The 57,671-nt window shown below is 67.2% G+C and carries 49 protein-coding genes, 1 tRNA gene, 1 other RNA gene and 1 pseudogene (2 of these 52 only partly in view); 19 read left to right on the forward strand and 33 right to left on the reverse strand.

The genetic code is table 11. From position 1 onward, the window contains the following. The 3 genes and pseudogenes from GR168_RS02005 to GR168_RS02015 all read left to right on the forward strand — a co-directional run. A protein-coding gene (locus tag GR168_RS02005) for an NUDIX hydrolase (RefSeq protein ID WP_065631181.1) crosses the window boundary here: on the forward strand, positions 1–708 show its 3' portion. The gene continues 12 nt to the left of window position 1, outside the view; the window shows 708 of its 720 coding nt (coding positions 13–720); the start codon falls outside the window, past its left edge; its stop codon occupies positions 706–708. Between the two features lie 125 nt (positions 709–833). Next, complete coding sequence (locus tag GR168_RS02010) at positions 834–2,513, forward strand: nuclease-related domain-containing DEAD/DEAH box helicase (protein WP_159369885.1); 1,680 nt, start codon at positions 834–836, stop codon at positions 2,511–2,513. Positions 2,514–2,599: 86 nt separating this feature from the next. Beyond that, a pseudogene (locus GR168_RS02015) lies at positions 2,600–4,202 on the forward strand (alkaline phosphatase D family protein). 67 nt (positions 4,203–4,269) lie between these two features. On the opposite strand, the gene GR168_RS02020 reads toward GR168_RS02015, so the two are convergent. From GR168_RS02020 to GR168_RS02120, 20 genes are all read right to left on the reverse strand, one after another. Further along, entirely contained in the window at positions 4,270–6,042 is a 1,773-nt protein-coding gene (locus GR168_RS02020) for a penicillin-binding transpeptidase domain-containing protein (protein WP_065631179.1), read from the reverse strand. Positions 6,043–6,141: 99 nt separating this feature from the next. Then, positions 6,142–7,068 carry a serine hydrolase gene (locus GR168_RS02025; RefSeq protein WP_065631178.1) on the reverse strand — a complete coding sequence of 309 codons (927 nt, stop codon included), beginning with the start codon at positions 7,066–7,068 and terminating at the stop codon, positions 6,142–6,144. Further along, complete coding sequence (locus GR168_RS02030) at positions 7,065–7,943, reverse strand: LysR family transcriptional regulator (RefSeq protein WP_159369886.1); 879 nt, start codon at positions 7,941–7,943, stop codon at positions 7,065–7,067. The genes GR168_RS02025 and GR168_RS02030 overlap by 4 nt, the downstream gene beginning before the upstream one ends. 58 nt (positions 7,944–8,001) lie before the next feature. Continuing rightward, entirely contained in the window at positions 8,002–8,247 is a 246-nt protein-coding gene (locus GR168_RS02035) for a hypothetical protein (RefSeq protein ID WP_223259070.1), read from the reverse strand. Positions 8,248–8,296: 49 nt separating this feature from the next. After that, entirely contained in the window at positions 8,297–8,740 is a 444-nt protein-coding gene (locus GR168_RS02040) for an LpqN/LpqT family lipoprotein (RefSeq protein ID WP_159369887.1), read from the reverse strand. Positions 8,741–9,107: 367 nt separating this feature from the next. Continuing rightward, entirely contained in the window at positions 9,108–10,880 is a 1,773-nt protein-coding gene (gene nuoN, locus GR168_RS02045; RefSeq protein ID WP_159369888.1) for an NADH-quinone oxidoreductase subunit NuoN, read from the reverse strand. Beyond that, positions 10,880–12,484 (reverse strand): NADH-quinone oxidoreductase subunit M, encoded by a 1,605-nt coding sequence (locus GR168_RS02050; RefSeq protein WP_159369889.1) that lies wholly within the window; start codon positions 12,482–12,484, stop codon positions 10,880–10,882. The genes nuoN and GR168_RS02050 overlap by 1 nt, the downstream gene beginning before the upstream one ends. After that, positions 12,481–14,394 (reverse strand): NADH-quinone oxidoreductase subunit L, encoded by a 1,914-nt coding sequence (gene nuoL, locus GR168_RS02055; RefSeq protein ID WP_159369890.1) that lies wholly within the window; start codon positions 14,392–14,394, stop codon positions 12,481–12,483. Before nuoL ends, GR168_RS02050 begins: the two co-directional genes overlap by 4 nt. Before the next feature lie 10 nt (positions 14,395–14,404). Next, on the reverse strand, positions 14,405–14,704 hold the full coding sequence (nuoK, locus tag GR168_RS02060; RefSeq protein WP_058251017.1) for an NADH-quinone oxidoreductase subunit NuoK: 300 nt from the start codon (positions 14,702–14,704) through the stop codon (positions 14,405–14,407). After that, a complete protein-coding gene (locus GR168_RS02065; RefSeq protein ID WP_137810097.1) occupies positions 14,701–15,489 on the reverse strand; it encodes an NADH-quinone oxidoreductase subunit J in 789 nt (262 codons plus the stop codon). Before GR168_RS02065 ends, nuoK begins: the two co-directional genes overlap by 4 nt. After that, complete coding sequence (nuoI, locus tag GR168_RS02070) at positions 15,486–16,049, reverse strand: NADH-quinone oxidoreductase subunit NuoI (RefSeq protein WP_137810096.1); 564 nt, start codon at positions 16,047–16,049, stop codon at positions 15,486–15,488. Before nuoI ends, GR168_RS02065 begins: the two co-directional genes overlap by 4 nt. After that, on the reverse strand, positions 16,042–17,322 hold the full coding sequence (gene nuoH, locus GR168_RS02075) for an NADH-quinone oxidoreductase subunit NuoH (RefSeq protein WP_068972607.1): 1,281 nt from the start codon (positions 17,320–17,322) through the stop codon (positions 16,042–16,044). Before nuoH ends, nuoI begins: the two co-directional genes overlap by 8 nt. Then, positions 17,319–19,736: an NADH-quinone oxidoreductase subunit G gene (locus GR168_RS02080; protein ID WP_065631170.1), complete on the reverse strand. Its 2,418-nt coding sequence runs from the start codon at positions 19,734–19,736 to the stop codon at positions 17,319–17,321. Before GR168_RS02080 ends, nuoH begins: the two co-directional genes overlap by 4 nt. Next, positions 19,733–22,138, reverse strand: a complete 2,406-nt coding sequence (gene nuoF, locus GR168_RS23825) for an NADH-quinone oxidoreductase subunit NuoF (RefSeq protein ID WP_238994999.1) — start codon at positions 22,136–22,138, stop codon at positions 19,733–19,735. The genes GR168_RS02080 and nuoF overlap by 4 nt, the downstream gene beginning before the upstream one ends. Further along, entirely contained in the window at positions 22,135–23,448 is a 1,314-nt protein-coding gene (gene nuoD, locus GR168_RS02095) for an NADH dehydrogenase (quinone) subunit D (protein WP_065631169.1), read from the reverse strand. Before nuoD ends, nuoF begins: the two co-directional genes overlap by 4 nt. Beyond that, positions 23,448–24,155 (reverse strand): NADH-quinone oxidoreductase subunit C, encoded by a 708-nt coding sequence (locus GR168_RS02100; RefSeq protein WP_065631168.1) that lies wholly within the window; start codon positions 24,153–24,155, stop codon positions 23,448–23,450. The genes nuoD and GR168_RS02100 overlap by 1 nt, the downstream gene beginning before the upstream one ends. After that, complete coding sequence (locus GR168_RS02105) at positions 24,152–24,706, reverse strand: NADH-quinone oxidoreductase subunit B (protein ID WP_004021558.1); 555 nt, start codon at positions 24,704–24,706, stop codon at positions 24,152–24,154. Before GR168_RS02105 ends, GR168_RS02100 begins: the two co-directional genes overlap by 4 nt. A gap of 38 nt (positions 24,707–24,744) precedes the next feature. After that, positions 24,745–25,149 carry an NADH-quinone oxidoreductase subunit A gene (locus tag GR168_RS02110; protein ID WP_004021559.1) on the reverse strand — a complete coding sequence of 135 codons (405 nt, stop codon included), beginning with the start codon at positions 25,147–25,149 and terminating at the stop codon, positions 24,745–24,747. A gap of 162 nt (positions 25,150–25,311) precedes the next feature. Beyond that, positions 25,312–25,719 (reverse strand): hypothetical protein, encoded by a 408-nt coding sequence (locus GR168_RS02115; protein ID WP_065631167.1) that lies wholly within the window; start codon positions 25,717–25,719, stop codon positions 25,312–25,314. Between the two features lie 85 nt (positions 25,720–25,804). Further along, on the reverse strand, positions 25,805–26,881 hold the full coding sequence (locus tag GR168_RS02120; protein ID WP_065631166.1) for a D-alanine--D-alanine ligase family protein: 1,077 nt from the start codon (positions 26,879–26,881) through the stop codon (positions 25,805–25,807). A gap of 69 nt (positions 26,882–26,950) precedes the next feature. Here GR168_RS02120 and murF point away from each other — a divergent pair, with 69 nt between their 5' ends. Next, complete coding sequence (gene murF, locus GR168_RS02125) at positions 26,951–28,264, forward strand: UDP-N-acetylmuramoyl-tripeptide--D-alanyl-D-alanine ligase (RefSeq protein ID WP_065631165.1); 1,314 nt, start codon at positions 26,951–26,953, stop codon at positions 28,262–28,264. Between the two features lie 50 nt (positions 28,265–28,314). Here the strand turns inward: murF and GR168_RS02130 are convergent, their stop codons facing one another. Continuing rightward, positions 28,315–29,739 (reverse strand): glutamate decarboxylase, encoded by a 1,425-nt coding sequence (locus GR168_RS02130; protein ID WP_159369891.1) that lies wholly within the window; start codon positions 29,737–29,739, stop codon positions 28,315–28,317. Positions 29,740–29,785: 46 nt separating this feature from the next. Further along, positions 29,786–30,550, reverse strand: coding sequence for a MerR family transcriptional regulator (locus tag GR168_RS02135; RefSeq protein ID WP_159369892.1), 765 nt, complete (start codon positions 30,548–30,550; stop codon positions 29,786–29,788). A gap of 224 nt (positions 30,551–30,774) precedes the next feature. Here GR168_RS02135 and GR168_RS02140 point away from each other — a divergent pair, with 224 nt between their 5' ends. Beyond that, a complete protein-coding gene (locus tag GR168_RS02140) occupies positions 30,775–31,668 on the forward strand; it encodes an SGNH/GDSL hydrolase family protein (RefSeq protein ID WP_065631162.1) in 894 nt (297 codons plus the stop codon). A gap of 194 nt (positions 31,669–31,862) precedes the next feature. Here GR168_RS02140 and GR168_RS02145 read toward each other — a convergent pair whose 3' ends face one another. Both GR168_RS02145 and GR168_RS02155 read right to left on the reverse strand, forming a co-directional pair. Further along, positions 31,863–32,780, reverse strand: a complete 918-nt coding sequence (locus tag GR168_RS02145; protein ID WP_137810090.1) for a hypothetical protein — start codon at positions 32,778–32,780, stop codon at positions 31,863–31,865. A gap of 847 nt (positions 32,781–33,627) precedes the next feature. After that, entirely contained in the window at positions 33,628–34,131 is a 504-nt protein-coding gene (locus GR168_RS02155) for a hypothetical protein (protein WP_171011718.1), read from the reverse strand. Between the two features lie 91 nt (positions 34,132–34,222). Between GR168_RS02155 and tgt the strand changes: the two genes are divergently transcribed. Beyond that, a complete protein-coding gene (tgt, locus tag GR168_RS02160) occupies positions 34,223–35,491 on the forward strand; it encodes a tRNA guanosine(34) transglycosylase Tgt (protein ID WP_159369894.1) in 1,269 nt (422 codons plus the stop codon). A gap of 13 nt (positions 35,492–35,504) precedes the next feature. Here tgt and GR168_RS02165 read toward each other — a convergent pair whose 3' ends face one another. The 5 genes from GR168_RS02165 to GR168_RS02180 all read right to left on the reverse strand — a co-directional run bounded on the left by GR168_RS02165 (position 35,505) and on the right by GR168_RS02180 (position 40,041). Continuing rightward, complete coding sequence (locus GR168_RS02165) at positions 35,505–37,046, reverse strand: HNH endonuclease signature motif containing protein (RefSeq protein ID WP_238995114.1); 1,542 nt, start codon at positions 37,044–37,046, stop codon at positions 35,505–35,507. A 418-nt stretch (positions 37,047–37,464) separates the two neighbouring features. Further along, the gene (locus GR168_RS23830; RefSeq protein ID WP_238995000.1) at positions 37,465–37,749 is read right to left on the reverse strand and encodes a hypothetical protein; all 285 of its coding nucleotides are present in this window, start codon (positions 37,747–37,749) and stop codon (positions 37,465–37,467) included. Positions 37,750–37,767: 18 nt separating this feature from the next. Next, positions 37,768–38,382: an SDR family NAD(P)-dependent oxidoreductase gene (locus tag GR168_RS02170; protein WP_238995001.1), complete on the reverse strand. Its 615-nt coding sequence runs from the start codon at positions 38,380–38,382 to the stop codon at positions 37,768–37,770. Between the two features lie 49 nt (positions 38,383–38,431). Beyond that, on the reverse strand, positions 38,432–39,385 hold the full coding sequence (locus GR168_RS02175; protein WP_159369895.1) for a carbohydrate kinase family protein: 954 nt from the start codon (positions 39,383–39,385) through the stop codon (positions 38,432–38,434). After that, positions 39,382–40,041 carry a class II aldolase/adducin family protein gene (locus GR168_RS02180; protein ID WP_078111809.1) on the reverse strand — a complete coding sequence of 220 codons (660 nt, stop codon included), beginning with the start codon at positions 40,039–40,041 and terminating at the stop codon, positions 39,382–39,384. Before GR168_RS02180 ends, GR168_RS02175 begins: the two co-directional genes overlap by 4 nt. Before the next feature lie 265 nt (positions 40,042–40,306). Here GR168_RS02180 and GR168_RS02185 point away from each other — a divergent pair, with 265 nt between their 5' ends. Further along, positions 40,307–41,773 (forward strand): hemolysin family protein, encoded by a 1,467-nt coding sequence (locus tag GR168_RS02185; RefSeq protein ID WP_137808681.1) that lies wholly within the window; start codon positions 40,307–40,309, stop codon positions 41,771–41,773. After that, positions 41,766–42,779, forward strand: a complete 1,014-nt coding sequence (locus GR168_RS02190; protein WP_137808680.1) for a hemolysin family protein — start codon at positions 41,766–41,768, stop codon at positions 42,777–42,779. The genes GR168_RS02185 and GR168_RS02190 overlap by 8 nt, the downstream gene beginning before the upstream one ends. 99 nt (positions 42,780–42,878) lie before the next feature. On the opposite strand, the gene gluQRS is transcribed toward GR168_RS02190, so the two are convergent. After that, positions 42,879–43,787, reverse strand: a complete 909-nt coding sequence (gluQRS, locus tag GR168_RS02195; protein WP_137808679.1) for a tRNA glutamyl-Q(34) synthetase GluQRS — start codon at positions 43,785–43,787, stop codon at positions 42,879–42,881. Between the two features lie 138 nt (positions 43,788–43,925). On the opposite strand from gluQRS, the gene GR168_RS02200 reads away from it, so the two are divergent. Then, on the forward strand, positions 43,926–44,978 hold the full coding sequence (locus GR168_RS02200) for an ATP-dependent DNA ligase (RefSeq protein WP_159371792.1): 1,053 nt from the start codon (positions 43,926–43,928) through the stop codon (positions 44,976–44,978). A gap of 2 nt (positions 44,979–44,980) precedes the next feature. Further along, a complete protein-coding gene (locus GR168_RS02205) occupies positions 44,981–46,081 on the forward strand; it encodes a DNA primase small subunit domain-containing protein (RefSeq protein WP_159369896.1) in 1,101 nt (366 codons plus the stop codon). Between the two features lie 19 nt (positions 46,082–46,100). Here the strand turns inward: GR168_RS02205 and GR168_RS02210 are convergent, their stop codons facing one another. After that, complete coding sequence (locus tag GR168_RS02210; RefSeq protein ID WP_078111806.1) at positions 46,101–46,949, reverse strand: NmrA/HSCARG family protein; 849 nt, start codon at positions 46,947–46,949, stop codon at positions 46,101–46,103. A 78-nt stretch (positions 46,950–47,027) separates the two neighbouring features. Here GR168_RS02210 and GR168_RS02215 point away from each other — a divergent pair. The 5 genes from GR168_RS02215 (at position 47,028) to GR168_RS02235 (ending at position 52,822) form a co-directional block, all read left to right on the forward strand. Then, a tRNA-Ser gene (locus GR168_RS02215) sits at positions 47,028–47,116 on the forward strand. 147 nt (positions 47,117–47,263) lie between these two features. Next, positions 47,264–47,358: signal recognition particle sRNA small type (ffs, locus tag GR168_RS02220), an RNA gene on the forward strand. 71 nt (positions 47,359–47,429) lie between these two features. Next, positions 47,430–48,704: an aminotransferase class I/II-fold pyridoxal phosphate-dependent enzyme gene (locus GR168_RS02225; RefSeq protein WP_159369897.1), complete on the forward strand. Its 1,275-nt coding sequence runs from the start codon at positions 47,430–47,432 to the stop codon at positions 48,702–48,704. An 88-nt stretch (positions 48,705–48,792) separates the two neighbouring features. Beyond that, entirely contained in the window at positions 48,793–50,301 is a 1,509-nt protein-coding gene (locus GR168_RS02230) for a glycosyltransferase 87 family protein (protein ID WP_159369898.1), read from the forward strand. A gap of 43 nt (positions 50,302–50,344) precedes the next feature. Then, a complete protein-coding gene (locus GR168_RS02235) occupies positions 50,345–52,822 on the forward strand; it encodes a DNA polymerase III subunit gamma and tau (protein ID WP_068972272.1) in 2,478 nt (825 codons plus the stop codon). 107 nt (positions 52,823–52,929) lie between these two features. Here GR168_RS02235 and GR168_RS02240 read toward each other — a convergent pair whose 3' ends face one another. Both GR168_RS02240 and GR168_RS02245 read right to left on the reverse strand, forming a co-directional pair. Continuing rightward, the gene (locus GR168_RS02240) at positions 52,930–54,252 is read right to left on the reverse strand and encodes a class I SAM-dependent methyltransferase (RefSeq protein WP_159369899.1); all 1,323 of its coding nucleotides are present in this window, start codon (positions 54,250–54,252) and stop codon (positions 52,930–52,932) included. Beyond that, positions 54,249–55,631, reverse strand: coding sequence for an FAD-binding oxidoreductase (locus tag GR168_RS02245; RefSeq protein WP_159371793.1), 1,383 nt, complete (start codon positions 55,629–55,631; stop codon positions 54,249–54,251). Before GR168_RS02245 ends, GR168_RS02240 begins: the two co-directional genes overlap by 4 nt. A gap of 82 nt (positions 55,632–55,713) precedes the next feature. Here GR168_RS02245 and GR168_RS02250 point away from each other — a divergent pair, with 82 nt between their 5' ends. From GR168_RS02250 to GR168_RS02265, 4 genes are all read left to right on the forward strand, one after another. Next, entirely contained in the window at positions 55,714–56,151 is a 438-nt protein-coding gene (locus tag GR168_RS02250) for an SRPBCC family protein (protein ID WP_058251042.1), read from the forward strand. Between the two features lie 124 nt (positions 56,152–56,275). After that, positions 56,276–57,169: a pseudouridine synthase gene (locus tag GR168_RS02255; RefSeq protein ID WP_203235920.1), complete on the forward strand. Its 894-nt coding sequence runs from the start codon at positions 56,276–56,278 to the stop codon at positions 57,167–57,169. 24 nt (positions 57,170–57,193) lie between these two features. Next, positions 57,194–57,523 carry a hypothetical protein gene (locus tag GR168_RS02260; RefSeq protein WP_058251043.1) on the forward strand — a complete coding sequence of 110 codons (330 nt, stop codon included), beginning with the start codon at positions 57,194–57,196 and terminating at the stop codon, positions 57,521–57,523. 22 nt (positions 57,524–57,545) lie between these two features. Continuing rightward, positions 57,546–57,671 carry the beginning of a YbaB/EbfC family nucleoid-associated protein gene (locus GR168_RS02265; RefSeq protein ID WP_033204544.1) on the forward strand. It continues 246 nt past the right edge of the window, so the window shows 126 of its 372 coding nt (coding positions 1–126); it begins with the start codon at positions 57,546–57,548; its stop codon lies beyond the right edge, outside the window.

Raw genomic sequence — 57,671 nt, forward strand, 5'->3', positions numbered from 1 at the left:
TCGTCCGAACAGTTGTCTGACTATCCGCGCCCCAACGTCGCCGTCGACATCGCCGTGCTGACCGTCGCTGCAGGTGCTGTGCACGTTGTCGTACAGCGGCATCCCGACTCGGGGCGCGTGGCTTTGCCAGGTCGGTTCGTGAGGGAGCGACGTTCGGTCACTGACACCGTGCGTGAGGTACTCGAGCTGAAGCTGGGGCTCTCGCCCGATCACGTTCATCCGCATCTTCTGGCGGTGTTCAGTGATCCTGATCGAGATCCACGGGGCTGGACGATCTCGATCGCGCATGTGGTCGCGTTGCGAGCCGACGACCTGGGTGGGGTGACCGGAGAACTCGTCGAGGTGACGCCGGACGGGGCTCTGGCTTCAGGGGAGCGGCTGCTGTACGACCACGACGCCATACTGGCAGCAGCCACCGACAATCTGCGCGAGCGCTACGAGGACAAGCCCGACCCGGACAATCTGCTGCGGGAGCCGTACACCCTGTCAGAACTGCGAGAGCTTCACGAGGCGATCCTGGGGCGACGCTTGATGCGGGATTCGTTCAACCGGCGGGTCCAGCCTCTGCTGGCGCCGCAGACCGACGGCGACGGAAACCCGGTCACACGTGTCGCCGGCGGCCGTCCGGCGCGGCTGTTCGCGAAGGAGGCGCCGCCGACGGCAACCTTCGGATGGCGGTTGCCGAGTGCGGATCCGCCGGCTTTCTGATGCGAAAGAGTCTTCAAATCGCTGGTCCCTACCTGCGAGTCCTGCGCCCTGGTCCTCAGTGGGGGCAGGATGAGTAACAGTCGAGGTGTCGACGTAGATGAACCGCCTGGTGGAAGGGGAACGCGGTGGTGACAGTACTTCCTGCGACTCCGCGATTCGCGGCGTCGAGTGAAGAGACTGTGTTCAAGGCGATCGTCGGACAGTTGCTTGAGGACGACCTGCTGATCGTCGGACAGCGCGTCACCGACCACGCGAAGGATCACGAGATCGATTTCCTCGTTGCCATCGCCGGCGCCGGAATCGTCTGCGTCGAAGTGAAAGGCGGTGAAGTGTGGCACGACGGAACATCGTGGTGGCAGGAGCGGGCAGGGCAGTCTGCCAAACGTATCGACCCCGTCGGGCAGGCCCGCGGCGGCTGCTACGCACTGCGAGAGTTCGTCGAATCGGATCCGAGATGGACTCAGGGGCGGGTGAGATGGGATCACATGGTCGTGTTCCCGCACTCGGAAGTCGGGCCCGCGTTCGCGCTGGCGGACTGTCCGCGGTGGAAGATCGTCGACCGCAATCAGATTGAGCAGATATCGCCGCTGATTCGAGAGGTTCTGCTGCAGAAAGTCGGGAGCCTTCCGGTCCTCGACGGTCCCGGGATCGAGCAGCTCGCCACGGTGCTGAGCGGGCGTGGCCTGCCGCAGCGCGACGTTGTGGCCCGCGCGCTGGAGAACGAAGAGGTGGCCGACGCTCTGACCTCTCAGCAGGCTGTCATCCTACGGGCCGCCCATCAACTCCGTCGCGTCGAGATCCGGGGTGGCGCCGGAAGCGGCAAGACGTTCCTCGCCATCGAACAAGCTCGGCGTCTGGCGCGTGACGGACAACGTGTTGCGCTGGTTTGCTATTCACACGGACTCGCTTCGTATCTCGAGCGGCTCACCGCAACCTGGAGTCGCAAGGAACGACCCGCCTATGTGGGCGAGTTCCATGAACTGGGAATCACGTGGGGAGCCGCAAGCGGACCCGACGAGCAGGAGCGCACCAAGGCCGCGTCGGACTTCTGGGAGTACACGCTGCCGCAGCAGATGTACGAACTGGCCCAGGCGCTTTCGCCGGGCAGGCGATTCGACGCGATCGTGGTCGACGAAGCGCAGGACTTCGCCGACGAATGGTGGAAGCCGATGCTCGCCTGCCTGCGTGACGAGGACACCAGCGGGATCTTCGTGTTCAGCGACGAGGCCCAGCGTGTGTTCGCTCGGCAGGGGTCGCCGCCCGTCGACCTGGTGCCACTCGTCCTCGACCACAATCTGCGCAACACCAAACAGATCGCAGAGGCGTTCAAACCGCTCGTCGGACAACGGATGAGGCTCAACGGTGGCGACGGGCCGTCGGTCCGGTTCATCGCCTGCACGGCTGAGGAAGCACTCGGTGTGGCCGACGATCAGATCGACCCGCTGCTCGAGGACGGATGGCGCCCGGAAGACATCGCGCTGCTGACGACCGGCAGCCGACACGAGGAACAGAAGGCGCGCCAGTCGCAGGGAAACCGGGAGTACTGGTCGTCGTTCTGGGATGCCGAACAGGTCTTCTACGGTCACGTGCTGGGTTTCAAAGGTCTGGAACGGCGCGTCATCGTGCTTGCGCTCAACGAGGAGAAGTCGTGGGAGCGGTCACGCGAGCGGCTCTACGTCGGGCTGTCTCGGGCGCGTGATCAGTTGATCGTTTGCGGAGACCCGCAATTCGTTTTGGAGGTCGGCGGTCCCGAGGTGGCCCGGCGTCTCGTTCCATCAGGGGACGGAACGCGTAGATCTCGCTGATGTGTTGCCGCGCGCGAGCCGGACGGACGCCGAGACTTCACCTGCGCTTCACCAGCCATTGGAAGTGCTACGCCACGCTGGCGCCCATGGCCCGACCTCATCGAGCAGACCGTCCCACGTCCAGGCGCACGATTCTGCGGACTGCCGCTACGGGGGCGCTCCTCGTCCCGGTCGGGTCCGCGCTGGCAGCCTGCGGGTCGTCGAATCCTGGTTCGGCGACGCCCGAGTCTGGTCAGAAACCGGCCGGTCCTCACCCACGGGGTGGCCACCGGCGAGGTGACCAGCGGAGGGGCGCTGGTGTGGGCGCGGTCGGACCGGCCGGCGACCATGATCGTCGAGACCGCATCGAGCGAGTCCTTCGGCGCTGCACGGAAATTCCGCGGACCGCAGGTGACGCCCGCCGGCGACGGGACCGGCCGACTGCGGGTGGCCGGCCTGGAGCCCGGCCAGACCGTGCACTATCGCGTCACCTTCGAAGGTGAGGACGGCGCGCTCTCCGAACCGGCGACCGGAATCTTCACGACAGCTCCGGTACGAGACGGCGACATCAGGTTCCAGTGGTCCGGCGACGTGGTCGGGCAGGGGTGGGGCATCAACCCCGATATGGGCGGGATGACCATCTTCGCCACCATGGCCGACCGTGATCCGCAGTTCTTCATCCACTCCGGTGACGCCATCTACGCCGACAACCCGGTCGAGGCGACTCAGGAACAGAACGACGGCAAGACCTATCGGAACATCACCAGTCCGGCGAAGGCGCAGGTGGCGCAGACCGTCGATCAGTTTCGTGGAAACTACGCGTACAACCTGACCGACGACCACTTCCGACGCTTCGTCGGATCAGTCCCGCAACTGGTGCAGTGGGACGACCACGAGGTCGTCAACAACTGGTTCCCCGGGGAGAGTCTCGAGGGGCAGGGCCGCGAGGGATACACCGAGATGAGCGTCGACGTGTTGGCGCGCAACGGACGTCAGGCCTGGCAGGAATGGCAACCCGTCGAGATCGGTGCCTCGGATCGTCTGTACCGCAGGGTGTCATACGGTCCACTGCTCGACGTCTTCATCCTCGACATGCGCAGCCACAAGGACCCGAACCCCGATGCGTGGTCGGGGGACAACGTCGACGGCTTGCTCGGTCCGGAACAGACCCAGTGGCTCATCGACGGACTGCGGGGTTCGACGGCGACCTGGAAGATCGTCGCCAATGACCTGCCGCTGAGCATCGTCGTGGCGGACAAGAACACGACACCGCCGGACGGTCCGAAGGCAATGGAAGCGGTGGCCCAGGGTGATGCCGGCGATCCGCTTGGTCGTGAGATCGCGTTCTCCCGCATCCTGTCTCAGACGAAGAACGTCCGGAACGTGGTGTTCCTGACCGCCGATGTCCACTACACCGCCGCGATCTCCTACGAGCCTGACCGCGCCGGCTTCAAGGATTTTGCGCCGTTCTGGGAGTTCGTCGCCGGACCGTTGCACGCCGGTGCGTTCCCGGAGAGCCCGTTGGACAGCACATTCGGTGCCGAGTACCAATTCGTCCATGCACCTACCGGGTCGAATGTGTCACCGGCGGAGGGGTTTCAACACTTCGGCGAGGTGACGATCGACGGCAGGACCAAAGTGTTGAGCGTGGATCTGGTCGACGCGTCGGGCAAGACCCTGTACCGAAAGGACCTCGAGCCGGCGTCGTGACGACCCGTTGACAGAGTGCGGGATTCGTCCCGGAATCCGGTACCTTTCCCGCACTTTGCGGAAGCGCTCACTCGCTCAGCGGCCGCAGGAACTCTCCGGTCACCTCGACAGCGGGTGCGGACGACCCGCCTCCGACGACGAGCGTCGCGAACGCGAGGTCCCCGACGATGCCGGCGAACCAGCCGTGCGGGTTCTTGTTGTCGCCGTACTCCGCCGTGCCGGTCTTTCCGCCGAGACCGGGGATGTCGCGGAGTGCGGTGGCCGTGCCGCGAGTGACCGTGTCGCGCATCATGCTTCGGAGTGCACGAGTGACGTCGCCCGGGATCTGTTGCGGTTCCACGTCTCCCGTCGTGTCCCTTCCGCGAACCAGGCCGGGGGTCACGGTCTCACCGCGCGCGAGGCTCGCCTCGGCCAGGGCGAGACCGAAGGGGCTGACGGTCACCGTACCCTGACCGATGCCGTTCTCGACCCGCAACGCTGGTGAATCGGCGCGGGGCACCGACCCGGTGACGGTCGTCAGGCCCGGAACGGTGTAGTCCGCGCCGATGCCGAACCGTCGTGCCATGGCGGTGAGCGCGTCGTCGGGCAGCCTGTTCGCGAGGGCGCCCATCGTCGTGTTGCACGAGCGCGCGAAAGCTGTTGAAAGTGCCACGGTCCCGAGGTCGAAGTCGTCCTCGTTCGGGATCGTCCGACCTTCGATCGTGGTGCGGCCAGGACAGCGGACCTGTGACGTCGGTTGCACGGCTCCGGCGTCCAGTGCGGCTGCGGTCGTGATGGTCTTGAACGTCGAACCCGGAGGGTAGAGCCCGGACAGCGAGACCGATCCCGACCTGTCGGCGGCATCGTTCTGCGCGACGGCGACGATGCCTCCGGTCGACGGTTCGATGGCCACGACCATGGCAGGGCGTCGTTCGCCGTCGACGGCGAGTTGTGCTCGGGTCTGGACATCGCGATCGAGGGTCGTGTGTACCGGTGGCGTGACACCGGGTTGCGCTGAGTCGACGAGATGAGTGGGTGTGCCGTCGGCGCCGACGATCTGGACGGACCACCCCGCCGTGGCGTCGATGTGCTCGCGCCAGATCTCCTCGAGTCCCGACATCGCCGGCGAATGCAGTGCTCTGGTGGCGCTGAGCAGCGCGCCTTGCTCGCTGAGCGCGACACCCGGAATCGACTCCACCGAGCGCCGGACGCGCCGGAGATCGGACTCGCGGAGCCGGATCACCGTGTGCTGCGGCGCATTGTTGCCTGCGAAGGCCGCGCGGATACCGGCGGCGGTCATACCGGGTTCGACGGGTCGGAGGGCGCGGGCGAGCATCTCCGCCGAATCGAGTTGCGTGCGTTGCAACGCGACCAGGGTGACGGCCTGCCAGGTCATGAGCGGCCGATCGTTGGTGTCGAGGACCGGCGTCCGGTAGGCGCGATCGTCGCTGTACGAGAACGATTCCCCGGCACGGAGTTGCCGGTGCAGGACGGAGGGCTGCCACCTTATCTTCCAGTGGGAATCCGACTCGGCGAGAACGACAGAGGTCTGATACTCGACGCTCCGATCGCGGATCTGCCAGCGATGGTCGAGTGTGCCGCTGACCTCCTTGTCGTCGACCAGGTCGGCCGCGACCGAGAGCTTGGGCGTGCGGCCCATGCCATCGAACATGGCGGTGATCGCCGCGCCTGCCGCGGTCGGATCGTCGGTGAGCGCCGCGGCTCTGGTGGCATCGCCCTCCTGCAGCGCGGCCGCGAACGACCGTAGCGCGTCCTCAGGTGATTCTGAGGACAGGAAGCAACCCGACATCGTGCCCACGATCGCCATACATGCACTCACCAGTGCCCACCATCGACGCATGACCCGAGCCAACCCATCGGGACGCCGTGATGCCAAGTTTCGGCACGCGATCGGCCGATAGCGGTTCGCTATCGTCGCTGTTCCTGGTCCGGTTTCCGGTCAGTCGTCCGGTCTTCGGAGTTCGGTGACGATCACGCGGGCCACCTCTCCGATGGCGCGGTCGACCTCGGGTAGTGCCATCTCAGATCTCGCGCTCATCGTGAACACCGCGACCGCGATCGGCACTTCGCCGGGGAACTCGATGACGCCGATCTCGTTGCGAACGGCGACGAGCGTGCCCGTCTTACCCGCGACGCTCACCCGGCGGAACGGAAAGCCCGAAGCGAGGCGCGAGGTGAAGACCTGTTTCCTCATCGTCTGGCGAATGAACTCGCACGACGTCGCGGACGCTGCGCGATCGGTCCATATCGCGTCCAGCAGCGTCGTGCAGTCGCGCGGTGTCGCGGCACTGGAGTAGGCGGCGTCGTAGGCGCTGACCGAGGCGTCGAAGTCGGGATCGGCCAGGGCGGCGAACGCTTCGGCGACGGTGCTCGTGCCGGTCTCCCGCTGCAGACGTGCGTGCGATTCGGCGACACCACCGACGATGCGGGTGTGCGTGAGGCCGAGGTCGACCAGGTCGTCGTGGATCTGCGGCAGTCCGATGTGGGCGAGTATGACGTCGGCGGCGACGTTGTCCGAGACGGTCATCATCGAGGTGGCGAGGTCGCGCCAGGAAATGGTGACCGGGTCCGAGAACAGTGCGAGCCCGGTCGGGCCCTGAGCCCACCGAGTGGGATCGACCGAGATCGACGCCGTGAGATCGATGTCGCCGCGATCTGCCATGCGGCACAGGGAGACCAACACCGCGAGTTTGTAGACCGACGCGAGGACGACCGGGGTGTCGGCGTCGTGGCAGTACTCGACCGGCGTCGGCCCGATCGTCCGTACATGCACGCATCCCGAACAGCCGGCGTCGGCGAAGGTCTCGTGGACAGCGCGGTCGAGCTCGGTGCGGACCGACTCGGGCAGGGGCGCCGACGAGCTCACGTCGCCTTGCCGATCCGGTAGAGGGCGGCGGTGACGACCTCCGCCACCTCGCTGAGGCCGGGTTCGCGGTAGACGACGCGAAGGCGCAGCGCGGTGGCGTCCGGTCCGACGGTGAGACAGCGGACGGCATCGACCGCGGCGAGGACACCGCGATCGACGGTCAGCGCGAAGGCGTGCCCGGCAGCTACTGCGGCCAGTACCTGGTCGGCGGACGTCACCGGATTCAGCTGGGGGTCGAGGCCGGACTCTCGGAGCCGGTCGATCAGCTGGTCGTGCGCAGGCGGGTTGAACGACCGTGGTGTGTGGCAGAAGTGCAACCCCGCGAGTTGACGCAGGCGCGGCCGGTCGGCATCTGCTGTCGGATGCGAAGCGGGCACCACGATCGAACGCTTGAGGACGACGACCGGTCCGGTGGCCAACGACCCGGTGACGCAGGGCGCTTCGACGACCGCAAGGTCGAGTGACCCGGCCGACACCTGTTCGACAAGATTCACCGTCGAGGAGCTGACCGTGTCCTGTCCGGACGCGACCCCAGCGATGCGGCGTGCCAGCGTGGCCGTGATCGTCGGGCCGACCAGTGATGGGGTACCCCAACGCAATACCTCGGTACGCTCGTGGAGCCGACGGGCCTCGCCGACGAATCTCGAGGCGTCGTCGACGAGTAGACGTGCGCGCGGAAGCAGTTCGCTTCCGGCATCGGTGAGTTCGGCGCCGCGAGTGGTGCGTCGGATGAGCTGGAGTCCCAGCTGCTTCTCCAGGCGACGCAGACCCTGCGACACCGGCGGTTGTGTCATCTCCAAGCGCGCAGCGGCCTCGCCGAAGTGGCCCTCCTCGGCCACGGCGACGAAGAACCGTAGGTGCCTGATCAGATCCACGGGTTCCAGGATGGCATGGTCGACCCCGGGAACGGTTCAGCTGAGAAGTGGGCGAGTGTCACTCGTGGAACTCGCCTTTGGGTAACCGAGGGCGCGCAGTTGGCGGCCATTGTGTCGTAGTCGCGATTGTCCAAGTGGCCGGAGGAGTTGAGAAGTCCATCCATCTGCCGTGACCGAGGTACAGCGAGAACGCCTCTTCATCGGGAAAGTTGCCCATACGCAGGTAGAGCGTATGTCGCTCGGCGTCACCCCTGTACCAGCTGGCATCATTCGGATCGGCGACGAAGTGGATGACGGTGTTCATGGCCGACTCCAGGTTGGACACAACGGAGTGCCGGGTCACCATGTCGCTCTCAATCCTCGAGGTGGGCTGACACCACGATGTCCTGCACATGCGCCTGCACCGTCGGGTTGGCGGACGCGGTGGTGGCAGAACTCTGCAGCAGATACACCACGTTCGCTCGTTGATACAGGACGTTCTTGTTCACCAGATACCGCGACCGTCCCTCCGGGCCGACCCAGTGCCCGGCATGGATGGTTCCGCCTTCGGTGCGATCGCTGATCGGGTATCGGTCCGCCCGTTCCTCGATCCACCCGGGGAGGCTACGAGACTCCACGAAGGCGTGATCGAGCAGGTCATTCACGTCGACCGAAGAATCGACGATGAATCTCGTCAGGGCGATGGAGATCGTGTCACGACCGTCACGGTCCGCGTGAGCGGTGGCGACGTAGCGGTCGAGGAGGCCGCACCGTGCCGCTGCTGGGTCGCGTTGATACGCCGCGTGATCAACGTCCACCCGAACGATTCCGGCAACCGATCGGTGATCGGTCACTTTTGCCTGAGACACCGCCATTAGGCGTAGACGCTCACCGAGGGGGTCGAGATCAGACATTGGCGGCGCTCCTATTTTGATGGATCGCTCACAATATCCGTTGCCGCTCGGTCTTTTGCTGAGCGTTGACGGAGACGGGACATCGGCTAGAGAAGACCCGCAGGTCGGACGATGCGTTTGGACGACGTAGCGCGACCATAGTGCCTGACGCGGGGGCAGTATGCGTCGCATACCGGACCCAAATGCCCCAACTCGATATGTGACCGTGCACGATCCTGCACAACTCCGCAGTGGTCGACGTTGCGTTGACGGATCCGTTCCTGATCATCTGTCAGCGCAAGAACACCGCCGCCGAGTCGGCGAGGTCGAGCAGCGGTTGCGGAAAGATGCCGAGGGCCACGGTCGCGAGGGTGCACAGGGCGATACCGGTCGTCGTCAGCACACTGGGTTTGACCACGTGCGGGGCGCCGGAGGCGGGGACGTCGTCGAAGAACATGGCGACGATGATGCGGACGTAGACATAGGCGGCGATGGCGCTGCTGATGACGCCGATGACCACGAGGACGCCGCCGCCGGAACCGGCCGCGGCGGCGAAGACGTCGAATTTGGCGATGAAGCCACTGGTCAGCGGAATGCCCGCGAAGGAGAGCAGGTACACCGAGAACATGGCGCCCACCAGCGGGTAACGGCGCCCCAACCCCGACCACTGGGTGAGGTCGGTGGCCTCGCGGCCGGACAGGTGTGGGTTTCGCGGCAGCGGTGCCGTGCCGTGGATGGCGACTGCGCGGGCAGAGGGACCGGCGTCGGTGTCGGGCTCACGGATGACGGCGACGGTGGCGAAGGCGCCGAGAGTGGTGAACGCGTAGGCGGCGAGGTAGAACAGCGTGGCGCCGAGTCCGGCTTCGTCGAAGGCGATCAGGCCGAGCAGGATGAACCCGGCGTGCGCGATGGACGAGTACGCGAGCATCCGCTTGACGTCGTTCTGGGTCACCGCCATGACCGAGGCGATGACCATCGACGCGATGGCCACCGCCCACAACGCGGGTTCCCACTGCTCCCTCAGGCCCGGGAAGCCGACGTAGAAGACCCGGAGCAGCGCGCCGAAAGCGGCGACCTTGGTGGCGGCGGCCATGAATGCGGTGACCGGCGTCGGAGCGCCCTGATAGACATCCGGAATCCACGAATGGAACGGCACCGCACCCACTTTGAACAGCAGGCCGACGGCGAGCAGCGCCAGCCCGATGAGTGCCAGTGTCGTGTCACCGCCGCTGTCGGCGGTCGCCGAGATCGACGCACCGATCGTCGAGAGGTTCAGCGAACCCGTGGCGCCGTAGACGAAGGCCGCTCCGAACAGGAAGAACGCGGACGAGAACGCGCCCAGCAGAAAGTACTTCAGGGAGGCTTCCTGCGAGATGAGGCGCCGACGCCGGGCCAGTCCGCACAGCAGATACAGCGGGAGCGAGAACACCTCCAGCGCGATGAACATCGTGAGCAGGTCCCCACACGCCGGGAACAGCATCATCCCGCCCACCGCGAGCAGGGCCAGGGGAAAGACCTCGGTCGTCACCGCTCCGGCGCGGGTGGCCTCGAACTCGGCATCGGTGTTGGGTACCGAGGCGCCCGAGGGGGTGAACATGTCGGCGTCCACACCGCCCCCGGCCGGGCCGCCACGCGTGATCGCGTCGTCCCCGCCGCCGACCCCGGCGAGCCTTCGCATCGTCACCGGTGCGACCACTCGCTCGAGTCGGCGCTCGGCCATGAACCCGACGGCGATGACGGCGATGATCAGCAGCAGCCCTTGTAGATACAGTGCCGGTCGGTCGATCACGACCGCACCCGACATCGCGAACTCGCCGTTCGCGCCATCGTGTGTCTGCGCGACCGCCACCGCGATCAGGGCACCCAATCCGACGACCAACCCGCCGAGTGCGAGCGAGAGTTGCAGGGCATACCGCAGTCTGCGCGGCGCGAAGGCCTCGACCAGGACCCCGACGACCCCCACGCCGAAGACGATGAGCATCGGTGCGAGAGATGCGTATTCGACGCTGGGGGTGTCGATGGCGGCCAGCGTCATCGGACCGTCGACGAGGGTGGTCGATGTCATCAGTTGCCCTCCGGATCAGACTCGGCGACGGCTGGTTCGGGCGCCTCGACGCCGACAGTGGTGAGCGTTGCCTGGACCGCCGGATCGATCAGGTCGATCATCGGCTTCGGATACACCCCCAGCGCGATGAGCAGGGCGAGCAGCGGAGCGACGACCACGAGTTCGCGACCCGCCAGGTCCCGCATCGACGACAAGCGGTCGCCGGCCGGTTTCGTCGGTCCGCCCATCATCCGCTGATAAGTCCACAGGATGTAGATCGCCGACAGGACGAGCGCCGAGCAGGCGATCACCGCCGCCACCGGGTAGCGGGTGAAGGTGCCGATGAGAACCAGGAACTCGCTGATGAACGGGGCCAGCCCCGGGAGCGAGAGGGTGGCGAGCCCGGCGACGAGAAAGGTGCCGGCGAGGACGGGCGCGACCTTCTGCACGCCGCCGTAGTCGGCGATCAGGGTGCTCCCACGACGTGATACGAGGAAGCCGGCGATGAGGAACAGTGCGGCGGTGGAGATCCCGTGGTTGACCATGTAGAGCGTCGACCCGGTCTGGCCCTGGTCGGTCATCGCGAAGATGCCGAGGATGATGAAGCCGAAGTGCGAGATGGAGGTGTAGGCGATGAGCCGCATCACGTCGGTCTGGCCGATTGCCAGGACCGCGCCGTAGACGATGCTGACGACCGCGAGTCCGCAGACGAGCGGCGCGAAGTACTGGGATGCGTCCGGGAACAGCTGCATGCAGAATCGCAGCATCGCGAAGGTCCCGACCTTGTCGATCACGGCCATCATCAGCACCGCCGAGGCGGGCGTGGCGGCGACGGCGGCGTCGGGCAACCACGAATGCAACGGCCACAGCGGTGCTTTCACCGCGAAGGCGAACAGGAAGCCGAGGAACAGGAGTTTGGCCAACCCGGTCGAGTCGTCGATCTGTCCGCTCGCGACAGCTGCGGCGATGTCCGGCAGCGCGAACGTCCCGCCACCGTCTGGGCCCACCCCGTCCTGGGCGGTCACCACGTACAGTCCGATGACCGCGGCCAACAGAAGGAGTCCGCCGAAGAGGTTGTACAACAGGAACTTCACCGCGGCTGCCGATCGGTTGGGTCCGGTGCCGAACCCGCCGATCAGGAAGTACATCGGGATGAGCATCGCCTCGAAGAAGATGTAGAACAGCAGCACGTCGAGCGCGACGAAGCTCATCAGCACCATCGCCTCGGTGGCGAGGAACAGCGCCAGGTAGATGTGCGGGCCCTTCTGCGCGCGGCCACCCGAATTGTCCAGCGAGCCCGCCGACTCGGCATCGCGCCAGCCGGCCACGAGCAGCAGGGGCAGGAGCGCCGCGGTCAGCAGCACCAGGACGAGTCCGATGCCGTCGAGCCCCAGCGCATACCGCGTACCCAGCGCCGGTATCCAGCTGACGTCTTCGACGAACTGGTAGCGCTCCCCACCGGGATCGAAACCGGCCGCGAGACCGACCGAGAGGACGAGGACAGCCACGGACACCACGAGCGCGAACCATCTCGCCGCGGTCGCCCGGTGCGCCGGGACCGCGAGGACAAGGGCCGCGCCGCCGGCGGGCGCAACCCAGAGGATGGTCAACCAGGGGATGCTCACAGGACGTTCACCGCCATCACCAGGGCCACGATCACGGTGGTACCCGCGAACATCGACAAGGCATACGACCGGACATAACCGTTCTGCCACCCGCGTATTCGACGCGACGCGCCGGTCACCGCATCACCGACACCACTGGTGAGCGCGTCGACGCCGTCGGACTCGACCGCGACGAGGCCGGCGGTGACCCGCTGACCCGGCCGCATCAGCAGCTCCTCGTTGACGGCGTCGCCGTACAGATCGCGGCGAGCGGCGACGGTGAGCACCGATACGTCCTCGGGCGCGGTCACCGGCACCGGTCGAGTCGCGTACTGACGGTAGGCGACAGCCACGCCGACGGCGACCACGAGCAGGATGATCGCCGTCATGGCCCACACCGGGAGGAGATGGTGCTCGGTGTGTCCTCCGACAACGGGTTCGAGCCACGTCTCCAGCGACCCGCCGATGGCCAGCAGGCCGCCCGATGCAACGGAGCCGAGCGCGATCAGGATCATCGGGCCGGTCATGACACGCGGCGACTCGTGCGGGTGAGGTGCCGGCGCGTGCGTGCCGTCGTGCCAACGCTTCTCGCCGAAGAAGGTGAGCAACATGACCCGGGTCATGTAGAACGCGGTGATCCCAGCGCCGAGAAGTGCTGCGCCACCGAGGATCAGACCTTTCGCTCCACCGGCGCCGAACGCGGCCTCGATGATGTGGTCCTTCGAGTAGAAGCCCGCGAACGGCGGCACACCGATGATCGCGAGATACCCGACACCGAAGGTGACGAACGTGATCGGCATGAGGGTGCGCAATCCGCCGTAGCGGCGCATGTCGGTCTCGTCGTTCATCCCGTGCATCACCGATCCCGCACCGAGGAACAGCCCCGCCTTGAAGAAGCCGTGGGTGAGCAGGTGCATGATGGCGAACGCGTAACCCGCCGGACCGAGCCCGGCGGCCAGGACCATGTACCCGATCTGGCTCATCGTCGACGCGGCGAGCGCCTTCTTGATGTCGTCCTTCGCGCAACCGATGACGGCGCCGAACAGCAGGGTGACCGCGCCGACGACCACGACCCCGACCTGGGCGGCGGGGGCGAGGTCGAAGATCGGGCCCGAGCGCACGATGAGGTAGACGCCTGCGGTCACCATGGTCGCGGCGTGGATCAGCGCCGACACCGGCGTCGGGCCCTCCATCGCGTCGCCCAGCCACGACTGCAGCGGCACCTGCGCCGACTTGCCGCATGAGGCGAGAAGAAGCACGAAACCCAGTGCGGTGAGTGTCGTCTCGCCCGCCTGGGAGGCACCGTCGAACACCGCGGTGAAGGCCACTGAGCCAAAGGTGGCGAACATGATCATCAGGGCGACAGCGAGTCCGATGTCGCCGACCCGGTTGACGACGAATGCCTTCTTGGCCGCGGTGGCCGCCGACGGCTTGTGCTGCCAGAAACCGATCAGCAGGTACGACGCGAGTCCGACGCCTTCCCAGCCGAGGTAGAGACCCAGGTAGTTGTCGGCCAGGACCAGGACGAGCATGGCCGCGAGAAACAGGTTGAGGTAGGCGAAGAATCGGCGACGATCCGGATCGTGCTGCATGTAGCCGATCGAATAGACGTGGATGAGCGAGCCGACGCCGGTGATCAGCAGGACGAAGCACATCGACAGCTGGTCGAGGAGAAACCCGAAGTCGACCTGGAGCTCGCCCACCGGTACCCAACTGAACAGGACGTCCGACACGACGCGGTCGTCGGCAGATCGGGACACCATGCCGATGAACATGATCAGCGCCACCGCGAACGACGCGATCGCGAGGCCCGTCCCGAGCAAATGCCCCCACCGGTCCGTGGCGCGACCACCGAGAAGGAGGATCGCCGCACCCAGAAGCGGCAGAGCCGGTATCAGCCAGAGCAATGACGCAGTGAGTTCGGCGTTCACCAATCCTCCTCTACCTCTTCAGCAGATCCGCGTCGTCGACCGACGCCGAGCGGCGTGATCGGAAGATGGTCATGATGATCGCCAGCCCGACCACCACTTCCGCCGCGGCGACGACCATGGTGAAGAACGCGATGACCTGGCCGTCGAACGACTGGTTCATCCGGGCGAAGGTGACGAAGGCGAGGTTGGCCGCATTGAGCATGAGCTCGACGCACATGAACACGACGATCGCGTTGCGTCGCAGCAGTACTCCGGCCGCGCCGATGGTGAACAGCAGCGCTGCGAGGTAGAGGTAGTTCTCCGGGTTCACCGGTCGGTCCCCGGGTCGTCGGCCGGGCGGGTGCGGAGTGTCCGCGCGGCCAGGATGGCGTTGACCGACAGGTCCGACGGCGACCCGTCGGGCAGACGGGCCGGCACGTCGACCGCGTTGTGTCGCGCGTAGACCCCGGGTGTCGGCAGCGGGGTCAGGTTGACCCCACTGCGGAACCGCGCCTGCGACAGTTCTTTCTGGGTGAGTCGTGGGCCGAAACGCTCCCGGTGCGCGAGCACCATGGCGCCGAGCGTGGCGGCGATGAGGAGGGCTCCGGTGAGCTCGAACGCCCACAGGTAGCGGACGAAGATCAGCTCGGCGATGGCCTCCACACCGGCGTCGCTCTGCGCGGCCACCACGTCGGGGTTGGTGGCACCGGTGACGACACCGACGGTGGCGCTGCCGATCCCGGCGATCAACAGGATCCCGAAGCCGACACCGAGCAACACCGCGGACAGTCGCTGGCCGCGCAGGGTCTCCCGCAGTGAGTCCGACGAGTCGACGCCGATCAGCATGATGACGAACAGGAACAGCATCATCACCGCACCGGTGTACACGACCACCTGCACCACGCCCAGGAACAGCGCCCCCTGCGCGACGTAGAAGACGGCCAGCACGATCATCGTGGTGGCCAGGAAGATCGCCGAGTAGACGGCCTTGGTGGCGAAGACGACACCCAGCGCACCGGCAACCGCGACGGCCCCGAGAACCCAGAACTGGATCGCCTCACCGGTGGAGGTTCGCACCACCTCGTCGGCGAGCCACAGGGTGCCACCGGAAGTCATGACCGCGGCTCGCGTCTGGTCGGGACAGTCGGATCGGGCAGGGCGACCCGCCCGTCGGACGTCACCTCGCCCCGGTAGTAGTTCTCCTCGGTGGAGCCCGGCGCCATCGCGTGCGGCGGCGCGTCGACGCCGGGCTGCAGCGGGGCCAGCAGACGGTCCTTCTCGTAGATGAGGTCGGCGCGATTGTCATCGGCGAGTTCGTAGTCGTTGGTCATCGTGAGCGCGCGCGTGGGGCACGCCTCGATGCAGAGCCCGCAACCGATGCACCGCAGATAGTTGATCTGGTAGACGCGCCCGTACCGTTCGCCGGGCGAGTAGCGCTCGTCGGGTGTGTTGTCGGCGCCCTCCACATAGATGGCGTCAGCCGGGCACGCCCACGCGCACAGCTCGCACCCGATGCACTTCTCGAGACCGTCGGGGTGCCGATTCAGTTGATGGCGACCGTGATAGCGCGCTGCGGTCGGCCGTTTCTGCTCGGGGTACTGCTCCGTGATTGTGGGTTGGAACATGCCGCCGAAGGTGACGCGCAATCCGCTCACCGGTTTCAGGAAGTCAGGCATCGGTGGTCTCCCTCACGGTGCTGGGCATCGGCGGCACGGGGAATCCGCCGGCCATCGGGTCGAACTCGTCGGGTGCGGCGGACGGGTCTGCGGAGTCCTGCGTCGGGTCCGGGATGTCGGGGACCCGCATCAACCGCCACACCGCGTAGGCGATGAGCCCGGTGACGACGAGTCCGGCGCCGGCGGAGACCAGCGCGCGGGTGAGGTCGGCGTCCTCGCCGGCGAAGGCGGCGCGGATGATCGCGACGACCATCACCCAGGTGAGAGAGATGGGGATCAGGACCTTCCAACCCAGATTCATGAACTGGTCGTACCGCAAGCGCGGCAGACTGGTTCGCAGCCAGATGAACACGAACAGGAACGCCCACACCTTGAGCGTGAACCAGAGAACGGGCCACCAACCGGAATTCGCCCAGTCGAACGTGCTCAGCGGCCACGGCGCCTGCCAACCGCCGAGGAACAGAGTGGTGGCGAGCGCGGAGACGGTGACCATGTTGATGTACTCGGCGAGCATGAACATGGCGAACTTCAACGACGAGTACTCGGTGTGAAACCCGCCGACCAGCTCACCCTCGGCCTCGGGCAGATCGAAAGGCGCCCGGTTGGTCTCGCCGACCATCGAGATGGCGTAGATGACGAACGAGGGCAACAGCAGCAACACGTACCAGTGGTGTTCCTGGGCGGCAACGATTCCCGACGTCGACATGGTCGCGGCGTCGAGGAACACCGCGGCGAAGGTGAGTCCCATCGCAATCTCGTACGAGATGACCTGTGCCGTCGAGCGGAGTCCGCCGAGCAGCGGATAGGTCGAGCCCGACGACCAGCCGGCCAGCACGATCCCGTAGACACCCACCGACGTGACCGCCAGGACATACAGCACCCCGACGGGGAGATCGGTGAGCTGCAACGGAGTCTGGTGACCGAAGACCGACACCATCGGCCCGAACGGGATGACCGCGAAGGCCATCACCGCCGGGACGACCGCGATGATCGGTGCCAGCAGATAGATCACCTTGTCGACGCCGGTGGGGATGATCCCCTCCTTGAGTGCGAGTTTCACGCCGTCGGCAAGGCTCTGCAAGATTCCCTTGGGGCCGACCCGATTCGGCCCGAGGCGGGTCTGCATGCGTGCCATGATCTTTCGCTCGAGCAGGATGGCGATGAGCGGATTGAGCACAAGGAACACGAACACGGCCAGCGCCTTGGCGACGACGAGCCAGATCGGGTCCTGGCCGAAGTCGTCGAGGGTCGGGAAGTCGGTGGCGAGGTTCACGCGGCACCCCCTGCGGCGTCGGTGGCGTCGACCGGGGCCGGCGCGAGGGCCACGAGGTCACCCTCCTGCGCGCGAAGCGTGGCGTGGACGTGCGAGCCGGGAGAGAACAGCGGGAGCCAGACGACCCGATCCGGCATGTCGGTGATCTCCACCGGCAGAACGATGGCGCCGTCGGCGGTGCTGACGCGCAGGAGGTCGCCCGACCCGACACCGGCTTCGGCGGCGGTCGACGGCGCGAGCCGGGCCACCGGCGGGCGGGCGGTGCCGGCGAGGTGCGGTTCCCCGTCTTGCATCCGGCCGTCGTCGAGCAGCGTGTGCCACCCCGCCAGCACCGCCTGGCCGGCAGCCGGGTCGGGCTGGGGCCTGTCAGCGGCGTCGATGGGGGCCCGCCGGCCGGACCATGCGCCGATGCGTCGCAGGTCGATGTGGATGGTCGGGACGTCGGCGCACCGCAGGTCGACACCCATCTGCCGGGCGATCGCGTCAAGGATGCGGTGGTCGGACAGGTGGCCCGAGTCCGTCAGGGCGGTGGTGAAGCTCCGCGGGCGGCCCTCCCAGTCGACGAACGTGCCCTCCTTCTCCGCGACGGCAGCCACCGGGAAGACCACGTTCGCGCAGCGTGTGGCGGCGCTGCGGCGTTGCTCGAGGCTGACGACGAACGGTGCGGCGGTCAGCGCCTCGGTCGCCGCGACGGGGTCGGGGAGGTCGTCGACGTCGACGCCGCCGATCACCAGCGAGAGCCCGTGATAGCGCGCGGCGTCGATGATCCCGGCGGTGTCGCGTCCGGGCCGCGGGGCGAGATCGGTGCCCCAGATCTCCGACACCGCCGTACGGGCGTCCTCGTCGTCGAGTGGCCGGCCGCCGGGTAGCAGGCCCGGCAAGGCGCCCGCTTCGAGCGCGCCTCGTTCGCCGGCGCGGCGCGGAATCCAGGCCAGCCGGGCGCCGGTGCGGTCGGCCAGTGCCGCGACTGCGGCCAACGCGCCGGGCCGGGTGGCCAGCCGTTCACCGACGAGGATGACCGAGCCGGCGGGCCGCAGGTGCGCGGTCACCTCCTCCGATTGCAGCACCTGTGCCTCGCTGCCGGGAACGGACCGGAAGACCGCGGCGTCGAGTTTGGTGGCGCCGCGGCTCGCGAACGGGGCGACCGTCGCGACGCGCTGCCCGGCGGTGCGTACTGCCCGCCGGAGACGGAGGAAGACGATCGGGGACTCTTCCTCGGGTTCGAAACCGGCGAGCAGCACCGCGGGTGCGGCGGACAGGTCGTCGTAGGTGGTCGCGAGTCCGTGACCGGCGATGCGCGCGGCGAGGAAGGCGGCCTCCTCGGTGCTGTGGCTTCGGGCGCGGAAGTCGATGTCGTTGGTGTGCAACACGGTTCGCGCGAAGCGGGAGTACGCGTAGGCGTCCTCCACGGTCAACCGGCCACCCGTGAGTACACCGACGTTGCCCGGTGAACGGGTCAATCCCTCGGCCGCCGCGCGCACGGCGTCGGCCCACGACACCTCACGGAGATCGCCGTGCCGGTCCCGGACGAGCGGGGCGGTGATCCGGTCGGGCGACGACGTGTAGGCGAACGCCCATCGCCCCTTGTCGCAGTTCCACTCCGAGTTGACCTCGGGATCGTCACCGGCCAGCCGGCGCAGCACCTTTCCACGGCGGTGATCGGTGCGCTGGGCGCATCCACTCGCACAGTGTTCGCACACGCTCGGCGTCGACACCAGGTCGAACGGCCGGGCGCGGAACCGGTACTGCGCCCCCGTCAGCGCACCGACGGGGCAGATCTGCACGGTGTTGCCGGAGAAGTAGGAGTCGAACGGTTCGTCGGCGTAGATGCTGACCTGTTGTAGCGCACCGCGATCCGCGAGCTCGATGAGCGGATCACCCGCGACCTGTGTGGAGAACCGGGTGCAGCGGGCACACAACACACATCGCTCCCGGTCGAGCAGGACCTCCGACGACAACGGGACCGGCTTGGTGAAGGTCCGCTTGACGCCGTCGAACCGCGACTCGGAACGGCCGGCCGACATCGCCTGGTTCTGCAGCGGGCACTCACCGCCCTTGTCGCATACCGGGCAGTCCAGCGGGTGGTTGATCAGGAGGAGTTCCATCACCCCGCGTTGCGCTCCCGCCGCGATCTCCGAGCTGAGCTGCGTCCGCACCACCATCCCCTCGGTGGCCACCGTCGTGCATGATGCGAGCGGTTTGCGCTGCCCCTCGACCTCGACGAGACACTGCCGGCAGGCACCGACCGGTTCGAGGAGCGGATGGTCGCAGAAGCGCGGGATCATGATGCCGATCTGTTCGGCCGCGCGGATCACCAACGTGCCCTTGGGTACCCGGACGGCGCGACCGTCGATGGTGATGCCGACCAGGTTGTCGGTCGCGGCCGCCGGGTCGCTCCCGTGGGTGAGTGTCATCGGACGCCTCCTGCCCAGACGGTCGAGCGTGAATGGTCGAACGGGCACCCGTGGTCGAGGTGGGCGAGGTACTCGTCGCGGAAGTACTTCAGCGACGACACGATCGGGCTGCCCGCTCCGTCCCCGAGCGCGCAGAACGACTTCCCGACGATGCTGTTGGTGACATCGGCGAGGGTGTCGAGGTCCGCGGCGGTTCCGCCCTCGTGCTCCAGCCGGTGCAGCAGTTGCACCAGCCAGTACGTGCCCTCGCGGCACGGGGTGCATTTGCCGCAGGACTCGTGTTCGTAGAACTCCGTCCACCGCAGGACCGCGCCGACGACACAGGTCGTCTCGTCGAAGATCTGCAGGGCCTTGGTGCCCAGCATCGAACCGGCCGCGCCGACGCCCTCGTAGTCGAGCGGGACGTCGAGGTGCTCCGGCGTCAGGAGTGGTGTCGACGACCCGCCCGGTGTCCAGAACTTCAGCTCGTGCCCGGCGCGCACCCCGCCCGCCCGGTCGAGTAGTTGCCGTAACGAAACCCCAAGTGGCGCTTCGTATTGTCCGGGACGCGTCACATGACCCGACAGCGAGTAGAGGGTGAACCCGGGTGACTTCTCGGTGCCCATGGACCGGAACCAGTCGACGCCGTTGCGGATGATCGCCGGGACGCTCGCGATCGACTCCACGTTGTTCACGACCGTCGGACTCGCGTACAGTCCGGCAACCGCCGGGAAGGGCGGGCGCAGACGCGGTTGTCCCCGCCGGCCCTCGAGCGAATCGAGCAGGGCGGTTTCCTCGCCGCAGATGTAGGCGCCCGCGCCGGCGTGGACGACCAGTTCGAGATCGAAGCCGGATCCCAGGATGTCCGTGCCGAGGTAGCCTGCGGCGTAGGCCTCGTCGACGGCGGTGCGCAGTCGACGGAGAACCGAGGCGACTTCGCCGCGCACGTAGATGAACGCGTGGTGCGCGCGGATGGCATACGCCGCGATGATCACGCCTTCGACGAGCGTGTGGGGCGACGCGAGCATCAGCGGCATGTCCTTGCACGTGCCCGGCTCGGATTCGTCGGCGTTGACCACGAGATAGTGCGGGACCGACGGGTCGGTCTGCGTGGAATCCTGCTGGGGAATGAACGACCACTTCATCCCGACCGGGAAGCCCGCGCCGCCTCGGCCACGGAGACCGGAGGCCTTGACCGTCTCGATGATGTCGTCGGGGGGAGTGGTCAGTGCGGTCGACAACGCTCGATAACCGTTGTGGCGCAGATAGTTGTCCAGGGTCCAGGATTGCGGTTCGTCCCAGTGGCGGGACAGGATCGGGGTCTCGGGGGGTTCGGGTTCGGGGTCGGGTTGTGGTGGTTGCGAGGTGGCTTCGACTCGGCTCCTCGCTGCGCTCGGTGCCGGCTCAACCAGCGGAGAAGGTGCCGGCTCAACCAGCGGAGAGGGTGGTTGCGAGGTGGCTTCGACTCGGCGCCTCGCTTCGCTCGGTGCCGGCTCAACCAGCGGAGAAGGGGGCGGCTCAACCAGCGGAGAGGGTGGTTGCGAGGTGGCTTCGACTCGGCTCCTCGCTGCGCTCGGTGCCGGCTCAACCAGTGGAGAAGGTGCCGGCTCAACCAGCGGAGGGGGTGGTTGCGAGGTGGCTTCGACTCGGCTCCTCGCTTCGCTCGGTGCCGGCTCAACCAGCGGAGGGGAGGGCTCAGCCAGCGGCGGGGTGGGCTGAACCAGCGGAGGGGCGCTCGGTGCCGGCTCAACCAGCGGAGGACGGGCCCCGGCGAGGTCGCGTTCGGTCTCGCGGAACGATCGCACGGGGCCGGTACCGCGAGCCGGGGTGACCTCGACACCGGCGCGAAGGTCCTCGATGAGCTCGATGGTCGACTCCGGGGTCTGGTCGTCGAAGAACTCCCAGTTGACCATCACCACCGGCGCGAAGTCGCAGGCCGCATTGCATTCGACGTGTTCGACGGTGATGCGGTGGTCGGCCGTCGTGTCCCCGGGTTCCACGCCCAGGTGCTCGCAGACCGAACGGAGGATCTCGTCGCCACCCAGGGTCGCGCACAGAGTGTTCGTGCAGACCCCGACGAGGTACTCGCCGGTGGGTGTGCGCCGGTACATGGAGTAGAAGGTGGCGACCGAGGCCACCTGTGCGGGGGTCAGATCCAGCTGTGCGGCACAGAATTCGATGCCGGCACGTGTGAGTCGGCCGTCGTGGGACTGCACCAGGTGCAGCAGCGGCAGCAGCGCCGACCGCGCCTGCGGATAGCGCGCGATGATCGGAAGCGCTTCTGCGGTCAGCTGTTCGATGACCTCGTCGGGGTAACCGGCCGGGCCGTCGAAGGTGATCGGTGGGACGGGTGCTCCGTGCGCCGGCGCCGACCCCTCCGGCGGGGGTGCGGTGCTCAGGTCCACGAACACGGGATCGGTCATCGGTCCACGCCTCCCATCACGGGGTCGATGCTGGCCACCGCCGTGATGACGTCGGCCACCATCCCCCCTTCGCACATCGCCGCGACGGCCTGCAGATTCGTGAACGACGGGTCGCGGAAGTGGACGCGGTACGGCCGAGTGCCGCCGTCGCTGACCATGTGCACGCCGAGCTCGCCCCGCGGTGATTCGACGGCGACGTAGCACTGGCCGGCCGGGACGCGCATCCCCTCGGTGACGAGTTTGAAGTGGTGGATGAGGGCTTCCATGGAGGTGCCCATGATCCGGGCGATGTGCTCGGGCGAGTTGCCCAGTCCGTCCGGTCCGAGCGCGAGGTCGGCCGGCCAGGCGAGCTTGCGGTCGGCGACCATCACCGGCCCCGGCCGGAGCCGTTCCAGGCACTGCTCCACGATGCGGATCGACTCGCGCATCTCGCGCACGCGGATCAGGTAGCGGCCGTAGGAGTCGCAGGTGTCCTCGGTGATGACGTCGAACTCGTAGTTCTCGTAGCCGCAGTACGGCTCGGCGCGGCGCAGGTCGTGGGGGTAGCCGGTGGACCGCAGCACCGGACCGGTGATCCCGAGTGCCATGCAACCGGTGAGGTCGAGATAACCGACGCCCTGGGTCCGCGCCTTCCAGATGTAGTTGTCGTTCAGCAGGTCTCCGAGTTCGTCCAGGCGGCCGGGGAGCTGTCGGATGACCTCGGCGACCCGGTCGATGCCATCCTCCGGCAGGTCCTGTGCGACACCTCCGGGGCGGATGTAGGCGTGGTTCATCCGCAGGCCGGTGATGAGTTCGAAGAGGTCGAGAATCATCTCCCGCTCGCGGAAACCGAGGAACATCGCCGTCACGGCACCGAGTTCCATTCCGCCGGTGGCCAGCGCGACGAGATGGCTGGAGATGCGGTTGAGCTCCATCAGCATCACCCGGATGACGGTGGCGCGTTCCGGGATGTCGTCGGTGATACCGAGGAGCTTCTCCACGCCGAGACAGTAGGCGGTCTCGTTGAAGAACGGTGACAAGTAGTCCATCCGGGTGACGAACGTGACGCCCTGCGTCCAGTTGCGGTACTCGAGGTTTTTCTCGATCCCGGTGTGCAGGTAGCCGATTCCGCAGCGGGCCTCGGTGACGGTCTCGCCTTCGATCTCGAGGATCAGGCGCAGGACGCCGTGCGTCGACGGGTGTTGCGGACCCATGTTGACGACGATGCGTTCGTCTCCCGGTTGCTGCTCGGCGCGGGTACGGACGTCGGACACGATCGAGTCCCAGTCCTGTCCCGACACGGTGTAGGTGTGCGTATGGGTGTCGGTCATCAGTTGTACGACCTCCTCCGGTCCGGCGGGTCGACGCGGGTTCCCTTGTATTCCACCGGGACTCCGCCGAGCGGGTAGTCCTTGCGCTGGGGGTGGCCCTCCCAGTCGTCGGGCATCTCGATCCGGGTCAGTGAGCGATGGCCGTCGAAGACGATGCCGAAGAAGTCGTAGGTCTCGCGTTCGTGCCAGTCATTGGTGGGGTAGATGTCGCAGATGCTCGGGATGTGCGGGTCGGCATCGGGCGCCGCGACCTCGAGACGGACGCGACGCCCGTGGGTCAGGGAGGCCAGCGGATAGATGGCATGGAGTTCGCGGCCCGGGTCGCCGGGATAGTGGACCCCGCTCACGCCGAGGCAGAGTTCGAATCGCAACGCGGGCGCGTTGCGCAGAGTCAGTGCGACGGCGGGAAGGTGCTGTCGTACAACGTGGATGGTCATCTCGCCCCGGAAGACCACGACCTTCTCGATCGCGTCGTCGTAGCCGTCGCCCATCTCGTGGAGCAGACAGTCGGCGATTTCGTCGAAATACCCGCCGTAGGGTCGGGACGTACTGGGCGGCAGCGTGACCGGCCGGACCAGGCCGCCGTACCCCGACGTGTCGCCGGTTCCGGGCGGACCGAACAACCCGTGTCGGACGCCGATCTGCTCCGCGTCGTGCGGTGGGGGTGCCGGGTTCTCGGGGTCCTGATGGCCTGCGGGCGTGGTCATCGGAGCAACCCCTTCAGCTCGATCGTCGGGGTGGCCTGGAGGGCGGCACGTTCGGCCGCCCAGATGGCCTCCTCGCGATTGACACCGAGCGGCATCTCCTGGATCTTCTCGTGCAGCTTCAGGATGGCGTGCAGCAACATCTCCGGGCGTGGCGGGCAGCCCGGCAGGTAGATGTCGACAGGGACCACGTGATCGACGCCCTGGACGATCGCGTAGTTGTTGAACATCCCGCCCGACGACGCGCAGACCCCCATGGCGAGAACCCATTTGGGTTCCGGCATCTGGTCGTAGATCTGACGGAGGACGGGGGCCATCTTCTGGCTGACGCGGCCGGCGACGATCATGAGATCGGCCTGTCGCGGCGACGCCCGGAACGCCTCCATGCCGAACCGGGCGAGGTCGTACCGTCCCGAGGTGGTGGCCATCATCTCGATGGCGCAGCAGGCCAGCCCGAAAGTCGCCGGCCAGAGCGAGCCCTTGCGCATGAACCCGGCCAGATCCTCGACGGTACTCAGCAGGAATCCGCTGGGGAGTCGTTCCTCGAGTCCCATGGGTGACCTCCTTGCCGTATCGGATCGGTGAAAAGTGCTCAGTCCCAACTCAGTCCGCCACGGCGCCACTCGTAGGCGTACGCGACGGAGACGTTGACGATGAAAAGGAGCATGGCCATGAGGCCGAACCACCCGAGTGAGTCGAAGGCGACCGCCCACGGGTAGAGGAACACGATCTCGATGTCGAAGATGATGAAGAGCATCGCGGTGAGGTAGTACTTGACCGGTACGCGCTGGATCGAGCCGGTGGCCACCGTGCCGCCGGCGGTGCGTCGCGTCGGGTAGAGCAGACTCTGTTCGACCGGCTCGATGCCGCACTCGTAGGGCTCGAGTTTGGCGCGGTTGTACCGTTTCGGACCGATCGCGATGCCGATGAAGACGCTGAAAACGGCAAACGCCACGCCGATTGCCCCGAGGACCATGATCGGGACGTAGGCGTTCAAAGCGCGGACCCCTCCTCGCTTGTGGCGACCGGAAGGCATCTGTTCGGTGCGGGCCGGCCCGGGTGTTCGTCCTATCCGTGCCGTCGGCCGATCTGGTCCGGCAGTACGAATGTGAGCTGCAACACAAGCCTAGTGTGAGTGTGTGGCGCGAGTCACTGTTTTCTAGAGTTCGGCGTTTCCGATCATGCCGACGAACGCACGCGGAAGAGTGATCGGATCGACGGGCAGGACGGCCACGGCGTCCGCGCGGGACCAGTCCGCGAGCCACCGGTCGTCGGCACGCCCGAGCAGGACGAGCACGGGTGGACAGGGATCGAGTTCGTCTTTCATCTGCTTGGCCAGGCCCATGCCACCGGCCGGGGTGGCTTCCCCGTCGGCGATCACGGCGTCGACGACACCGGCGTCGAGCTGCGCGAACACCATTGGGGCGGTGGCGACCTCGATGTAGCTGACCGGTGGGATGTCCGGGTCGGGCCGGGTTCCGATCGCGCCGATGACCTGCGCGCGGGTCTGCGCGTCGTCGGAATAGACCAGCACCCGCAGGGCCCGCGCAGACTGGGAGTCGGTCACGGTTGGCATGCTACAACCCGGCACCCTCGCCGAGCCCTGGAACATGCGCGCGTCTGCACATCGGCGTCACGAGCGTGCGCCGCGCTCAGTGCTCGGTGGAGAACCCCGTGCGACGCCGGTGCACCTCGAGCGCGAACGTGACGAGCTGATCGATCAGGTCCGGGTAGGGCACGCCGGTCGCCTCCCACAGCTTGGGGTACATCGATCCCGGGGTGAACCCCGGGATGGTGTTGACCTCGTTGAGCAGCCAGCCACGGCCGGACTCCTCGTAGAAGAAGTCGACGCGGGCCATGCCGGTGCAGCGCATCGCGGTGAACGTCCTCGCCGCGAGCTCGCGGACCTCGGCGGCCGCCGCGTCGGACACCGCAGCGGGGATGACCAGCTGGGCGGCGCCGGTGACGTACTTGTCCTCGTAGTCGTAGAACTCGCTCCCGGGTTTGATCTCGCCCGGCACCGAGGTCTCGGGCGCCGTGTCACCGAGAACGGCGACCTCGATCTCGCGCCCGGTGACGGCCTCCTCGATGATGACCACGTTGTCGTATCGGAGCGCGAGATTCACCGCCGCGTCGAGTTCGGCCTCGTCGTGCGCCTTGGTGATGCCCACCGACGAGCCGAGGTTCGCCGGCTTGACGAACACCGGGAGCCCCAGCGCGTCGATCGCGCGGGCGGTGATCGTCTCCGGGTCGTCGACACCGTCGCGGAACTCGACCCAGCGGCACTGCGGGATGCCTGCCTGCTCGGCGACGATCTTGGCCATCGCCTTGTCCATGCATACCGCGGACGACAACACACCCGCGCCCACATACGGCAGCTTGAACAGCTCGAGCATCCCCTGGATGGTGCCGTCCTCACCGTGCGGTCCATGGAGAAGGGGAAGGACGACCGTGATGGCCTCGTCCGCGTGACCACGCAGTTCGGTCAGCGGGTCGACGGCGGTTCCGGCGACCTCGAGGGTGTCGGGGAGTGGCGTGCCGTCGGCGATGGCGGCGATCGCCTTGTCGTTGCGCAACCACGTGCCGTCCTTGGCGATGCCGATGGGGACCAGGTCGTATTTGGCCCGGTCGGCCGCGGCCAGGACATGAGCCGCTGTGACCCGCGACACATCGTGCTCGGCGGAGACGCCACCGTAGAGAACCACCAGACGCAACAGCCGAGAAGACATGCCTGTCACGATACGGCCCCGTGCAATCGGGTTCTCGGCGTGTGCTGGGGACTCGGCTAGCGTGAGACCGTGCATTTCAGAGCAAGCGAGGTCGCGGAGGCCGTGGGCGGGGAGCTGCTGGGCCCCGACGTGCAGATCGACGGGGCGAGCATCGACTCGCGGAGTGTTCGGCCGGGCCAGCTGTTCGTGCCGATCGTCGCCGAGCGCGACGGCCACGATTTCATCAAGTCCGCACTCGACGGCGGGGCCACCGCCTACCTCTCCTCGAGGGTCGACCCGGTCGGCGGGACCGCCATCCGCGTCGCCGACACCGCGCTCGCCCTCGCCGACCTCGGTCGAGCGGTCCGCGCCCGGGTCCCCGATCGCGTGGTGGGCATCACCGGCTCGGTAGGCAAGACCTCGACCAAGGATCTGCTCGCGGGTGTGCTGCGCACCACCTACCGCACCGCGGCGAGCGAGAAGTCGTTCAACAACGAGCTCGGGCTGCCGATCACCCTCGCCGCGGCCGCCGACGACGTGGAGGCGGTGGTCCTCGAGATGGGCGCCCGCGGCGTCGGGCACATCGACCTGCTGTGTTCCATCGCGAAACCGACGGTCGGCGTGATCACCCGCGTCGAGGGCGTGCACCTGGAGCTGTTCGGTGACATCGAGTCCGTCGCGCGCGCGAAGGGTGAACTGGTGGAATCGCTCCCGGCCGACGGGATCGCGGTGCTCAATGCCGACCATCGGTACGTCGCGGCGATGGCGGATCGCACCTCGGCGCGTGTCCTGCGCTACGGGCTGTCGCCGGACGCCGATGTGTACGCGTCCGACATCGTCCTGGACGACGAGTTGCGCGCGACGTTCCGGCTGCACACACCGTGGGGTTCGACGGAGGTCCGACTGGGCGCCCGCGGCGAGCACCAGGTCCCCAACGCGCTGGCGGCGGCGGCTGCCGCCGGCGGGCTAGGGGTGCCGGTCGAGTCGATGGCGGACGGGTTCCTCGCCGCCGAATTGTCCGGTCTACGAATGGAACTCGCCACCTCGTCGCGAGGCGTCACGGTCCTCAACGATGCCTACAACGCCAACCCGACGTCGATGTCGGCTGCGCTGCGGTCGCTGGCGACACTCCCCGCGTCGCGTCGGGTGGCGGTTCTCGGCACCATGGCCGAACTCGGCGCCGACTCGCCAGACCAGCACCGTGCGATCGCACTGGAGGCCAGGGATCTGGGCATCGAGGTCATCGCGGTCGCCGAGGCCGACTACGGTGACACCGCTCGGCACGTTTCCGACGTCGACGGCGTGTCGGCCGAACTCGGCGACCTCGACGACGGGACCGCAGTGCTGGTCAAGGGGAGTCGGGTCGCGGCGCTCGAGCGCGTGGCGGAGGCGCTGCTGGACTGAGGGGGGTTTCGACAAGCTCAACCGGCGGGGGAGAGCTCAACCGGCGGGCATCAGTGGTGGAAGTGTGACCCGTCGCCCTCGCGTGGCATCGGGCTCTCCAGGCGGTTGAGGAAGTCGACCTCGGTCCGGATGTCGGCGATGAGTGCACGGGCGAGGTCGTGACTCAGCCCGGCGCGCACGACGATTCGCTGCACGGTCAGGTCGGCGAGGTCGTCGGCCATCGGGTATGCGGGAACGAGCCAGCCCTTCATGCGCAGGCGGTCGGACAGGTCGTAGAGGTTCCAGTTCTCGCTGTGCCCGGCCTTCAGTTTCCAGGCGAAGACCGGGATCGTGTCGCCCTTGCTGACCAATTCGAGGCCGTCGATCTGGGCGATCTGTCCGGAAAGCCATTGCGCCACATCGAGAGAACCCTGCTGGACCTGGGTGAAGCCGTCGCGGCCGAGCCGCAGGAACACGTAGTACTGCAGCAGGACCTGTGCGCCGGGGCGGGAGAAGTTGAGTGCCAGGGTCGGCATGTCGCCGCCGAGGTAGGAGCAGTGGAACACCATGCTCTCGGGCAGTGCGTCGGTGTCGCGCCACACGATCCAGCCGACACCTGGATAGACCAGTCCGTACTTGTGGCCCGAGGTGTTGATCGAGACGACACGGTCGACACGGAAGTCCCATTCGAGGTCCGGCTGACAGAAGGGGGCGATCATCGCACCCGACGCGCCGTCGATGTGGATCTTGACGTCGAGCCCGGTGTCGGCCTGGATCTCGTCGAGCTTGGCCGCGATCGCGGTCACCGGCTCGTACATCCCGGTGTAGGTCTGTCCCATGATGGCGACGACCCCGATCGTGTTCTCGTCCACGTACTTCTCGAGCTCGTGACCGTCGAGGACGAGGTGGTCGGGGCTGATCGGTACCCATTTGGGCTCGACCTCGAAGTAGTTGCAGAACTTCTCCCAGCACACCTGGACCGCCGTCGACAGCACGATGTTGGGATTCTCGGTCGACTTGCCCTCGGCGCGGCGCCGGGTCTGCCAGTGCCGTTTGAGCGCGAGCCCACCGAGCATGCAGGCCTCCGACGAGCCGATCGTCGAGGTACCGATCGCGTTGTCGACGTCCGGGTTGTGCCACAGGTCGGCGAGGATGCGCCAGCACCGGTCCTCGATCGCGGCCGTCTGCGGGTACTCGTCCTTGTCGATCATGTTCTTGTCGAACGTCTCCGAGTACAACTTCTTCGCCTCGTCGTCCATCCACGTCGACACAAAGGTCGCGAGGTTGAGGCGGGCGTTCCCGTCGAGCATCGCCTCGTCATGCACGATCTGATATGCCGTGTCGGACAACAACATCGAGTCACCCAGTGCGAACTTGGGGAGGTCGGTCGCCTCGCCGTCGCGGTTGAAGACGGTGCGCAGGGTCATCGCATCGCCGATGTTGGTGGTGGCGCGGGCGCCACCGCTCTTGTTGTGGACGCCCGGGTCGGTGGTCATGGACACCGAACCTATCCGACCCGGACGACCGGCGGGTGGCGATCTTTCACCCTCGTCCCGCGTTTGCGTGGATCACCTCCCGCAGGTAGACGGCCAGGCCGGGGGCCTGCGCGTCGTAGTGCTCGGTGAACCGCGGGTCGGCGACGTACATGTCGGCAAGGCACACCTGCATGGCGTGATCACAGTCGTAGAAGCGCCCGATCTGTGCGCGGTGCTCTTCGGCGAGCGAGTTCGCCTCGGCGGTGCCAGGAGTCACCCCGCGACGCATCGCGTCCGCGAGCCGCCGTTCCAGGTCGTCGGTCTCGTCCTTGATGCGCTGCCAGTCCTCCTTGGAGAACTGTTCGGTCCGCTTCTGGCTCTGCTTCCAGGCGTCGGTGTTCCCCCAGCGTTCCTCGGCCTCGGCGGCGTACTCCTCGCCTGGCCATTGGTCGCCGAAGATCTCGGCCTGCTCGGCCGCCGACAGGGCGATGCCTTCCTTTTTTGCGTTCATCATCTCCTCCAGTGAGGCGACCATCCGGAGCAGGCGATCGATCCGTTCGGTCAGCAACTCGCGCTGCGTCTCGAGGTGACCCATGGGGTCCACGTCCGGATCGTCGAGCAGGGTCGCAATCTGCTCGAGGGAAAAGCCGAGCTCACGGTAGGTGAGTACCTGGTGGAGACGTTCGACGTCGGTGTCGTCGTAGACGCGATACCCGGCTGGTGTCCGACCGGACGGCACCACCAGGCCGATCTGGTCGTAGTGATGCAGCGTGCGGATGCTGACGCCGACCATGCCGGCGACGACACCGACGGTCAGCTCCCGGGTGTCCACCTTGGAAGTGTGCTTTTCCTCGCTCACATCGACAACCCTGCTGCCTGACGTCGCGTGAGGGTCAAGTGTGCGGAGCGACCGGTGCCGTCGGCGTCACAGAAACTTGACATGTGTATCAGATTGGAAACTGGGGTACGTGTGCACCGATCTCGGGCCGTCGGCCCGGTACTGTTGGTATCACCTGCAACACCAGTAACACGCGTACCACGATCTGGAGTCACCGCATGTCCGTGCCGTATGGCCGCAGCCCCCGCCGAGGCCTCGGCATCCGAACCCTGCTGACGGCGGCGGCCACCATCCTCGCTCTCCTCGCCGGACTCGTCACGGCCGGCGGGGCCCAGGCAGCGGACGGATACGCATACGTGAATCTCGGTGACAGCTACAGCGCAGGCGCATCGGTGTTCCCCCAGGCGACGAGCGCGGCGACCTTCTGCTCGAACTCGGCGATCAACTACTCCAGCCTCGTTGCCAAACGACGCGGGACCGAGGTCGTCGATGTCAGTTGCGCGGGCGCGACGACCGAAGACCTCACCAAGTCGCAGTATCGGTGGCAGGGACCGCAGATCAGCGCGATCGGACCGGCCACCCGCTTGATCACCCTCACGATCGGCGCGAACAACAACGGACTGTTCAGCAATTCGACCTCGGCCTGCCAGCGGGCGTGGATGGCCGCGCCGTTGTCAGCGACCCCATGTCGCGACGAGTTCGGTACCTCGTTGGTCGACGAGATCAAATCCTCGACCTACCCCGACCTCGTGAACGCCCTGCGCCTCGTCGGCCGCGAAGCGCCGCGCGCACGCGTCGTCCTCGTCGGATATCCGCAGATCTTCCCGGCCACGGGTTCGGCGCTCTGCTCGGCGTCGTTGCTCACCACGCCCGGGGACACCGCGTACCTGCATCGTGTCTTCAAAGCCCTCAACGCCGCCATGCGCCGCGCCGCCGCAGCCACCCGCGTGACCTTCGTCGACATGACCAAGGTCTCCGCGGGCCACGACGCCTGCGCGGGCGAACGGCGATGGGTCGAGCCGACGCTGGGTGCGGTCAGCTTCCCCGCGATGCACGCCAACGCGCGCGGTCAAAAGGCGATGGCCGAGCAGGTCGAAGCCGCGCTGCGCTGAGGGACCGTTGTGTTGGCTGCTCGCTGCCTGGAAACACCTTCGCACTCGGAGGCAGGGATGGAAGTGGCGCGTGGTCGGAAGTTCTGATCGATTTACCGGGCGGAAGCGGACGACGGCTCGCCTCGATCCGACAACCTGAAGTCAAACGCACACCATTCCAATACCCGGAAAGCGGCGGTTATGTCCGACCAAATTCACTCGTCCATATATTCCGGACCGTCGTAATCGGGTTCGACCTGGTATCGCTCATCTAATGACTCGTGCTCTTGCTCGGTCACCTGCTGGGGCACCTGTGCTGCAACAAGTTCAGGGGCGGTCAGGAGCTCAAGTCCGCAAATATGGCATTTAAGTTCGTCGATGAGGTAAATTTCGTCGCGAATTACCGTATCGCCGTCCAAGTGCTCACGGGCGCTGCGGACATAAGTCTTCGGGGCGTAAACTTCGTGCTCACAGGCGGGGCACTTCACGGTTGCAGTCGTACGCTGCCGCGTAAACCACTCCAGACCAGTTGGCTTAGCCGCCGCGACGCGTGCATCGATTTCGTCCTGTCTCAGTTTGTGCAGGAAGCCTTGCGCCGCCTTAATCTTCAAATTGACTTCGTGAGCAACTTTCTTGTCGGCCTCGTCAAGGAGTCGCTCTCCAAGCTTCACGACGTCGTCGTCAAGGATATCTTGGGGATCAATCGTCAACTGTCGGCAAATGATCTTGACGACCCGTACCAGTTTAGGTAGCCAGACGTCATTCGATACTTCACTCACAGCGGCGTTGGACGCATGCAGCTCCGCGTTTCTCAGATTCATGAGAAACAAAGAGTCGGCAACTGCGCCGCCGGCAAACTCTGGCACAATCCGCGCCAAGCGGTCGATCACCACACCGCTCGTTACGCTCTTCGGGTCCTTGGGGGTCGTGACGCCGTTAGCGGCGAGCAAACTGTCATTATCGTTTGTCGCGGCAAGGAGGCTTGGATGTAGTTTCGCTAAGGGCGCCCGTAACAGGAACTCGAACCCTAGAAGGTGCCAGATCGTGAATTCGTCGTCATCGGAGTGCTCGTGCTCCGCACCACGTGTGAAGTAGAGCTTGGCCTTACCGATAAACCCGTCGTAGTCCCACACCTGAAGTGCCTCACTTAATTATGAACGTTCGAACCAGAGCACGCCCAGTGGCGGCGGATACCGATGGCCGCCGGTGCATGACTCGATGATTATCCAGTATGAGAATCCGGCCCGGTTGCCAGGCGACCTCACCGGTCGGATGGGCGCCCTCCACGGCTGCGCGCGCTGAGTCGGGGCCGACGGGTGTTGCTCGCGGGTCCCAACGCAGCTTCCAGGTGTTCGGACCAGAGCTGACGAAGGCTGGTAGATAAGCGTTCCGACCAGACTCTTGGCGGATAAGCAGGGTCAGACGGCGAAGCGCTTGCTTTAAATCATCGGATGGCGAACAGATCTGAGTTGACGTCGGACGTGTGGCCTCAATGCACCTTAGAACCATCCACTGAGGTGGGTTCAGCGCGATCGCCCCATCAGTGTGCCAGGGAAACGTGCCCAGTCCGACACTGGCAGAGTGGGTGCCTTTACGGGCATCAACGGCAACCGTTGGACGAAGCACTTGGCGACGCACCTCGGCACTTCCGAGCCTAGCTGCCAACGTACTGAAGATTCGTTCCTCATCGGTCCACGTCCAGCCTCTTGAGCTTAGGAGCGCCAGGTGCCTAGCTTCTTGCACAGCTCCAAGGCTCGCACAGGCTAGCGGTCAGGTCGAAGCGGGAGCGGACTAACTGCGTCCCCGCCTGCGGGACAGTCATAAGGCCTTTGTCGGCTTATGCGACGGGCAACCGGGTTTGGGCCGAAGTGGACCGCACAATTCTGGAATGCGCGGCCACACAAGCACGTCGTTCTGCGCCGGGCCCAGTTGCAGAACACCAGCAAGCCCGGAAGGGGTGCCTCGATCAGGGCACTCACCTCACGGCGCGAAACCGATGACCGCGGTGCCCTTCTGGCAGGCCGCGAGGACGCCTTCGAGCTGAGACGGCGCGCAGGTCCAGCCGGCCACCGACTGCTGCTGACCGGTGGTGATCTTCGGTCCGTACTGGGTGGCGATGGTCCGTGCCGAATCGCAGGACACGTCACCGGCGAGGATCATGACTCGCAACGCGCCGTCGGGGCCCGGGATGGTGCCGCAACTGGTGTCGGAATCGTCGGACGCGGTCGCACTCGACGCCGTGGTCGACACCGGCTTGCGACCGGGGACCACCGGCGGCGAGGTGGCGGGCTGTTCGGCGGACTGTGATCCCGACTCCGCGGCGCCGGCCTGAGAGGTCGACGAAGCGGTGGTCACGTCCTGTTCCGCGCCGCAGGCCACGAGCGTCGATATCGCCGCCGCGAGTCCGAGAGTCGCCGCCGCGACCCTGATCGGTCGGCGAGTGCGGCTCGTGGTGGGACCGGTGGGACGAGTTCTGCGCGACATGGTTCACCACGGTAGCGAATGCGGTGTCGTCGACCGCACAGGTAGCCGGCGCCGGCCGTCGGTTTGGGGTGGGCGCGCCCGACCTGCGAAGATGCTGGACGTGAGCAGTACCGGAACCGAAGTCGCCGACCCCACCTACGCCGTCGGCACCACCCTCGCCGGCACCCGTGGGCGCACGGGGACGATCACCACACCGCATGGTCCGATCCACACCCCCGCGTTCATCCCCGTCGGTACCAAGGCCACCGTGAAGACGGTCCTCCCGGAATCGGTCTCTGCCCTCGGCGCCCAGGCCGTGCTCGCCAACGCCTACCACCTGTATCTGCAGCCGGGGCCGGAGATCATCGACGCGGCCGGCGGGCTCGGCGCGTTCATGAACTGGCGGGGGCCCACGTACACCGACAGCGGCGGCTTCCAGGTGATGTCGCTGGGTGCGGGGTTCAAGAAGGTCATCTCGATGGAGGCCACCGGCACCCCCGACGACGACCTCACCGCCAACGGCAAAGAACGGCTCTCGCGGGTCGACGACGACGGGGTGACCTTCAAGTCGCACCTCGACGGTTCGGCGCATCGTTTCACGCCGGAGGTGTCGATGCAGATCCAACACCAGCTGGGGGCCGACATCATCTTCGCCTTCGACGAGCTGACCACCCTGATGAACACTCGCGAGTACCAGGTGAATTCGCTCGAGCGCACCCGGTTGTGGGCGATTCGCTGTCTCGCCGAACACAATCGGTTGAGCGTCGAACGCGCACACCGGCCGCAACAGTCGCTCTGGGGTGTCATCCAGGGCGCCCAGTACGAGGATCTGCGGCGCAAGGCCGCCCGTGACCTCGTCGCCTTGAGCGAGGCGGACCGCGCTGCCGGCGGAAAGGGCTTCGGCGGTTACGGCATCGGCGGAGCACTCGAGAAGGACAACCTCGGCACCATCGTCGGCTGGGTCAACGACGAACTCCCAGAGGACTCCCCGAAACACCTCTTGGGGATCAGTGAACCCGACGACATCTTCACCGCCATCGAGAACGGCGTCGATACCTTCGACTGCGTATCGCCGACCCGGGTCGCCCGCAACGGTGCGATCTACTCACTGGACGGCCGGTACAACGTCACGAATGCCAAGTATCGCAGTGACTTCCGGCCGCTCGACCCCGAGGTCGAGAACTACACGTCGCAGTACAGCCGGGCCTACCTGCATCATCTGTTCAAGGCGAAGGAAGGCCTCGGCCCCACGCTGGCGACGCTGCACAACGTGTCCTTCATCGTCACGCTCGTCGACCGGGCCCGCCAGGCCATCGAGAACGGCACATACACCGAGTACCGCGACGAGTTCCTCCGGCGTTACTACGGAGGTCCCCGGTAGGCGTAAAACACTGCTAGAAGGGCGGTGGGTTGGCGTCGTTCCAGCGCTTCTCGGCGCGTTGGTGGCGTCGGAAGTCGTTGTCGCGCTGGGTGTTGAGTCTGTCGCGGGCGGGGTGATCGGGTGACCGTCTGGGGAAGAGCTTGTTGAACAGGTCGCGTCCGCTGAAGGCGTTGCCGACGAACATGTGCCCGGTGGGTGTGGTGAACCAGGCGGTCTGGAATTCGTCTTGGTGGTCCTGCCAGCTGGTGAAGGTCTTGATGCGGTGATGGAACCGGCACAGCGGTTTGAGGTTGCGCGCATCGGTCGGGCCACCGCGACGCGGGTCGGTGTGATCGAAGGGTTCGGTGTGGTCGAGATCGATCTGCCAGACCGGGGCGTTGCAGCCCGGGAAGGTGCAGCACAGTTCGCCGGCACGCACCAGGGCCTGCAGCTTCTTCGACGGGGTGTACCGCGTTGTCGAACTGTCTGCGTCTGGAGCCGGTGAACCGTCGGGTCCGGTAGGAGCGGGGTGGATGTAGGTGCGGCGCGCTTCGGCGAGCAGCTGCCGGGCGGTGTCGGCGTCGATGATGCCGTGGCGGTCGAGGAAGGCGGGATCGTTGTCGAGACCGATCAGGGTCGACAGGTTCACCACGATGTGAAACGTCGCGCGCGGCGCAGCCGAATCCGACGCCGAGGCGGCCGGCTCAGCCGGGTCATCGACAACGACGTCGGCTGACGGGTCGACGATGGTGTCCGCCTCCGTCATCGCAGCAGTTGGTGCAGGCGGCTCGACGGTCCCCACTGTCGCTGCGTCGGAGTCTGTTGCTGTGTCGGGTTCGGTTGCGGCAGGTCGGCAGTCGTCGCATAGGCACGTGATGGCGGCTTCACCGCGAGCGAGCGCTTTCATAGCATCGACCCTGCGGTTGGCCAACTTTCGCGGGTCACCGGCGTGGACCGCGGTGGCCATCGCTGTCAGGCGGGCGTCGAACTCGGCGGCATCAGCGTTGGGAAGCGTGCCGGAGATCCGGGACTGCCCGGGTGTGAAGCGGTCGGGGGTGATGGTCACCTTGCGGTCGGACTTCACCCGCTCCTTGCGTCGACGGACCGCGTCGGGCGCCCACTTGGCGACGATGGAATCGACCATGGCGGTGAACCGCGCCGTCGACATCGGTGCGCGGGCGAAGATCGCCTCGGCGAGATGGGCGTCCACGGTCTGCATCTCTTCGTCGTCGGTGATGAGATCGGTGCGCTTGAGCGCGATGAGGAAGCGCCGCTTGTCGATTCGACCACACGCGAGTGCGTGTCCGGTGAAGGAGAGTCGGTAGCGCAGTGCGTCGCCGGCCTCGATGAGATCTTTCGCCTCGGCCGGTGTCACGGTGAGGGTGGCGCCGACTTCGGCGATGGCCTGTTCGAGACCGTTGGGCCCGAACTGCTCGTAGGGGTTCTCGCCCGCGGCCACTCGCGCGGACAGGTGCTCGAAGGCTTCGAGGGAGTCGAGTTCGCCGCTGTGCGTCTCGGCGCGCCGCTGGGCGTAGTCCATTTCGCGTTCATCGTGAATGAGGCTGGCCACGACCATCATTCGGTGCGCGGACGCTGCTGCCAAGCCGGCGCAGTGGTTGAGGACCTCGACGAGTTCTGAAGCGGAGAGTTCATGGTCGGGACGAAAGCGCGGCTCGACCGACTCCTGTGGTGGGTCCACCGATGTGGATCCGGCCCCCGCCCCCGATGACATACCTCCACAATACTCGAATATATGTTCGAGTCAAGGGTCTGATCTCGGGATCTCCCGGGTTGTCTCGCAATCCAATCACGCCGCACCGACAGGACTGAAGCGTCGCCTCGGTGGCCTCGACGGGCGCGGCGTCCTCGCTTCGCTCGGTCGGCGCTGCTCGACAAGCGGGACTCTGCGGCGCTGCTCGACAAGCGGGACACGGCTCCTCTGCTCGACCAGCAGAGAACGGCGGCGCACCACAACGAGCGACGGCGGACGGGTGTCAGCGGGAGTTCTCGGCAACCATCCGTTCGCGGATGCCGCCGGCGACCCCGGTGCTGTTCGGGTTGGGGTCGTGGATCGCACCCGCGTGCGGCTCGACCGGCGTCCCCTTCTCGGTCTCGGACTTCGCCGTCGCCGCCGAGAATCGCTCGGTGATCCCGGGCATGAGGTGATGAGAAGCGTTGGCGGCCTTGGCTTTGTAGCCGACCGGTTGGTCCAGCTTCGGGTCGGTGCAGGCTGCCACGATCGCGTCGACCACGATCTGCGGATCGTCCATCGCGGACATCCGCGGTTCGTGCCCGGTTTAGTTGGCGGCGTGGACCCACCACGGGGTGTCCACGGCCCACGGCATGATGGTGCCGACCTTGATGGCGTCGTCGCCGGCCATGCGCAGCTCTTCGCTGATCGAGTGTCCGAGGCTCCGAACCGCCGCTTTCGTTGCGGCGTAGGTGTTCTGGAGTGCGATCGGTACCTCGCTGTCGACCGAGCCCACGTTGATGAGTGTGCCGCGACCCTGCGACCGGAAGACGCGCAGCGCCGCATGTGCGCCGTAGATCAGGCCCTTCAGGTTCACGTCGACGAGGCGAGCGTGGTCCTCGGTCGGGATGTCCCAGAAGTACCCGACCGCGCCGACGCCGACGTTGTTCACCCACACGTCGATCGATTCGAGCCATTCGAGCGCGGCGGACGCGAGATGGGCGACGGCACGCGGATCGCTGACATCGGTGGGCACCGCCAGCGCCGACCCGCCCTTGCCGGTGATCTCTGCGACGACCTCGTCGAGGACCGCGGTTCGACGCGCCGCGACGACGACGTTCGCGCCGAGTTCTCCGAGTCGCACCGCGGCGCCGCGTCCGAATCCGCTCGACGCGCCGGCGATCACGACGGTGGAGCCGTTGATTTCCTTGTTGTCTGTCATGGTGATCGCCTACCCGAGGCGGGGTTCACCAAACCGAGAGGAGGCGCGCTCAGCCCGCGGCGCGGGACTGCCGGAAGGACTCGATCGCGGCGAGATCGTACGAGTTCGCCCCGGTCCCGATGCCCTGGGCGACGTGCGCGGCCACCGCGCAACCGAGTTCGGCGGAGTCGGCGAGACCGAGCCCGCGCAGCCGGCCGGTCAAGAACCCGGCGGAGAACGAGTCGCCGCAACCGGTGGTGTCCACGACGTCCACCTCGAACGCCGGCACCGCGACCACGTCGTCGCCGGTCACGACCAGCGCACCGTCGGCACCGCGGGTGAGCGCGACGCAACCGACACCGCGGTCCAGGAGCGCCCGTGCGCCGTAGGTGAGGTCGTCGGTTCCGGTCAGTCCCCGGGTCTGCTCGTCGTTGGGCAGCAGGTAGTCGAGGTGGGGAAGTGCGTCGGCGATCCACTCGAGAAGGCCGGGGTCGCCAGCCGACAGCAGATCGGCCGACGTCGTGATCCCGCGGTCGCGCGCCCGGCCGAGGAGCTCTGCGGCGACGGCGCCGCCCAGGAATTCCGGGCCGCCGAGGTGCAGGTGGTCGAGCCCGGTCAGCGCGTCTGCACCCAGGTCGTCGGGCGTGAACTGTGCGTTCGCCCCGATGCAGTGCCACGCGGGACGGTCTCCATTGGGTCGGACGGGTATGACCGATGACGACGTCTGGACCCCGGGCTTCGGAACCAGGCCGCCGGTGTCGACGCCTTCGGCGTCCAGCAGTGCGGTCAGCGAACGCCCGATCGTGTCGTCGCCGATCGCTCCGTGGGTCCGGACCGTGGCGCCCAGCCGACTGAGGACGAGCGCGGTTCCGCCCGCGGTACCGGCGGCGGAGAAACCGATGGACTGGACGAGCGCGCCGTCGGACCCCGCCGGGATGGACTCGATCCCGACGACGTGGATGTCCAGCACATGGACGCCCACGGTTGCGATCGTCGGCGGTTCGAGCCGCGGTGAGGGTGTCACGTCCGGTTCTCCTTGGGTGTCCCGTAGTCCAGCCGGATCGCCTGGGCGACAGTGGACTGCTGTTGGTCCTCGGTGAGTTCGCGAGGCCGGCCCATGCTGCTGGTCCGGTGAAAGAGGGTCGCGAGCCACTCCAGCAGCAGGGCGTTCTCCACCGCGTGGGCCAGGCTGGAGCCGCGTGCCACCGAACCGTGGTTCGCCATCAGCGCGACCTGGGTGTCGACCAGCGCGTCGGCGACGATCCCGGCGAGCTCCGGGCTCCCGAACGTGGCGTACGGCGCGACCGGGATGGCACCGCCGAGGCCGAGTTGCTGGTAGTGCAGCACCGGTAACGAGGTCAGTCCGCTGACGCAGGCGACCGCGGTCCCGAAGGGTGCGTGGGTGTGGACGATCGCCTGTGTGCCGGTTTCCTCGTAGACGCGGAGGTGCAGGTCCAGCTCGGACGACGGCGCGATCGGCCCGTCGACGACGTCGCCGGCAAGGGACACCACCGTCACGTCGGTCGCGGCACAGTTCGCGAGCACGACCCCGGTTCCGGTGATCGCGACGTGATCGCCCGCACGCGCCGACACGTTGCCGGAGGTGCCGATCAGCAGACCTTCGGCCGCCAGCCGTCGAGCGGCTGCGGCGACCTCGTCGCGTATCGACGGGTCGCTCATCGGCCGAATGCGTCGGTCCGCACTCCGCGGAGAAGGATCGCCGGGCATGTCGCGGAACTCGGAGCGCATTCGGTACGTTGGGACCACATACCGGACATTTACGCACATGCCTTTGCTCCCGGCACCCGGTATGAAATACCCGAGCACCAGCGAGAGAGACGATGAGACGCGGAAAGCGCCGAAAACGCCGACGACACCAGTCGGCCCCCTGTTGTGAATTGAATGACCCGGGTGTTCCGCCCGGCCCCGACACCGGGACGGTCTCATGCTGACCCTCCTCGGAATCGGACTCGGAATCCTGGTGGTCTTCCTGATCACCGCCCTCACCGGTTACTTCGTGGCCCAGGAATTCGGCTACATGGCGGTCGACCGGTCCCGCCTCAAAGCCCGTGCCGAAACCGGTGACGCCGCCGCGAAACGCGCGCTCGCGGTCACCCGCCGCACGTCCTTCATGCTCTCCGGCGCCCAGCTGGGCATCACTGTCACCGGCCTGCTCGTCGGCTACGTGGCCGAACCCCTGATCGGTTCCGGCGTCGGCGAGCTGCTCGGCGGCGTGGGTATCCCGGTGGGCGTGGGTGTCGCGATCGGCACGATCATCGCGATCATCTTCTCCACCGTCGTGCAGATGGTCTTCGGTGAGCTGTTCCCCAAGAACCTCGCCATCGCCCGGCCCGAGCCGGTCGCACGGTGGCTCGCCCGTTCGACGACGATCTACCTGGCCGTATTCGGTTGGCTCATCGCATTGTTCGACAAGTCGTCGAACCTGCTGCTGCGAGCGCTGCGCATCGAGCCCGTGCACGACGTCGAGCATTCGGCGTCGGTGCGCGACCTCGAGCACATCGTCGCCGAGTCCCGCGACGCGGGTGACCTGCCCGACGAGCTGTCCGTCCTGCTCGACCGTGTGCTCGAATTCCCCACGCGCACCGCAGAACACGCGATGATCCCGCGACCGAACACCGATCATGTCGACGCCGATCTGGCGGCGGGTGAGGTGCTGACACTGATGAGCACCGGCCACACGCGGTACCCCGTGCTGGCCGGCGGTGACGACGAGGTACGCGGCGTGATCCACCTCCAGGACCTCCTGGAGTGGAGCTACGCGCTGAAAAAACAACCGCCGCAGGCTGATTCGTCGGCCACCGCGGTAGACCTGTGTCGTCCCGCGGTGGTGGTGCCCTCGACGCTCCCGCTGCCCGAGGTGTTGGAGACCCTCGCGGACGCACATGACGAGATGGCGGTGGTCATCGACGAATACGGCGGCTTCGCCGGGGTCGTGACCGCCGAGGACATCGCCGAGGAACTGGTCGGCGAGATCGACGACGAACACGACTCCGAGGCGACCGTCGCGATCGAGGAGAGCCCCGAGGGATGGCGCGTGCGGGGTGACGCACACGTCGACGAGGTCTCCCGGACCGTCGGCTGGGACCTCCCCGAAGGCGACTACGAGACGATGGCCGGACTGGTGATCGCCGAATTCGTCGGACTCCCGGAGGTCGGGGACACGGTGACGATCGAGATCGATCCCGATCCGTCGACCCTGCTCGAAGACGACGAGGCGCCACCCCGCACCGTGCGGGCCACGGTGCTCGAAGTCGACAAGCGCGTCCCCGCTCTGCTGTCGATGAGCGTGGCACACAACGACAACAACCCGGGCGAGAAGAGCCCGGACGACAGGAACCGGGGCGAGAAGAAGAACCCGGCCGAGAACGGAGAGGAGAGCGACAATGGATAACCCGTGGGTCGTCGCGGCCGTCACCGTGGCCCTGATCGCGTCCAGCGCCTTCTTCGTCGCGGTCGAGTTCGCCCTCATCGCCGCACGTCGGCACCGGCTCGAAGACGCGGCCGCGACCAGCGGCAGCGCCCGCGCAGCACTGCGCAGCGCATCGGAACTGTCGGTGTTGCTCGCCGGGTCGCAGCTCGGCATCACGGTGTGCACGCTGGCACTGGGTTCGATCACGAAACCCGCTGTGCACCACTGGCTCACGCCGCTGTTCGCCGGGTGGGGTCTGCCGTACTGGTCGGCCGACGTGATCGGCTTCGTCCTCGCCCTCGTCATCGTGACGTTCCTGCACCTCGTCGTCGGTGAGATGGCGCCGAAGTCGTGGGCCATCGCCCACCCCGAGAAGTCGGCGATCATGCTCGCGATCCCGATGCGCGCCTTCATGTGGGTGACCCGTCCGTTCATCGTCCAGCTCAACCACCTCGCCAACTGGTGCCTCAAGCGTGTCGGCGTCGAACCGGTGGACCAGGTCGCGACCGGGCAGGACAGCGACGCCCTCCGCCACCTGGTGGAGCACTCGGCCACCGTGGGCACACTCGACGAGCGGTACCACGCCCACCTGACGAGTGCTCTGGAACTGGAGTCGTTGACCGTCGGCGACGTCGTGACCCCCAACGACCATCTGGCCGTGGTCGGTCCGGCCGCGGACGCCGATGAGATCCAGACCGCCGGCCGGACCTCGGGCCACCTGCGGCTGCTGGTGCGCGACGATGCGTCCGGGGCGCCGGTCCGCGGTGTCGTGCATGTGCGCGACAGCCTGACCGCGTCGGCCGGCACCACGGCGGCCGATCTCATGCGCCCGGTCCTGAGCGTCGAATCGGCGCAGCCGGTGTACGAGACGCTCACCGCCATGCGGGAACAGCGCGCCCACCTCGCGCTCGTCACCGATGGGGGCCGCGCGGTCGGACTCATCACCATCAACGACGTGCTCCAGCGGTTGCTGGCGACCACGGCGTAGGAGGGTTGACGAGCGCGCGTCGCTTACCCTTCGTGGCTCGTCGCTTGCGCTCCTCGCACCTCAGGGAGCAGGGATTATGCGTTCTGGGGACGTGGGCCGCTAGGTCCACTCGTCGGCCGTCAGGAACCACGGTTCGGCCGGCAGCGCGGCGGGGTCGAACCGGTTCGCCAGTTGCTCCGCGCGCACGGGCTCGTCCCGGCCGCCGAGCCCCAGTGAATGGGCGATGCGAGACAACACGGTCGACGTCGTCACCCCTGCGGCGGCGAGGTCGGCCAGGGTCACCGCCCCGTCCCGCTTGCTGAGCCGGATTCCGTTGGCGTTGAGCACCATCGGGACGTGCGCGTACGTCGGTGGGGCCTTCCCGAGCAGCGCCGCCAGGTAGGCCTGCCGGGGCGCCGACGACAACAGATCGTCCCCGCGGACGACCTGGTCGACGCCCTGCGCGGCATCGTCGACGACGACGGCCAGGTTGTAGGCCGGGGTGCCGTCGTTGCGCAGCAGCACGAAGTCGTCGACCGCGCCCATGTAGGGACCGTGCAGCAGGTCATCGACGCCGTACTCCCGGACGTCGGCCCGCAGCCGGATCGCGGGTGGCCGGGTGGCACGGCGTTCGTCGCGTTCGGCGGCGGTGAGGTCGCGGCACGTGCCCGGGTAGGCGCCCTGCGGCGCATGGGGTGCGGACGGCGCGTCGAGGATCTCTCGGCGGGTGCAGAAACACTCGAAGGTGCGGCCGGCGTCGCGCAGGTCGTCGAGGACGGCACGGTATGCCTCGAGCCGGTCGGTCTGGTGGACGACGGGCGGGTCCCAGTCGAGGCCCAGGGCCGCGAGATCGGACAACTGCCGGGAATCCGCGCCCTCGACGGCTCGGTCGAGATCCTCCATCCGGATCAGGAATTGCCGGCCGGTGGTCCGCGCGAAGAGCCAGGCGAGCACGGCGGTCCGCAGATTGCCGACGTGGAGGTCCCCGGAGGGGGAGGGCGCGTACCGGCCCGCTCGCTGCGTCGACACCGCGTCGAGATTACCGGTCGGCGATGAGAATCCGCGCCGCGGCCGGTCTGCCTGTAACGGCCCGGACGACGACACGCCGGGTATGCGGCGGCGTGTAGGCGTTGCGGTCCCGTCGACGAGTGAGGAACGATGAGTTTCATGGATCTCCCGGTCATGCCGCCTGTTGCGCCGATGCTGGCCAAGGCGGTGACCAGCGTGCCGCCGCAGCCCGACGGTTCGGTGGCGTGGTCGTATGAACCCAAGTGGGATGGTTTCCGCGGGTTGGTCTTCCGCGACGGCGACGAGGTGACGATCGGATCGCGAGGCGGCAAGGACCTGGCCCGGTACTTCCCCGAGATCGTCGCGGCGGTGAAGGACGAACTGCCCGACAAGGTGGTCCTCGACGGTGAGATCGGGGTGCCGGCGCTGATCGGCGACACGCATCGGCTCGACTGGGATTCGCTCGCGCAGCGCATCCATCCGGCGGAATCGCGCGTCACCATGCTCGCGGAGAAGACACCGGCGATCTTCATCGGATTCGACGCGCTGGCGCTGGAGTCGACGAGCGTGATGGGCGAACCCTTCGAGGTGCGCCGGGAAGCGCTGCTGCGGGCCGTCGGTCCGGGCGGGCGGGACCGTCGCGTGCATGTCAGCCGGGTGACGAGCGACCCCGCGGTCGCCGAGGACTGGTTCTCCGCCTTCGAAGGTGCCGGGCTAGACGGTGTCGTCGCCAAGCGACTCGACGGCGTGTACGTCGAGAACAAGCGGGAGATGCTGAAGATCAAACACAAACGGACCGCGGACTGTGTGATCTTCGGGTATCGAATCCACAAGTCGGGCACCGGGATCGGGTCGATGCTGCTCGGACTGTACGGCGACGACGGCGAATTGCGGATGGTCGGTGGGGCGGGTGCCTTCTCCGACGCCAAGCGGATCGAGTTGCAGCAGATGTTCGAGCCGATGCGGCTGGACCCGGAGAGGGCGTCGCCGGGCGAGCCCACGCGGTGGCGTTCGGAGAAATCGGGGGAGTGGATCCCGATCCGTCCGGAGCTGGTCGCGGAGTTCGCATATGACCAGATGGAAAACCATCGCTTCCGGCACACGGTGAAATTCCTTCGCTGGCGGCCCGATCGAGAACCGGAAAGCTGCGGCTACGACCAGCTCGACGTCCCGCTGACCTACGATCTCCACGACGTCCTCGAAGGAGAATGACCATGGCATCTCGTTCGCCCGCGGAGGAACTCGACGTCGACGGGGTCGCCGTCCGGATGAGCAACCCGGACAAGATCTACTTCCCCGAACTCGGCGAGAACGGCGGCCGCAAGCGCGATCTCGTCGGGTACTACCGCACCGTAGCACTCGGCGACACGCGTGGCAGGGCCGACGACAGCGGCGACGGACCGCTGATGCGCGCCACCCGCGACCGCCCGACCTTTCTGCAGCGCTTCCCCGACGGCGTCGAGGGCGAGGAGATCTACCAGAAGCACATCGCGAAGAAGCGGCCGGAGCATGTGCGGTCCACCCCGATCGTGTTCCCCTCCAAGCGAACCGGCGATGCGATCCGACCCACGGTGCCCGCGGATCTCGTGTGGGGCGCGAACCTGGGCACCGTCACCTTCCACACCTGGCCGACCCTGCATCCCGACAACGACCATCCCGATCAGCTTCGCATCGACCTCGATCCGCAACCCGGCACGACCTTCGAGGATGTGCGGCGGGTCGCGCTCGAAGGACTGAAGCCGCTGCTCGACGAACTCGGGTTCACCGGTTTCGTGAAGACCTCGGGCGGTCGGGGAGTACACGTGTACGTGCCCATCGAGCCGCTCTGGGACTTCATCGCGACCCGACGCTGCGTCATCGCGATCGCCCGCGAGCTCGAACGCCGCGACCCGGACGCGGTCACCACATCGTGGTGGAAAGAAGAACGCGGAGAACGGATCTTCATCGACTACAACCAGAACGCCCGCGACCGCACGATGGCATCCCCGTACTCCGTTCGACGCAGCGCCCGCGCCCGGGTGTCGACGCCGGTGACGTGGGACGAACTCGCCGACGTCGATCCGGACGACTGCACCATCGCGACCGTCCCGAAGCTCCTGGAAGATCGCGGCGACCCATGGGCCGACATCGCCGACCACCGGCGCGGCGTCGAGAAACTGCTGGAGATGGTCCAGGCCGACGACGCAAACGGCCTGGGCGACATGCCTTATCCGCCCAGCTATCCCAAGATGCCGGGCGAGCCGCCGCGCGTACAGCCGAGCAAGAAGGTCGCCGAGCACTGGGATGAGCAGGGCAACCGACGCTCCGACGGCTGATGCCTGGGTTCCGTATGGGTCAGCGGCGCAGCGCCTCGGCCGCCCAGGTCGCGAAACTCTGCCAGCCCACATCAGGGAACCGGCGGTGCAGCGTCGGGATGTCGACCTCGTACCCGCGGTCGCCGAGGAACGTGAACATCGCCCGCATGTCCTCGGACTCGATACGTTCGGGATCGTAGGACTCCGCCGTGACGGTGGTGCCGAGAACGTCGCCGATGATGCGCGCCATCTCCTCGGGCGTCGGCTGATCGGACGCGAGGTCGATGCGCTGGCCGACGTGGACGTCGGGCGCGGCGAACAGGGTGGCGACGAGTCGGCCGAGGTCGCGCCGCGAGAGTTGTTGCAGCGGCTTGTCCGCGGGCATCGCGATCGGCATCACGCCCGCCGCGAGCGCGTCGGCTCCGCCGAGCAGGTTGTCGAAGAAGTAGGCCGGGCCGACGATCGTGTGCGGGATCTCGGTGGCTGCCAACATCTGCTCGACCTCGAACTTGGAATCGAAATGCGGCACGCCGGTCTGACGATCGGCCGAGGCCACCGAGGAGAACACGAGGTAGGGGATCGACGCGGACGTGGCGGCTTCGATCAGCGCACGACCCTGACCGATCTCGGCCTCGACGCCGGATTCGAACGGGGTGGTGAGCGCGAACACGCCCGCGGACCCGGTGAACGCCTCGGTGAGGCCCGACCCGCTCACGATGTCGCCGACGGCGAGTTCGACGCCTCGGTCGGCCAGGCGTGCCGCCTTGCTCGACACCGCGTCCCGCACGACGGCGCGGACCGGGAAACCGGCCTCGAGCAGCGCGTCGAGCACGGCGCCGCCCTGCCCTCCGGTGGCTCCGACGACAACGACAGGGGAGGAATCGGCCATGTCGTCGACCCTAGCGGCCACACTCGACGGCCGGACGGTTTGGGTGAGTGCGCCGTCGGCGGCTATCATCTCGACGTTGGAGGATTCGCCTAGTGGCCTATGGCGCTCGCCTGGAACGCGGGTTGGGTTAACAGCCCTCAGGGGTTCGAATCCCCTATCCTCCGCCACCGAAGGTCCGCTGTGACACCCGTCTTTCCGGGTGACACCGCGGACCTTCGTCGAATCCCCGAGCGTGCCGGCCGAGTGCGATCGAGCCGCGCGGACCGGTTCGAGGACCCCGGCTCCGGCCGCCGGAACCCCTCGCTACACTGGACGACGGATCCCGCGCGGCGTGCATCCTGTGAACTCCCCCAGGGCCGGAAGGCAGCAAGGGTCAACGGGCTCTCTCGGGTGCGCGGGGTCCCCTATTTTCCCGATACGAAGTTTCAGGTCAGGGGCGTCGGCCACCCGCACCGGCGTCGAGCCGCGAGAGGGCCAACGTTGAATTTTCACTCGATGAGTGCCGACCAACTCCGGAACACCCAGACGGAACTGACCAAGCAATACGAGGCGCTGCGCGCGCTGGGTCTCAAGCTCGACCTCACCCGCGGCAAGCCGGCCCCCGAGCAGCTCGATCTCTCGAACGGTCTCCTGTCGCTGCCCGGTGACGAGTTCCGAGACGGCGCGGGCACCGACACCCGCAACTACGGCGGACTCAACGGACTGCCCGAGTTGCGCGGCATCTTCGGGGAACTCCTCGCCGTCGACCCCGACAACCTCATCGCGCTCGGCAACTCGAGCCTCGAGATCATGCACGACCTCACGGTCTTCGGGCTGTTGCACGGCACCGCCGACTCCGACGAGCCGTGGGGACGTCAGACGATCAAGTTCCTGTGCCCGTCGCCCGGTTATGACCGCCACTTCGCGATCACCGAGAGCTTCGGCATCGAGATGATCCCGGTGCCGATGCTGCCCGACGGTCCCGACGTGCGGGTGTGCGCCGAACTCGTCGCCGCCGACCCGAGCATCAAGGGCATGTGGGCGGTGCCCACCTACTCGAACCCGACCGGCGTCACCTTCTCCGAGGAGGTCACCCGCGGGTTGCTCGAGATGTCCGCGGCGCCGGACTTCCGGATCTACTGGGACAACGCCTACGTCGTCCACACGCTGGTGGAGACCCCGCCGACGCCGCTGCCGATCCTGGAGATGGCGGCGCAGGCCGGGCACCCGAACCGCGTGTACGTCCTCGGCTCGACGTCGAAGATCACCTTCGCCGGCGCCGGCGTCTCGTTCTTCGGGTCGTCGCCGGAGAATCTGGCCTGGTTCAGCAAGTACCTGTCGCTGAAGACCATCGGACCCGACAAGGTCAATCAGCTGCGTCACCTCAAGTTCTTCGGCGACGCCGACGGTGTACGGGCCCACATGGCCCGCCACCGGGAGATCCTCGCCCCGAAGTTCAAGCTCGTGCTCGACATCCTCGAGGACCGGCTCACGGAGTCGAAGGTGGCGTCGTGGTCGGAGCCGGAGGGCGGCTACTTCATCAGCCTCGACGTCGTCGACGGCGCGGCCCGACGCACCATCGAGCTGGCCAAAGAAGCCGGTATCGCGCTCACCGCCGCCGGATCGGCGTTCCCGTACAAGACCGATCCGCACGATCAGAACATCCGACTCGCACCGACGTTCCCGAACACCGACGACCTGCGGGCTGCGATGGACGGGGTGTCCACGTGCGTGCTGCTGGCCGCGGCGGAGAACCTGCTCGCCCGCTCCAGCTGACCCGACACGCCGATCCCGGCGTTAGATTGCTCTCATTCTCCGGCGAGTGCGCTGGCGTGCGCGCCACTTTGTGACAGGCTTTCAAATCGTGAATCTGCCCAGGCCGGTTCTTCTCGCAACCGGTTTCGCCGTCGTGGGGGTCATCGCACTGGCACTCCAGGATGTCGTCGTACCCCTGGGCGCCCAATTCTGGGGTTTGCTGCACAACCAGATCGATCTCTCGGTGTACCAGGCGGGTGCCCGGGCGGTCGCCAACGGGGTCAGTCTCTACGACGTCAAGATGATCGGCGATCTGGACTACACCTACTCGCCGTTCTCCGCCTTGCTGTTCAGTCCGCTGGCCTGGATGTCCTTCGACGTCGCCCGCATGTTGTGGTCGGCGGGCATCGTCGTGGCGCTCTATCTGGTGATCATGCTGAGCTTCCGCAGCCTCGGCCGGCCGGTGACCTGGCCGTTGCGCGTGATCGCGGCGTCGCTGGTGGCGGTGGCGATGTTGTTCGAGCCGGTTCGTACGACGATCTGGTACGGGCAGATCAACGTCTTCCTGATGCTCGTGATCGTGGCCGATCTGGCGCGTCCGGACGGTGGACGCCTCAAGGGGTTCTGGACCGGAGTCGCCGCGGGGATCAAGCTGACGCCCCTCATCTTCGCCGGTTACTTCCTCGTGCAACGGAACTGGCGCGCCCTCGCCGGGGTGGTGGGCGGCTTCGCCACCACCATGCTCATCGGGTTCGCCGCCTTGCCCGGGGACTCGTGGTCGTACTGGACGGGCAAACTGTTCGAGTCCGACCGGGTCGGTTCGGCTCAGTTGCGCGGTAATCAGTCCCTGCGCGGCATGCTGGCCAACCACCTCGACACCGACAATCCGCCGACGCTGCTCTGGCTCGTCCTGGTGCTGGCAGGGCTGGCGGTCGGCTTCGCGGTGGCGACGTACGCCCACCGCAAGGGCCAGGAACTCCTCGCCGTCAGCATCGTCGGGATGACCGCCTGCGTGGTGTCGCCGATGTCGTGGGGCCACCACTGGGTGTGGTTCATCCCGATCCTGGTCATCGGAATCCACCTGGTCCTCGACACCCGGCAGCCGCGGTCGCCGCGGGTGTGGGCCGGCGTGGGCGTGGCGGCACTGGTGCTTCTCGCGTTCTCGTGGCCGACGCATGTACCGGCGCTGATCCCGGACGGTTACTACACGGGGCTGTACGTCAAGACCCGCATCACGTGGCTCAACTGGTTCACGGTCAGCCCTTATCTGTGGGCCTACCTCGGCGTGCTCGTCGCGACGGTCGTCGGCCTGCGGATGGTCGGCAGCCGTGGCTACTCCTCGCCGACGCCCGCCGACCCGATCATCCCGCCCGGCGTCGCGGCTGCCGTGATCGCCGAGGGCGGGCTGCCGACCGGCGATGCGGGCAGCACCGGCAGTGAGGGCACACGACGGCCGGACACGGGTGGCGAGGAGTCCGGGCCGCGCGACTCGCGAGGCACGTCCGGGCATACTCCGCGTACTTCGGAAGACACCCGCGGGATGGCCGATGACCTGGTCGGAACCGATGGCGAACCCGTCACAGAGACACCCGATCAGGGGCCCGCTGCACCAGTGTGAGGCACACTCATCGACTGTCACGGGTCGCCGGTAGTCTCGACGCGTGGCTCTGTATCGCACCTATCGCCCGGCTACCTTCGCCGACGTCGTGGGGCAGGAGCACGTCACCGATCCGTTGAGCCGTGCCCTGGATTCCGGTCGCATCAATCACGCGTATCTCTTCTCCGGTCCTCGCGGTTGTGGCAAGACGTCGTCGGCGCGGATCCTGGCTCGTTCGCTGAACTGTGTGCAGGGCCCCACCTCCACACCGTGCGGAACGTGCGTCTCCTGTGTGGCGCTCGCGCCGGGCGGCCCGGGCAACCTCGACGTCATCGAGCTCGACGCCGCGAGTCACGGCGGTGTCGACGACACCCGCGAGCTGCGCGACCGCGCCTTCTATGCGCCCGCCGAGTCGCGCTACCGCGTGTTCATCGTCGACGAGGCGCACATGGTGACGAACGCGGGATTCAACGCGCTCCTGAAGATCGTCGAGGAGCCGCCGGAGCATCTGATCTTCGTGTTCGCGACCACCGAACCCGAGAAGGTGCTGCCGACCATCCGGTCGCGCACCCACCACTACCCGTTCCGGCTGCTCGCGCCGCCGGTCATGCGCGGTCTCCTGGAGACGATCTGTGAGCGCGAGGGCGTGACCGTCGCGTCCGAGGTGTACCCGCTCGTCATACGGGCGGGTGGCGGTTCGCCTCGTGACTCGCTGTCGATCCTCGATCAGCTGCTGGCCGGCGCCGACGACCAGGGTGTCGCCTACGAACGCGCGCTGGCGCTGCTCGGCGTCACCGACGTGGCGCTGATCGACACCGCGGTCGACGCTCTTGCCGACGCCGACGGTTCGGCATTGTTCGGCACGGTGGAGAAGGTGGTCGACGCCGGGCACGATCCTCGACGGTTCGCCGTCGACCTGCTGGAACGTCTGCGCGATCTGATTCTGCTGCAGGCTGTTCCGGACGCCGCGGACCGCGGACTCGTCGAGGCGCCGGGTGACCAGCTCGCCCGCATGCGCGCCCAGATCGAGACCCTCGGGCCCGCGTCGCTGACCAGGTTCGCCGAGATCGTGCACAACGCGCTCGGGGAGATGCGCGGCACGACGTCGCCGCGACTCCTGCTCGAGGTGATGTGCGCGCGGATGCTGCTGCCCGCGGTCTCCGCCGACGACGCAGCTCTGCTGCAGCGACTCGAACGACTCGAGTCGGGTATCGGCACGACGTCGATCCCGGTACCCGCGAAACCGGCTGAGCCGGAACCGGAACCGAAGTTCGTTCGACCCTCGCAGCGCAAGGCGATGGAAGAGGCCAAGGCTGCCGAGGCGTCCGAGCGCGCGGCCGCGGAAGCCGTCGAGGCGGACGCCGCGCAACCCGACACCGGCCGGGTGCCGAAACCGGTGGTCCCGGAACCGGTGGTGTCTGAGCCGGTTGCGCCGGAGACGGTGGTGGAGACTCCTGCGCCGGAACCCGTCGTTGCTGAAGCGGTCGCGGCAGGTGCGGCGCCCGAGGCGGTTGATCCCGACTCGACCGGCGTCGCAAAGGGTTCGGGGGTCGAGGCCGAGGCCGTGCTGCCCGCGGAGGAGCCCGCCGACGACGAGTCGATGTTCGACGAGCTGATCGCCGACCAACCGAGTGCCGGGGCGGCAGAGGTCGAACCGGCGCCGGCCGCTGACGCCTCATCGGACGACGAGACGGCGTCCCTGATCGAGGTGCCCGCCCCGCCGACGCCGCCGACTCAGCCGCCGGCACGGTCCGACCGGACCCCGTCCGCGCCCGAACCGCCGTCGCGCCATCGGGACGCGCCCTCGCCCGAACCGGAACCGATTGCCGAACCGGCGTCGACCGCGGCGTACGACGACATCCCGCTGCCCGATGAGCCCGTCGACGAGGACGACGTCCCGCCACCCGACGCGATGCCGGTCCGTGCCCGTCGGCCCGAGCCCGAGCCGGTGCCCGAACCGGAGCCCGAGCCCGAGGCGACCGCCGGGCTCGACGCCGACTCGGTTCGCAAGCGGTATCAGGACATCCGGGCCGCGGTGCGGGAACGGTCGAAGAGTCTCGAGCCGATGCTGTCGGCGGCGGTCATCGCCGACGTCGACGGGACGACCGTCGTGCTCTCGCATCCGGTCGAGGTGCTGGTCGGGCGGTTGTCCGCGCCGCACGCCGTGACGATCATCCGCGAGGCGCTCACCGAGGTCTTCGGCACCGAACTCGACGTGCGTACCGTGCACCAGGCGCCGGGCGCCGCCGCACCCTCCGCCACGTCGACCGCGCCGCCGTCGAAGCAAGCTGCCAAGGCGCGGCAGTCGTACTCGCGTCCGAGTCGCGCGCGTGACCAGTCGGCGACGCCGGCGCCCGCACCGGAGCCGGTCGCCGAACCGGAGGAGCCCGAGCCGCCACGTGCCGACGAGGACATCCCGCACGACGAACGTGCGGAGATGGTGGCCGATGCACGCACCGGCAGCCCCGAGCAGCGGCTCGACCCCGACCAGGTGGCGCTGGAGCTGCTCAAATCGGAGCTGGGGGCACGGCCGCTCGAGTGACCGGGTGCGCTCGGAAGCTTTGTCTGAAAACCGCCCCGCGCAACAGGTTCGACGACGATACGCCGCGTGTCCGATTTCTGAGGGCGGTCTTCAGAGGCGGGTCGGGCTCAGGCGTCCCACCACGGCCGGAGTGGCACCTGGTGGCCACCGTCCTCGTCCAGTTTGGTGGCGAGCACGTGGTGGAGCTGGATGATGTTGCGGTCGAACCCGATTCGGCAACCGGCCATGTAGAGGCCCCACAGCCGCGCGGTGCCCTCGCCGACCTCGGCCACCGCTTCGTCCCAGTGCTCGACGAGGTTGATGTTCCAGTCGCGCAGCGTCATCGCGTAGTGCTCGCGGAAGTTCTCCTCGTGGATGACCTCCATGCCGCCGATGTCCTGCAGCTTGGAGATGATCTTGCCGGAGCCGGTGAGCTCGCCGTCGGGGAAGACGTAGCGGTCGATGAACGATCCCGCCTTGCTGCGGCTCGCGTTGTCGGGGCGCGTGATGCAGTGGTTCAGCAGCATGCCGCCGGGACGGAGCTTGTCGCGCATGAACCCGAAGTAGGACGGGTAATTGTGGACACCGATGTGCTCGGTGAGCCCGATGGACGACACGGCGTCGAATCCGCTTTCGGTGACGTCGCGGTAGTCGCTGTGCCGGACCTCGGCGAACTCGCCGAGCCCTTCGTCGGCGATCGCCTTCTGGGCCCACTGTGCCTGCTCGGCGGACAGCGTCGCCCCGATCGTGTGGACGCCGCGTCGGGCGGCATAGCGGACCATTCCGCCCCAGCCGCATCCGATGTCGAGGAGGCGGTCGCCGGGCTTGAGGCGGAGCTTCTCGAAGATGAGGCGGTACTTGTTCTCCTGCGCGGCTTCCAGCGATGCGTCGCGTTCCGGGTAGACGGCGCAGGTGTACGTCATCGACGGTCCGAGCACCCACTCGTAGAACGTGTTCGAGACGTCGTAGTGGTAGTGGATGACCTCGGCATCACGAGACTTGCTGTGCCGCAGTCCTTCCGCAAATCGACGCCAGCGCGGCACGGCCTCCTGCGGCGGCGGTGCGATCGGCTTGAAGTGATCGATGCCCAGCGACCGCGCGATGTGGGCGAGCGACAGGGGGGAGGGGCGGTGGAACTGCAGGTTGCTGGCCAGTGCCTTCAGCGCGGGGTACGGATCACCGGGGTGCGCGCCGATGAGTTCGAGATCGCCTGCGATGTAGGCGCGCGCGAGTCCGAGATCGCCGGGTGCGGTCACCAGATACGTCGTACCGCGCGGGGTCTTCAGATCGAGGCCGTACTGGGCGTCGACGGGTCCGGCGCTGCTGCCGTCGTAGGCGGTGATCCGGATCGACAGGTTTCCGCCGAGGAGTGTTTCGAAGATCTCGGCGAGGGTCATCTTGCCGGCGTGCGAGTCCACACTCGACGCCGAACTCTCCTTGAACGTGGTCATTGGCGTTTCACCGCTTTCGAGTAGAGGTCCAGCAGACGACCCCGCGGGTCGTACCGCTTCTTGAGGAGCCGATAACTCTCTCCGCCGTAGAGTTCGTCGAACTCCTCCGGCGTGTAGAAACTCTCTGAATACAGCGACTTGTGGCCGTCGAGTTCGGCGACCTTGCGTTCGATGATCTTGTTGGTGTGCCCGGGATCGCCCGGGGTGACCGGCACGGCCGACCAGAAGCCGACGTTGACGTACGTGCGTTGCGGGGCAAGGGGATACAGCGGCCAGGGGCGTACCGGATCGGCGCCGGGGAGGGCGGGCTCGCGAAGCCGGAGGGGGCACAGCCAGATCGGTTCGATGGGAATCTCGGAGAGGAACCACTCGACGTAGTCGGCGGTCCGGTCAATGGGAACCTCGATGTCCTGCACGACGCGTTCACCCGCCGGTAGTCCCTTGCGGGCGTTCAGCCGGTCGCCGATGTCGAACCGCTGGTCGAGCCCGATCAGCTGCCAGTAGAAACTGCTGCGGAGGTACCGCTTCGGCCACCAGCGCCGGATTCGCGGGTTCTGTGCGCCGAAGGCGCGCGAGCACCAGAACCAGTCGGTGTCCCAGCGCCAGAGATAATCGTGGATCGTCAACCGGTCGGTCGTCTTCTGTTGGATGGACCGATAGAAGATGTCCATCCCGGTGTAATCGCTGACCGGTCCGTCCTCGTCGGTCTGCCGGCCCAGCGTCAGATAGGACTCGTTGGCGGAGAACACGACTCCGTCGAGGTAGTCGACCGGTTCGCCCTCGTGCGACTTCGTGGTGACGATCGTGTCCATCGCCGACTGGAGGTCGACGATGCTCGTGAACCGAATATGGCGCAGCGCGACATACGGCTTCACCGGCTCCAGTTCGATGCGTAACCGCACCGAATAGCCGAGCGTGCCATAGGAATTAGGGAAACCGAAGAAGAGGTCGGCGTGTTCGTTGGTCGGCGTCGCGGTCAGGATCTCGCCGTCGCCGGTGAGGATGTCGATCTCGAGAACAGACTCATGGGGCAGTCCGGAGCGGAAGGACGTGCTCTCGATGCCGAGTCCGGTGACCGCGCCGCCGAGGGTGATCGTCTTGAGCTGTGGGACGACCAGCGGTGCGAGACCGTACGGCAGAGTGGCCGCGACGAGGTTCTCGTAGGTGCACATGCCGGCGACGTCGGCGGTGCGCGCCTCGGGATTCACCGAGATGACCCGATCGAGTCCGGAGACGTCCAGTCCCGGATGCGGATTGGCGGCGCGCTTACGAAAGAGGTTGGACGTCTTCTTCGCAAGACGCACGGTTGCCTGCGGCGGGATGGCACGATAGCTGGCCAGGAGGTCGGCAACCCCCTGGTCGAATGCCGCTCCCCCCATCTCGAGCCCGTTGGTCACCCGGTTAGCCTAGGACTTGATCAGTTCGCCCGCCAATCGTTTCGTAACTGAGGAGTGTCCAATCGTGGGTCAGGTTTCCGCATCGCAGTCGCTCGACATCGCCGCCGCCCCGGACGCCGTGGTCGGAGCTCTCGCCGACTATGAGGTCGTGCGGCCGGCCATCCTCCCGGAGCAGTACCGCGACTACAAGGTGATCAGCGGCGGCAAGGGCGACGGCACCGTCGTGCACTGGATTCTGCAGGCGACGTCGAAGCGGCAGCGCGACGTGCAGGCGACCGTCAGCGTCACCCCGGACACCGTCACCGAGCGCGACGCCAACTCGACGATGGTGACCACCTACTCCGTCGCGGCATCGGGCAGCGGTTCGCGCGTCACGACCACTACCACGTGGCAGGGGGCCGGCGGCATCGGTGGGTTCTTCGAGAAGACATTTGCGCCGAAGGGTCTCAACCGGATTCAGGCCGAGGTCCTCGGCAACCTGAAGAAGCGCCTCGAGAGCTGACGGCTCGGCATCTCCGACCGCGGCGCTCGATGACCTGCTCACCCGACAGCGTGCGATGACCGGCGCGGGATCGACCGATCCCGTCCGGCGCCGCCGTGGCCGGGCAAGGCCGTCGCCCTTGCCCATGCGCGACGGCGTCGACGCCACGCGCGTGGTGTTGCGTTCGGGGCCGGAGCTGACCGTCGGTCAGGCGCTGCTGGCCGCGCCCGTGCTGGCGGGGCTGACCGCCGACGATCTGGGTCGACGCGCCGCCGCGGGCGAGATCGTCGATGCCGACGGCCGACCCGCGGATCTGGCCGCGCCGTCGAGCCGCAATGTCTCGCTGTACCTCTACCGCGACCTCGACGACGAGATCGCGGTACCGTTCGACCTGCCGGTGATCCACCGTGACGAGAACATCGTCGTGGTGGACAAACCGCACTTCCTCGCCACGATGCCGCGGGGCCGTCACGTGACCGAGACCGCGCTGGTGCGGCTGCGTCGAGAACTGGGCTCCGACACCGTCTCGCCGGCGCACCGTCTGGACCGCCTCACCGCCGGGGTGCTGCTGTTCACGCTGCGGCCCGAGGTGCGCGCGGCCTACCAGGATCTGTTCGCGTCCCGGACCGCCCGCAAGGAGTACCTCGCGCTCGCCCCGGCCGACGAGGCGCTGGCGTCGACCGTGACCGTGCGGGACCGGATCGAGAAGACGGCGGGCGACCTGCGCGCCCTCGTGGTGGACGGGCCGGTCAACGCCGTCAGCGACATCACGCTGACCGAGGTCCTCGGCGGCCTCGGCGTCTACCGACTGGTGCCGCACACCGGCCGCACTCATCAGCTCCGGTTGCACATGGCGTCGCTCGGGGTGCCCATCGTCGACGACCCGCTCTACCCCGATGTGCGGCCGGGGCTCGCCGCTCTTCCCGATCACGGGGACTTCACCCGTCCGCTGCGGCTGGTGGCCCGGGCGCTGGAGTTCACCGACCCGCTGACCGGCGAGGAGCGCCGCTTCGAGAGTCGGCGACCGGTATCGGGGTAGGGGTCCACGATCTACCCTGGCGCCATGACCATCCGCGCGTCCTACGAACGGCATCCCGACCTGGGCTGCGAGGCCGTGGTCTTCATCGACGACGAGTCGCTGGCCTGTTTCCAGATCCAGCGCGATCTGGTCGGCGGGCCGCGCGCCGACGAATACTGCGTCACCACGGGAGCCAGTGCGCCCGTCTACGGCGGGATCACGCAGTGGCGTCGCATCGACGACCGATTCGAGTTCGCGCTCACCGCGCGCGCCGGTCGGCTGTTCGGCGACGAGGTCCTGTCCTTCGAGGTGGCCGCCGTCGAGGAGTCGACCGTCGACGACATCGCCGCGCATGTCGATCGGTTGCTGCGCTGACGCTGCGACTACCCTGGGCCGGGTGACGCAACCATTCGATCCCAGCGCGTTGTTCGGCGGCGGTCAGGGCGGGGAGAACCCGATGGCCGGACTGCTGGCCCAGGCGCAGCAGATGCAGGAGAAGCTCCTGTCGGCGCAGAACGAGATC

Origin of the sequence: Gordonia sp. JH63 (genome assembly GCF_009856645.1) — a bacterium.
In the GTDB taxonomy this organism is placed as follows: Bacteria; Actinomycetota; Actinomycetes; order Mycobacteriales; family Mycobacteriaceae; genus Gordonia; species Gordonia hongkongensis.

Coding starts and splice junctions, on each gene's coding strand:
- GR168_RS02020 (WP_065631179.1), bottom strand. CDS start 6,042: ATGCGTCGATGGTGGGCACTGGTGAGTGCATGTATGGCGATCGTGGGC.
- GR168_RS02035 (WP_223259070.1), bottom strand. CDS start 8,247: ATGAACACCGTCATCCACTTCGTCGCCGATCCGAATGATGCCAGCTGG.
- nuoN (WP_159369888.1), bottom strand. CDS start 10,880: ATGACATCGACCACCCTCGTCGACGGTCCGATGACGCTGGCCGCCATC.
- GR168_RS02065 (WP_137810097.1), bottom strand. CDS start 15,489: ATGACTTCCGGTGGCACCCTGTGGCTCGCCGACGAGGTGGTGCGAACC.
- nuoI (WP_137810096.1), bottom strand. CDS start 16,049: ATGCCTGACTTCCTGAAACCGGTGAGCGGATTGCGCGTCACCTTCGGC.
- GR168_RS02080 (WP_065631170.1), bottom strand. CDS start 19,736: ATGACACTCACCCACGGGAGCGACCCGGCGGCCGCGACCGACAACCTG.
- nuoF (WP_238994999.1), bottom strand. CDS start 22,138: ATGACCGATCCCGTGTTCGTGGACCTGAGCACCGCACCCCCGCCGGAG.
- nuoD (WP_065631169.1), bottom strand. CDS start 23,448: ATGACCGACACCCATACGCACACCTACACCGTGTCGGGACAGGACTGG.
- GR168_RS02100 (WP_065631168.1), bottom strand. CDS start 24,155: ATGACCACGCCCGCAGGCCATCAGGACCCCGAGAACCCGGCACCCCCA.
- GR168_RS02105 (WP_004021558.1), bottom strand. CDS start 24,706: ATGGGACTCGAGGAACGACTCCCCAGCGGATTCCTGCTGAGTACCGTC.
- GR168_RS02120 (WP_065631166.1), bottom strand. CDS start 26,881: ATGTCTTCTCGGCTGTTGCGTCTGGTGGTTCTCTACGGTGGCGTCTCC.
- GR168_RS02130 (WP_159369891.1), bottom strand. CDS start 29,739: ATGACCACCGACCCGGGCGTCCACAACAAGAGCGGTGGCGCCCGCGCC.
- GR168_RS02140 (WP_065631162.1), top strand. CDS start 30,775: ATGTCCGTGCCGTATGGCCGCAGCCCCCGCCGAGGCCTCGGCATCCGA.
- GR168_RS02155 (WP_171011718.1), bottom strand. CDS start 34,131: ATGTCGCGCAGAACTCGTCCCACCGGTCCCACCACGAGCCGCACTCGC.
- tgt (WP_159369894.1), top strand. CDS start 34,223: ATGCTGGACGTGAGCAGTACCGGAACCGAAGTCGCCGACCCCACCTAC.
- GR168_RS02165 (WP_238995114.1), bottom strand. CDS start 37,046: ATGGTCGTGGCCAGCCTCATTCACGATGAACGCGAAATGGACTACGCC.
- GR168_RS23830 (WP_238995000.1), bottom strand. CDS start 37,749: ATGTCCGCGATGGACGATCCGCAGATCGTGGTCGACGCGATCGTGGCA.
- GR168_RS02170 (WP_238995001.1), bottom strand. CDS start 38,382: ATGACAGACAACAAGGAAATCAACGGCTCCACCGTCGTGATCGCCGGC.
- GR168_RS02180 (WP_078111809.1), bottom strand. CDS start 40,041: ATGAGCGACCCGTCGATACGCGACGAGGTCGCCGCAGCCGCTCGACGG.
- GR168_RS02185 (WP_137808681.1), top strand. CDS start 40,307: ATGCTGACCCTCCTCGGAATCGGACTCGGAATCCTGGTGGTCTTCCTG.
- GR168_RS02190 (WP_137808680.1), top strand. CDS start 41,766: ATGGATAACCCGTGGGTCGTCGCGGCCGTCACCGTGGCCCTGATCGCG.
- GR168_RS02200 (WP_159371792.1), top strand. CDS start 43,926: ATGGATCTCCCGGTCATGCCGCCTGTTGCGCCGATGCTGGCCAAGGCG.
- GR168_RS02205 (WP_159369896.1), top strand. CDS start 44,981: ATGGCATCTCGTTCGCCCGCGGAGGAACTCGACGTCGACGGGGTCGCC.
- GR168_RS02210 (WP_078111806.1), bottom strand. CDS start 46,949: ATGGCCGATTCCTCCCCTGTCGTTGTCGTCGGAGCCACCGGAGGGCAG.
- GR168_RS02240 (WP_159369899.1), bottom strand. CDS start 54,252: ATGACCACGTTCAAGGAGAGTTCGGCGTCGAGTGTGGACTCGCACGCC.
- GR168_RS02245 (WP_159371793.1), bottom strand. CDS start 55,631: ATGGGGGGAGCGGCATTCGACCAGGGGGTTGCCGACCTCCTGGCCAGC.
- GR168_RS02255 (WP_203235920.1), top strand. CDS start 56,276: ATGCGCGACGGCGTCGACGCCACGCGCGTGGTGTTGCGTTCGGGGCCG.
- GR168_RS02260 (WP_058251043.1), top strand. CDS start 57,194: ATGACCATCCGCGCGTCCTACGAACGGCATCCCGACCTGGGCTGCGAG.